The 46,309-nt window shown below is 57.0% G+C and carries 58 protein-coding genes (1 of these 58 only partly in view); 46 read left to right on the top strand and 12 right to left on the bottom strand.

Annotated features, from left to right (window positions below; all coding sequences use genetic code 11):
* Positions 1-63: 63 nt before the first annotated feature.
* The 30 genes from rpsJ (at position 64) to rplQ (ending at position 14,546) form a co-directional block, all read left to right on the top strand.
* Positions 64-387, top strand: coding sequence for a 30S ribosomal protein S10 (rpsJ, locus tag DC3_RS20995; protein WP_146887865.1), 324 nt, complete (start codon positions 64-66; stop codon positions 385-387).
* Positions 384-1,010, top strand: a complete 627-nt coding sequence (gene rplC, locus DC3_RS20990; protein ID WP_146887863.1) for a 50S ribosomal protein L3 — start codon at positions 384-386, stop codon at positions 1,008-1,010. Before rpsJ ends, rplC begins: the two co-directional genes overlap by 4 nt.
* On the top strand, positions 1,007-1,603 hold the full coding sequence (rplD, locus tag DC3_RS20985) for a 50S ribosomal protein L4 (protein WP_146887861.1): 597 nt from the start codon (positions 1,007-1,009) through the stop codon (positions 1,601-1,603). The genes rplC and rplD overlap by 4 nt, the downstream gene beginning before the upstream one ends.
* Positions 1,600-1,887, top strand: a complete 288-nt coding sequence (locus DC3_RS20980; RefSeq protein ID WP_146887859.1) for a 50S ribosomal protein L23 — start codon at positions 1,600-1,602, stop codon at positions 1,885-1,887. Before rplD ends, DC3_RS20980 begins: the two co-directional genes overlap by 4 nt.
* Before the next feature lie 11 nt (positions 1,888-1,898).
* On the top strand, positions 1,899-2,726 hold the full coding sequence (rplB, locus tag DC3_RS20975; protein ID WP_146887857.1) for a 50S ribosomal protein L2: 828 nt from the start codon (positions 1,899-1,901) through the stop codon (positions 2,724-2,726).
* Positions 2,727-2,738: 12 nt separating this feature from the next.
* Positions 2,739-3,026 (top strand): 30S ribosomal protein S19, encoded by a 288-nt coding sequence (gene rpsS, locus DC3_RS20970; RefSeq protein ID WP_146887855.1) that lies wholly within the window; start codon positions 2,739-2,741, stop codon positions 3,024-3,026.
* Between the two features lie 9 nt (positions 3,027-3,035).
* Positions 3,036-3,374, top strand: coding sequence for a 50S ribosomal protein L22 (gene rplV / locus DC3_RS20965; RefSeq protein ID WP_146887853.1), 339 nt, complete (start codon positions 3,036-3,038; stop codon positions 3,372-3,374).
* Positions 3,367-4,110 carry a 30S ribosomal protein S3 gene (rpsC, locus tag DC3_RS20960; RefSeq protein WP_146887851.1) on the top strand — a complete coding sequence of 248 codons (744 nt, stop codon included), beginning with the start codon at positions 3,367-3,369 and terminating at the stop codon, positions 4,108-4,110. The genes rplV and rpsC overlap by 8 nt, the downstream gene beginning before the upstream one ends.
* Complete coding sequence (gene rplP, locus DC3_RS20955) at positions 4,110-4,535, top strand: 50S ribosomal protein L16 (protein WP_034341398.1); 426 nt, start codon at positions 4,110-4,112, stop codon at positions 4,533-4,535. Before rpsC ends, rplP begins: the two co-directional genes overlap by 1 nt.
* A complete protein-coding gene (gene rpmC / locus DC3_RS20950) occupies positions 4,522-4,713 on the top strand; it encodes a 50S ribosomal protein L29 (protein ID WP_146887849.1) in 192 nt (63 codons plus the stop codon). The genes rplP and rpmC overlap by 14 nt, the downstream gene beginning before the upstream one ends.
* Before the next feature lie 12 nt (positions 4,714-4,725).
* On the top strand, positions 4,726-4,980 hold the full coding sequence (gene rpsQ / locus DC3_RS20945) for a 30S ribosomal protein S17 (RefSeq protein ID WP_146887847.1): 255 nt from the start codon (positions 4,726-4,728) through the stop codon (positions 4,978-4,980).
* On the top strand, positions 4,977-5,381 hold the full coding sequence (gene rplN, locus DC3_RS20940) for a 50S ribosomal protein L14 (protein WP_146887846.1): 405 nt from the start codon (positions 4,977-4,979) through the stop codon (positions 5,379-5,381). The genes rpsQ and rplN overlap by 4 nt, the downstream gene beginning before the upstream one ends.
* A complete protein-coding gene (gene rplX, locus DC3_RS20935; RefSeq protein WP_146887844.1) occupies positions 5,381-5,695 on the top strand; it encodes a 50S ribosomal protein L24 in 315 nt (104 codons plus the stop codon). Before rplN ends, rplX begins: the two co-directional genes overlap by 1 nt.
* A 10-nt stretch (positions 5,696-5,705) precedes the next feature.
* Positions 5,706-6,245, top strand: coding sequence for a 50S ribosomal protein L5 (rplE, locus tag DC3_RS20930; protein ID WP_146887842.1), 540 nt, complete (start codon positions 5,706-5,708; stop codon positions 6,243-6,245).
* Positions 6,246-6,255: 10 nt separating this feature from the next.
* Complete coding sequence (locus DC3_RS20925; protein WP_146887840.1) at positions 6,256-6,438, top strand: type Z 30S ribosomal protein S14; 183 nt, start codon at positions 6,256-6,258, stop codon at positions 6,436-6,438.
* A 130-nt stretch (positions 6,439-6,568) separates the two neighbouring features.
* Positions 6,569-6,964 (top strand): 30S ribosomal protein S8, encoded by a 396-nt coding sequence (gene rpsH, locus DC3_RS20920; RefSeq protein WP_146887838.1) that lies wholly within the window; start codon positions 6,569-6,571, stop codon positions 6,962-6,964.
* Between the two features lie 14 nt (positions 6,965-6,978).
* A complete protein-coding gene (gene rplF, locus DC3_RS20915) occupies positions 6,979-7,536 on the top strand; it encodes a 50S ribosomal protein L6 (RefSeq protein WP_146887836.1) in 558 nt (185 codons plus the stop codon).
* Positions 7,536-7,877 carry a 50S ribosomal protein L18 gene (rplR, locus tag DC3_RS20910; protein ID WP_146887834.1) on the top strand — a complete coding sequence of 114 codons (342 nt, stop codon included), beginning with the start codon at positions 7,536-7,538 and terminating at the stop codon, positions 7,875-7,877. Before rplF ends, rplR begins: the two co-directional genes overlap by 1 nt.
* On the top strand, positions 7,867-8,367 hold the full coding sequence (rpsE, locus tag DC3_RS20905; RefSeq protein WP_034341456.1) for a 30S ribosomal protein S5: 501 nt from the start codon (positions 7,867-7,869) through the stop codon (positions 8,365-8,367). The genes rplR and rpsE overlap by 11 nt, the downstream gene beginning before the upstream one ends.
* Positions 8,364-8,531, top strand: coding sequence for a 50S ribosomal protein L30 (gene rpmD, locus DC3_RS20900; RefSeq protein WP_146887830.1), 168 nt, complete (start codon positions 8,364-8,366; stop codon positions 8,529-8,531). Before rpsE ends, rpmD begins: the two co-directional genes overlap by 4 nt.
* Positions 8,528-8,971: a 50S ribosomal protein L15 gene (rplO, locus tag DC3_RS20895; protein WP_034341383.1), complete on the top strand. Its 444-nt coding sequence runs from the start codon at positions 8,528-8,530 to the stop codon at positions 8,969-8,971. Before rpmD ends, rplO begins: the two co-directional genes overlap by 4 nt.
* Complete coding sequence (secY, locus tag DC3_RS20890) at positions 8,971-10,296, top strand: preprotein translocase subunit SecY (RefSeq protein WP_146887828.1); 1,326 nt, start codon at positions 8,971-8,973, stop codon at positions 10,294-10,296. The genes rplO and secY overlap by 1 nt, the downstream gene beginning before the upstream one ends.
* A gap of 231 nt (positions 10,297-10,527) precedes the next feature.
* Positions 10,528-11,097: an adenylate kinase gene (locus tag DC3_RS20885; protein WP_146887826.1), complete on the top strand. Its 570-nt coding sequence runs from the start codon at positions 10,528-10,530 to the stop codon at positions 11,095-11,097.
* Positions 11,098-11,248: 151 nt separating this feature from the next.
* On the top strand, positions 11,249-11,491 hold the full coding sequence (gene infA, locus DC3_RS20880; protein WP_146887880.1) for a translation initiation factor IF-1: 243 nt from the start codon (positions 11,249-11,251) through the stop codon (positions 11,489-11,491).
* Positions 11,492-11,653: 162 nt separating this feature from the next.
* Positions 11,654-11,767 carry a 50S ribosomal protein L36 gene (gene rpmJ / locus DC3_RS20875; protein WP_034341378.1) on the top strand — a complete coding sequence of 38 codons (114 nt, stop codon included), beginning with the start codon at positions 11,654-11,656 and terminating at the stop codon, positions 11,765-11,767.
* A gap of 8 nt (positions 11,768-11,775) precedes the next feature.
* Positions 11,776-12,156, top strand: coding sequence for a 30S ribosomal protein S13 (gene rpsM, locus DC3_RS20870; RefSeq protein ID WP_146887824.1), 381 nt, complete (start codon positions 11,776-11,778; stop codon positions 12,154-12,156).
* Between the two features lie 12 nt (positions 12,157-12,168).
* On the top strand, positions 12,169-12,564 hold the full coding sequence (rpsK, locus tag DC3_RS20865) for a 30S ribosomal protein S11 (protein WP_034341375.1): 396 nt from the start codon (positions 12,169-12,171) through the stop codon (positions 12,562-12,564).
* Between the two features lie 5 nt (positions 12,565-12,569).
* Positions 12,570-13,184, top strand: coding sequence for a 30S ribosomal protein S4 (gene rpsD / locus DC3_RS20860; protein WP_146887822.1), 615 nt, complete (start codon positions 12,570-12,572; stop codon positions 13,182-13,184).
* 11 nt (positions 13,185-13,195) lie between these two features.
* A complete protein-coding gene (locus DC3_RS20855) occupies positions 13,196-14,185 on the top strand; it encodes a DNA-directed RNA polymerase subunit alpha (RefSeq protein ID WP_146887821.1) in 990 nt (329 codons plus the stop codon).
* A gap of 10 nt (positions 14,186-14,195) precedes the next feature.
* Positions 14,196-14,546 (top strand): 50S ribosomal protein L17, encoded by a 351-nt coding sequence (rplQ, locus tag DC3_RS20850; protein ID WP_146887819.1) that lies wholly within the window; start codon positions 14,196-14,198, stop codon positions 14,544-14,546.
* A gap of 60 nt (positions 14,547-14,606) precedes the next feature.
* Here the strand turns inward: rplQ and ilvA are convergent, their stop codons facing one another.
* Together ilvA and DC3_RS20840 are read right to left on the bottom strand one after the other, a co-directional pair.
* On the bottom strand, positions 14,607-15,647 hold the full coding sequence (gene ilvA, locus DC3_RS20845) for a threonine ammonia-lyase, biosynthetic (protein ID WP_246130761.1): 1,041 nt from the start codon (positions 15,645-15,647) through the stop codon (positions 14,607-14,609).
* Between the two features lie 186 nt (positions 15,648-15,833).
* Positions 15,834-16,292 (bottom strand): Lrp/AsnC family transcriptional regulator, encoded by a 459-nt coding sequence (locus DC3_RS20840; RefSeq protein ID WP_146887817.1) that lies wholly within the window; start codon positions 16,290-16,292, stop codon positions 15,834-15,836.
* A gap of 132 nt (positions 16,293-16,424) precedes the next feature.
* Here DC3_RS20840 and DC3_RS20835 point away from each other — a divergent pair, with 132 nt between their 5' ends.
* The gene (locus DC3_RS20835; protein ID WP_146887815.1) at positions 16,425-17,636 is read left to right on the top strand and encodes a trans-sulfuration enzyme family protein; all 1,212 of its coding nucleotides are present in this window, start codon (positions 16,425-16,427) and stop codon (positions 17,634-17,636) included.
* A 248-nt stretch (positions 17,637-17,884) separates the two neighbouring features.
* On the opposite strand, the gene DC3_RS20830 is transcribed toward DC3_RS20835, so the two are convergent.
* A complete protein-coding gene (locus tag DC3_RS20830) occupies positions 17,885-20,110 on the bottom strand; it encodes a discoidin domain-containing protein (protein WP_146887813.1) in 2,226 nt (741 codons plus the stop codon).
* A 350-nt stretch (positions 20,111-20,460) separates the two neighbouring features.
* On the opposite strand from DC3_RS20830, the gene DC3_RS20825 reads away from it, so the two are divergent.
* Both DC3_RS20825 and DC3_RS20820 read left to right on the top strand, forming a co-directional pair.
* Positions 20,461-21,510 (top strand): LacI family DNA-binding transcriptional regulator, encoded by a 1,050-nt coding sequence (locus DC3_RS20825; protein ID WP_146887811.1) that lies wholly within the window; start codon positions 20,461-20,463, stop codon positions 21,508-21,510.
* A gap of 45 nt (positions 21,511-21,555) precedes the next feature.
* On the top strand, positions 21,556-22,098 hold the full coding sequence (locus DC3_RS20820) for an RBBP9/YdeN family alpha/beta hydrolase (RefSeq protein ID WP_146887809.1): 543 nt from the start codon (positions 21,556-21,558) through the stop codon (positions 22,096-22,098).
* A 56-nt stretch (positions 22,099-22,154) separates the two neighbouring features.
* Here the strand turns inward: DC3_RS20820 and trxA are convergent, their stop codons facing one another.
* Positions 22,155-22,487 (bottom strand): thioredoxin, encoded by a 333-nt coding sequence (trxA, locus tag DC3_RS20815; protein WP_146887807.1) that lies wholly within the window; start codon positions 22,485-22,487, stop codon positions 22,155-22,157.
* A 93-nt stretch (positions 22,488-22,580) separates the two neighbouring features.
* Here trxA and DC3_RS20810 point away from each other — a divergent pair, with 93 nt between their 5' ends.
* The 6 genes from DC3_RS20810 (at position 22,581) to DC3_RS20785 (ending at position 27,997) form a co-directional block, all read left to right on the top strand.
* Entirely contained in the window at positions 22,581-22,898 is a 318-nt protein-coding gene (locus DC3_RS20810) for a DUF309 domain-containing protein (protein ID WP_146887805.1), read from the top strand.
* A 104-nt stretch (positions 22,899-23,002) separates the two neighbouring features.
* Complete coding sequence (locus tag DC3_RS20805) at positions 23,003-23,587, top strand: LabA-like NYN domain-containing protein (RefSeq protein WP_146887803.1); 585 nt, start codon at positions 23,003-23,005, stop codon at positions 23,585-23,587.
* A 190-nt stretch (positions 23,588-23,777) separates the two neighbouring features.
* On the top strand, positions 23,778-24,776 hold the full coding sequence (gene plsX / locus DC3_RS20800) for a phosphate acyltransferase PlsX (protein ID WP_246130760.1): 999 nt from the start codon (positions 23,778-23,780) through the stop codon (positions 24,774-24,776).
* A 90-nt stretch (positions 24,777-24,866) separates the two neighbouring features.
* The gene (locus DC3_RS20795) at positions 24,867-26,036 is read left to right on the top strand and encodes a mechanosensitive ion channel family protein (protein ID WP_146887799.1); all 1,170 of its coding nucleotides are present in this window, start codon (positions 24,867-24,869) and stop codon (positions 26,034-26,036) included.
* Between the two features lie 200 nt (positions 26,037-26,236).
* Complete coding sequence (gene fabF, locus DC3_RS20790; RefSeq protein WP_281292569.1) at positions 26,237-27,469, top strand: beta-ketoacyl-ACP synthase II; 1,233 nt, start codon at positions 26,237-26,239, stop codon at positions 27,467-27,469.
* 117 nt (positions 27,470-27,586) lie between these two features.
* The gene (locus tag DC3_RS20785; RefSeq protein ID WP_146887797.1) at positions 27,587-27,997 is read left to right on the top strand and encodes a cupin domain-containing protein; all 411 of its coding nucleotides are present in this window, start codon (positions 27,587-27,589) and stop codon (positions 27,995-27,997) included.
* Between the two features lie 56 nt (positions 27,998-28,053).
* On the opposite strand, the gene DC3_RS20780 is transcribed toward DC3_RS20785, so the two are convergent.
* Positions 28,054-28,992: an ABC transporter substrate-binding protein gene (locus tag DC3_RS20780; protein ID WP_246130759.1), complete on the bottom strand. Its 939-nt coding sequence runs from the start codon at positions 28,990-28,992 to the stop codon at positions 28,054-28,056.
* 169 nt (positions 28,993-29,161) lie between these two features.
* On the opposite strand from DC3_RS20780, the gene ppk1 reads away from it, so the two are divergent.
* On the top strand, positions 29,162-31,225 hold the full coding sequence (gene ppk1 / locus DC3_RS20775) for a polyphosphate kinase 1 (protein ID WP_146887796.1): 2,064 nt from the start codon (positions 29,162-29,164) through the stop codon (positions 31,223-31,225).
* A gap of 97 nt (positions 31,226-31,322) precedes the next feature.
* Here ppk1 and DC3_RS20770 read toward each other — a convergent pair whose 3' ends face one another.
* The 5 genes from DC3_RS20770 to DC3_RS20750 form a co-directional block, all read right to left on the bottom strand.
* The gene (locus tag DC3_RS20770) at positions 31,323-32,624 is read right to left on the bottom strand and encodes an MFS transporter (RefSeq protein ID WP_146887794.1); all 1,302 of its coding nucleotides are present in this window, start codon (positions 32,622-32,624) and stop codon (positions 31,323-31,325) included.
* 100 nt (positions 32,625-32,724) lie between these two features.
* Complete coding sequence (locus DC3_RS20765; protein ID WP_146887792.1) at positions 32,725-33,444, bottom strand: tetratricopeptide repeat protein; 720 nt, start codon at positions 33,442-33,444, stop codon at positions 32,725-32,727.
* Positions 33,445-33,690: 246 nt separating this feature from the next.
* Positions 33,691-36,228, bottom strand: a complete 2,538-nt coding sequence (glgP, locus tag DC3_RS20760; protein ID WP_146887790.1) for an alpha-glucan family phosphorylase — start codon at positions 36,226-36,228, stop codon at positions 33,691-33,693.
* Positions 36,229-36,747: 519 nt separating this feature from the next.
* Complete coding sequence (gene dxs, locus DC3_RS20755; protein WP_146887873.1) at positions 36,748-38,604, bottom strand: 1-deoxy-D-xylulose-5-phosphate synthase; 1,857 nt, start codon at positions 38,602-38,604, stop codon at positions 36,748-36,750.
* A 25-nt stretch (positions 38,605-38,629) separates the two neighbouring features.
* Complete coding sequence (locus DC3_RS20750; protein ID WP_146887788.1) at positions 38,630-39,295, bottom strand: hypothetical protein; 666 nt, start codon at positions 39,293-39,295, stop codon at positions 38,630-38,632.
* A gap of 24 nt (positions 39,296-39,319) precedes the next feature.
* On the opposite strand from DC3_RS20750, the gene DC3_RS20745 reads away from it, so the two are divergent.
* The 5 genes from DC3_RS20745 to DC3_RS20725 all read left to right on the top strand — a co-directional run bounded on the left by DC3_RS20745 (position 39,320) and on the right by DC3_RS20725 (position 43,915).
* The gene (locus DC3_RS20745; protein WP_146887786.1) at positions 39,320-39,499 is read left to right on the top strand and encodes a hypothetical protein; all 180 of its coding nucleotides are present in this window, start codon (positions 39,320-39,322) and stop codon (positions 39,497-39,499) included.
* A gap of 10 nt (positions 39,500-39,509) precedes the next feature.
* Positions 39,510-40,346, top strand: coding sequence for an RNase adapter RapZ (gene rapZ, locus DC3_RS20740; RefSeq protein ID WP_146887784.1), 837 nt, complete (start codon positions 39,510-39,512; stop codon positions 40,344-40,346).
* Between the two features lie 310 nt (positions 40,347-40,656).
* On the top strand, positions 40,657-41,997 hold the full coding sequence (locus tag DC3_RS20735; protein ID WP_146887782.1) for a gluconeogenesis factor YvcK family protein: 1,341 nt from the start codon (positions 40,657-40,659) through the stop codon (positions 41,995-41,997).
* A gap of 276 nt (positions 41,998-42,273) precedes the next feature.
* Entirely contained in the window at positions 42,274-43,068 is a 795-nt protein-coding gene (locus DC3_RS20730; RefSeq protein ID WP_186816166.1) for a glucodextranase DOMON-like domain-containing protein, read from the top strand.
* A gap of 1 nt (position 43,069) precedes the next feature.
* Complete coding sequence (locus DC3_RS20725; RefSeq protein ID WP_186816165.1) at positions 43,070-43,915, top strand: DMT family transporter; 846 nt, start codon at positions 43,070-43,072, stop codon at positions 43,913-43,915.
* 81 nt (positions 43,916-43,996) lie between these two features.
* Here DC3_RS20725 and DC3_RS20720 read toward each other — a convergent pair whose 3' ends face one another.
* Positions 43,997-45,250 carry a DUF4127 family protein gene (locus DC3_RS20720; protein WP_146887778.1) on the bottom strand — a complete coding sequence of 418 codons (1,254 nt, stop codon included), beginning with the start codon at positions 45,248-45,250 and terminating at the stop codon, positions 43,997-43,999.
* Between the two features lie 79 nt (positions 45,251-45,329).
* A complete protein-coding gene (locus DC3_RS20715; RefSeq protein WP_146887776.1) occupies positions 45,330-45,812 on the bottom strand; it encodes a bacteriocin immunity protein in 483 nt (160 codons plus the stop codon).
* 37 nt (positions 45,813-45,849) lie between these two features.
* On the opposite strand from DC3_RS20715, the gene DC3_RS20710 reads away from it, so the two are divergent.
* On the top strand, positions 45,850-46,309 hold the start of the coding sequence (locus tag DC3_RS20710; protein ID WP_186816164.1) for a winged helix DNA-binding domain-containing protein. 650 nt of this gene lie beyond the right edge of the window; the window shows 460 of its 1,110 coding nt (coding positions 1-460); it begins with the start codon at positions 45,850-45,852; its stop codon lies off the right edge, out of view.

The following is a 46,309-nucleotide window of genomic DNA, read 5'->3' as shown; positions in this document are numbered from 1 at the left end:
TTTCGCCATCCGTGAAGGTGGCCGTACCGTCGGTGCAGGCGTCGTCTCCAAGGTGCTTGAATAATGGTCGCTCCCAAGATTCGCATCAAACTTCGTGGCTTTGACCACCGCACCCTCGACCAGAGTGCGTCCAAGATTGTGGACACCGTGCGCCGCACGGGTGCCAAGGTGAGCGGACCCATTCCCCTCCCCACCCGCATCCGCCGTTTCACCGTGATGCGCAGCCCCTTCATCGACAAGGACAGCCGCGAATCCTTTGAAATCCGCACCCACAACCGTCTGGTGGACATTGAGTCCCCCACCAAGAAGACCATCGATTCCCTGATGACCCTGGATCTCCCCACCGGTGTGGACATCGAGATCAAGACCGTGGGTGGTGCACAATGACCAAAGGCATTCTCGGCACCAAAGTCGGGATGACCCAAGTCTGGAAAGGCGACAAGGTCGTTCCCGTCACCGTTGTGCTCGCTGGCCCCTGCCAGATCGTGCAACGCAAAACTGCTGCCACCGACGGCTACAACGCCATTCAGGTCGGTTACGGCGAGCAGAAAGAAAGCCGCCTCAACAAACCCGCTCTGGGCCACCTGAAGAAAAACGGTGCCAGTGCAGTGCGTTACCTCCGCGAATTCCGCGATTTCAACTTCGATGGTGATGTCCTCAAGGCTGACCTGTTCGAGCAGGGCGAAATCGTTGATGTGACCGGCACCTCCAAGGGTCGCGGTACCCAGGGTGTCATGCGTCGCTGGGGCTTCAAAGGCGGTCCTGCCAGCCACGGTTCCAAAAAATGGCACCGTCGCCCCGGTTCCATCGGTCAGCGCAAAACCCCCGGTCGCGTTTACAAAGGCAAGCGCATGGCTGGTCACTGGGGCGTTGAACGCATCACCGTTCAGAACCTCGAAATCATCGAAGTTCGTCCTGATGAGAACCTGATTCTCGTCAAAGGCGGCATCCCCGGTCCCAACGGTGGTCTGGTCATCCTCAAAGCTGCCGCCAAGGGAGGCAAGTCATGAGCCAGATCAAAGTGATCGGCAAAAACGGGGGTCGCGCTCTTGAAGTCGAGTTCCCCGAAGCCAAAGTCGGCATCCTGCACGACGTGGTGACCTGGCAACTCGCCAAGCGCCGCCGTGGCACCGCCAGCACCAAAACCCGCGCTCAGGTGAGCCGCGTGGGCAAGAAGATGTACAGCCAGAAGGGCACCGGTAACGCCCGTCACGGCGACCGCAGCGTTCCCACCTTCGTGGGCGGTGGTGTGGCCTTCGGCCCCAAACCCCGCAGCTACGCTTACACCCTGCCCCGCAAAGTGCGTCAGCTCGGTCTGGCCATGGCCCTCGGCGACCGCGCCACCACCGGCAAACTGTTCGCAGTGGACGGATTCGGCGTGGAAGGCAAGACCAAGCAGTTCGTGGCCTGGGTCAAAGAGAACGGCATCGAAGGCAGCATCTTCCTGGTGACTGACGACGTGAACGCCCGCCTCGCTGCCCGCAACCTCCGCAACGTCACCGCTGTGGCTGTGGAAGGCCTGAACGTCTACGACATCCTGCGCCATGACAACCTGGTCATCGACGCAGTGGTCCTCGAACCCGCGAAGGACGGTGAAGAATGAGCCATTTTGACACCATCAAAGCTCCTGTCGTGAGCGAGAAAGCTTTCGCTGGGATCGAGAACGGCGTTTACAGCTTCTGGGTTGACCCCCGCGTCACCAAAGTCGAAATCAAAGCTGCTGTCGAAGCAGTTTTCGGCGTCAAGGTGGACAGCGTCAACACCCAGAACCTGGTAGGCAAAGTCAAACGTGCAGGCCGTTTTACCGGCAAGCGCATTGACCGCAAAAAAGCAATTGTCAAACTCAAAGAGGGCCAGAAAATCGAAGCCCTTGAGAACCTGGTTTAAGGAGCGCTAGCATGGCAGTTAAGACGTACCGTCCATACACTCCCTCCAGGCGCTTCCTGACCACGGCTGATTTCTCGGGCCTGACCAAAAAGCGCCCCGAGAAGAGCCTGACCACCTCCATTCACAAGACCGGTGGACGCAACAACCGTGGTCGCATCACCAGCCGTTTCCGCGGCGGTGGCCACAAGCGCCTGTACCGCATCATCGACTTCAAACGCCGTGACAAGGCCGGAGTTCCTGCCAAAGTCGCCAGCGTGGAGTACGATCCCAACCGCAGCGCACGCATCGCCCTCCTGCACTACCTCGACGGCGAAAAGCGCTACATCCTGGCTCCTGAAGGTCTGCAAGTCGGCGCCACCGTGGTGAGCGGTCCCGAAGCAGAACCCAAGGTCGGCAATGCCCTGCCCCTGCGCTTCATGCCCGTCGGTGCCGTGGTCCACAACGTGGAACTGGTGCCCGGTCGTGGTGGCCAGATGGCCCGCAGTGCCGGTACGAGCATCCAGATCCAAGGTAAAGAAGGCGACTACGCGATCCTGCGCCTGCCCAGCGGCGAACTTCGCCGTGTGCACACCGAGTGCTACGCCACCGTTGGCAGCATCGGCAATGCAGAGCACAAGAACATCGTGATCGGTAAAGCTGGACGCACCCGCTGGCTCGGACGCAAGCCCTATCAGCGTGGCTCTTCCATGAACCCTGTGGATCACCCCCACGGTGGTGGTGAAGGTCGCACTGGTGTTGGCCGCACGCCTGTTTCCCCCTGGGGACAGCCTGCCAAAGGTCTCAAGACCCGCAAGCGTCGCAAGAACAGCAGCCGCTTCATCGTCGCTCGCCGGAAGTAATAAGGAGCCTGCATGCCTCGTAGCCTGAAAAAAGGACCGTTCGTTGATGGCCACCTGCTGGACAAAGTGGATGCCCTCAACAACAGCAACAGAAAACAAGTGATCAAGACCTGGAGCCGCCGCTCCACCATCGTTCCCGAGATGATCGGACACACTGTGGCTGTGTACAACGGCAAACAGCACATCCCCGTCTACGTGAACGAGCAGATGATTGGTCACAAACTCGGCGAGTTCGCCCCCACCCGCAACTACCGCGGTCACGGCGACGACAAGAACTCGAAATCCAGCAAGAGAAAGTAAGGAGGAGCCATGCAAAGCAAAGCCATTGCCAGATACATTCGCATTGCTCCGCGCAAAGTGCGCCTTGTCGTTGATGCCATTCGCGGCAAGTCCGTGAGCGAAGCCGAAGACCTGCTGCGCTTCATTCCGCGCGGCGCGTCCGACCCTGTGCTCAAAGTGCTGAAAAGCGCCAAGGCAAATGCCGTCAACAACTTCGACCTGATCGAAGACAGGCTGTACGTTGCCCAGACCTTCGTCAACGAAGGCCCCACCATCAAGCGCATCCTCCCCCGTGCTCGTGGTCGTGGTGACATCCTCAAAAAGCGCACCAGCCACATCACCATCATTCTGGAGGAACGCAATGGGTAACAAAATCAACCCCAACGGACTGCGTCTGGGCATCACCAAGGACTGGAACAGCCGCTGGTACGCTTCCAAGAAGGATTACAAGAAGCTTCTGAAAGAAGACGAACTGATCCGTGCCCTGGTCACCAAACGACTCGCCACCGCAGGCGTTGCCCGCGTGGAAATCGAGCGTGCTGGCCAGCAGATCAGCGTCACCATCAGCGCTGCCAAGCCTGGCGTTGTGATCGGCAAAGGCGGCGAGGCCATCAAAGCCCTCCGTCAGGCCATCGAAGGTCTGGTTTCCGCTGGCACCGTGGCTGTGAACGTGGCCGAAGTGGGCAACCCCAACCTGTCCGCTCCCCTCGTTGCCCTGCGTGTCGCCGAGCAGATCGAGCGCCGTTTCGCCTTCCGTCGCGCCATGAAGCAAGCTGCCCAGCGCGTGATGGAATCCGGTGCCCGTGGCGTCAAAGTCATCCTCGGTGGCCGTCTCGGTGGTGCTGAACAGGCCCGCGTCGAGAAAGTGCTGGAAGGCCGCGTGCCCCTCCACACCCTGCGCGCCGACATCGACTACGGAACCGCACTGGCCCGCACCACCTACGGCATCATCGGCGTCAAAGTCCTGGTGTTCAACGGTGAAGTGATCGGCAACCGCGGCGAAGTGCGTCCTGCACCCCAGCCCAAACCCCAGCGTGGCAACGAAGAGCGTGGCGCACAACGCCGTCGCCCCACTGCCCGCCGTCGTAAAGAAGGAGGCGAGTAATGCTTCTTCCCAAGCGCACCAAGTACCGCAAAATGTTCCGTGGTCGCATGACCGGTGCAACCAAGGGCGGCGAGTATGTGGCCTTCGGTGACTTCGGCCTGGTGGCCCAGGAACCCGCCTGGATCAAGTCCAACCAGATCGAAGCCTGCCGTATCGTGATGAGCCGTTACTTCCGCCGTGGTGGTAAAATCTACATCCGCATTTTCCCGGACAAACCCATCACCAAGAAGCCTGCCGAAACCCGAATGGGTAAAGGTAAAGGTGCGGTAGAATACTGGGTGGCTGTCGTGAAGCCTGGCCGCGTGATGTTCGAAGTCGCCAACGTGACCGAAGAGCAGGCCCGTGAAGCCTTCCGTCTGGCTGGACACAAGCTGCCCATCAAGACCAAGATGGTCAAACGCGAGGTTTACGATGAAGCTCAGTGAAATTCGCCAACTGAAGCCCGCTGAAATCGCGCAGGAAGTCGCAAGCCGCAAAAAAGAGCTGATGGAACTCCGCTTCCAGAACTCTGTCGGCCAGCTCGCCAACCCTGCTCGCATTCGCGAACTCAAGCGCGAAGTCGCCCAACTGCTGACCGTTACTGCGGAAAGCAAAGGCAAGTAAGGGAGATTAGGGATGCCCAAGAAAGTGCTCCAAGGTGTCGTTGTCAGCGACAAAGCGGACAAGACCGTCACCGTGAAGGTTGAACGCAGGTTCAAACACCCCCTTTACGGTAAAGTCGTGACCCGTTCCAAGAAATACGCTGCCCACGACGAGACAAACGAATACCACACCGGTGACATCGTTGAGATCATCAATGTCCGTCCCATTTCCAAGACCAAGACTTGGCAAGTGACCAAGCTGATCGAACGCGCCAGAGGTGAAGCATGATCATGCCTCAAACGCGACTCGACGTCGCAGACAACAGCGGTGCCCGTGAAATCATGTGCATCCGTGTTCTGAACAACGGCATCGGCGCGAAGGGTCTCACCACCGGGGGTGGCGGTAACAAACGCTACGCCGCAGTGGGCGACATCATCATCGCCAGTGTCAAAGAAAGCACCCCCAAAGGGAACGTGAAGTCCGGCGACGTGGTCAAGGCCGTTGTGGTCCGCACCAGCAAAGCCATTCAGCGTCCCGACGGAAGCGTGATTCGCTTTGACAAGAATGCCGCCGTGATCATCAACAACCAGGGTGAACCCCGTGGTACCCGTGTCTTCGGGCCCGTGGCTCGCGAACTCCGTGACCGCAAGTTCATGAAGATCATCTCCCTGGCTCCGGAGGTGCTCTAATGGGTCTTCACGTGAAGAAAGGCGACCTGGTTTACGTCGCCAGCGGTAAAGACAAAGGAAAGACCGGCAAGGTTCTCCTGGCGCTGCCCAGCGAAAACAAAGTGGTCGTTGAAGGCGTCAACGTGGTGAAAAAGCACGTCAAAGCCAACGCCAACAACCCCCAGGGTGGAATCGAAGAGCGCGAAGCTGCACTGCATGCTTCCAAAGTGCGCCTCGTTGACCCCGAGACCGGCAAGCCCACCCGCGCTCGTAAGCAAATTGTGGACGGTAAAAAAGTCCGCGTTGCCACGAAGAGCGGCAAAGTGATCGACTGAGGTTAATGCTGTGGACGCTCTGAAGAAAAAATACTACGACGAGGTGCGCGCTCAACTGCAACAGGAGTTTGGCTACGCCAGCATCATGCAGGTGCCCCGCATCGAGAAAATCGTCCTCAACCAGGGTCTGGGTTCCAGCAAAGAAGACTCCAAAGTCATCGACAAAGCTGCCAGCCAACTCGCCATCATCGCACTGCAGAAGCCTGTGATCACCAAGGCCAAGAAGAGTGTGTCCAACTTCAAACTCCGTCAGGGCATGCCCATCGGACTGAAAGTGACCCTGCGCGGCCAGCGCATGTACACCTTCCTGGAAAAACTGATCAACGTGGGTCTGCCCCGCATCCGTGACTTCAAGGGTGTGAACCCCAACAGCTTCGACGGACGTGGCAACTACAACCTCGGTGTGAAAGAGCAGTTGATCTTTCCCGAGATCACCTATGATATGGTGGATGCCGTGCGTGGTATGGACATCACCATCGTCACCAACGCTCGCACCGACGAAGAAGCCCGTGCCCTCCTGGGAGCACTCGGCGTTCCCTTCCGGAAGTAAGGTGGATTGAATGGCTAACAAAGGCAAAACCATTTCCCACAACAGCAAGAAATACGCTGTGCAGAACTACAACCGCTGCCAGCGTTGCGGACGCGCCCGTGGATACTACCGTTTCTTCGGTCTCTGCCGCATCTGCCTGCGTGAAATGGCCCACCGTGGCGAACTGCCCGGTGTGAAGAAGTCCAGCTGGTAAGAGGCTTTGGATACAGCCGGAACGGTTTTGTTCCGGGACTGTCTGAAGATCCTTTTTCGACAAAACAAGAATTCGCTTTGGGGAAGTCACCTGGAGAACCAGACCTTCCCCACCCTGAAAAGGATAAGAAATGCTGAGCGATCCTATTGCAGATATGCTGACGCGCATTCGGAATGCGACGCGCACATATAAGGACAGCGTGGATGTGCCTGCCTCCAAGTTCAAGGAGCAAATCGCCAAGATCCTGGTGAAAGAAGGCTACCTCGCGAGTTACGAGCGCGTTAACGAAGGCAAGTTTGATGTGTTGCGCATCCAACTAAAGTACGGACACAAGCGTGAGCAAGTGATCAAGCACATTGAGCGCATCTCCCGCCCTGGCCGTCGTGCCTACGTCAGCCACGAAGACCTCCCCCGCATTCACAAGGGACTGGGTCTGGCCGTGGTTTCCACCTCCAAAGGTCTCCTCGCTGATCGCGATGCCCGCAAAGAAGGCATTGGCGGCGAAGTGATCTGCGTGATCTGGTAAGGGGGATTTGAAACATGTCCCGAATTGGTAAACAACCCATCACCGTTCCCTCTGGCGTGCAAGTGAGCGTCCAGAACGGTGAATTCAAAGTCAAAGGCCCCAAAGGCGAACTGACTGTTCCTTTCAACAGTGAGCTCACCGTGGCCGTGGACGGCAGCACCATCAACGTCACCCGTCCCACCGACCAGCCCCGCCACCGCGCCCTGCACGGCCTGACCCGCACCCTGGTCGCCAACGCCGTGAAAGGTGTGAGCGAAGGCTACACCATCAACATGGAGCTCAAAGGTGTGGGTTACCGTGCCAAACTGGCCGGTAAAAACATTGAGCTGACCATCGGTTACAGCCACCCCGTGGTCATGGAGCCCCCAGCCGGGATCACTTTCGCAGTGCCCGAGCCCACCAAGCTCTCCATCACTGGCATCGACAAGCAACTGGTCGGTCAGACCGCTGCCAACCTGCGCAAAGTGCGTAAACCCGACGTTTACCACGGCAAAGGTGTGCGTTACGCTGGCGAACAGATCGCGCTCAAAGCCGGTAAGGCAGGCGCCACCGGCGGGAAAGGTAAGAAATAATGCCCGCATTAGATCGTACCCTGCGCCGTAAGTACTCCAACCGCGCCAAGATCAAGCAGGTCTCTGATCGTCCGCGCCTGAGCGTGTTCCGCTCCAGCAAGTACATCTACGCGCAAATCATCGATGACAAGAACGGTGTGACCCTCGCCCAGGTGGCCTCCAAGGCCCTGAACGTGGAAGGCACCAAAACCGACGCTGCTGCTGCTGTGGGCAAAGCCCTCGCTGAAGCTGCGCTTGCCAAAGGCGTCAAGCAAGTGGTTTTTGACCGTGGTAGCTACAAATACCATGGCCGCGTGAAAGCCCTGGCCGACGCTGCAAGGGAGGGTGGCCTTGAGTTTTAATCGTAACAACAACCGCGAACGCGAAACCGGTGAATTCGAAGAAAAGATGATCAGCGTCAACCGCACCGCCAAGACCTACCAGGGTGGTCGCCGTTTCCGCTTCGCTGCTCTCGTCGTCATCGGTGACCGCAACGGTCGCGTCGGGATGGGCATCGGCAAGGCCAAAGAAGTGCCTGTCGCCATCGAGAAAGCCAAAGCAGTTGCTCGCAAGAACATGATCCAGGTTCCTGTGGAAAACGGCACCATTCCTCACGACATCGTGGGTGCCAGCACCACCAGCCGCGTGATCCTGAAGCCCGCAGGCCCCGGTACCGGTGTGATCGCCGGCTCCGTGCCCCGTGCCATTGCTGAACTCGCTGGCATCACCAACCTGCTCTCCAAGGAACTCGGTTCCAGAAACCAGATCAACGTGGCTTACGCCGTGTTCGATGGTCTCAAGAGCCTGAAGACCAAGAAGCAGGTCGAAGAACTGCGCGGAGGCGCACAATGAAGATCAAACTCGTTCGTAGCACCATCGGGCGACCTGGTGACCAGATCGCAACCGTGAAGGCTCTCGGCCTGAAAAAAATCGGTGACGAGCGCGAAGTGCCCAACACCGATGCTGTCAAAGGCATGGTCAACAAGGTGAAATTCCTCCTGGAGGTTCAGGAATGAAACTGAGCGACCTCAAACCCACCCCCGGCAGCCGCAAAGACCGCAAACGCGTTGGTCGTGGTCCTGGTGGAACCGACAAAACCAGCGGTCGTGGCCACAAAGGCCAGAAGAGCCGCAGTGGAGCAGGCAAAGGCCACTTCTTCGAAGGTGGACGCAGCAGCCTGCTGAGCCGCCTGCCCAAGCGTGGTTTCAGCCACGAGGGCATCGAGTACGCCCTGGTCAATCTGCGTGACCTCGAGCGTTTCGAGGCTGGCAGCACCGTGCAGTTCGAAGACTTCATCATCAGCGGTCTGGTGCGCAACGGCAACCGTCCCATCAAACTGCTGGCTGCTGGCGAAGTCACGGGTGCCTATACCCTGCACGTGGACGCTGCTTCCCAGAGCGCCATTGCCAAAATTGAAGCCGCTGGCGGAAAAGTCATCCTCCCCGAGGAGGAGTAATGCTTCGGGCCTTCCGCGACGCATTTCGCATTCCTGAATTGCAGCGGAAGTTCCTCTATACCTTGCTGTTGCTGGCGATCTACCGACTGGGAAGTGCCATTCCCACGCCAGGGGTCGATCCCACAAGCATCTCACAGGCTGCCGGCAGTGCTGGCGGCCTGTTGAGCTTGATCAGCAACATCTCGGGTGGGAACCTCGCACAATTCAGTATTTTTGCACTGGGTGTGCTGCCTTACATCACATCCAGCATCATCATGCAGATCCTGACCACCTCCATCCCTGCCCTGGAAAAACTCCAGAAGGAAGGGGAGGAGGGGCGCAAAGCCATTGCCCAGTACACCCGTTATGGAGCCATTGGGCTGGGTGCCATTCAGGCCCTGTTTTTCGCCATTCTGGTGGGAGAGGCTGAAAGCGGACGCTTTCTGGCCTCTGGCTGGGAACCTGGGTGGATGTTCAGGATCAATGTGGTCCTGACCCAGGTGGCAGGCATTGCGTTTACCCTCTGGATTGGTGAGCGCATCACCGAAGTGGGAATCGGTAACGGGGTCAGCATGATCATCTTTGCCGGGATTGCTGCCAGTTTTCCCACGGCGATCTCCCAGATCATTGACCTCTATCAGAACGAGGCGGTCTCTCTGCTGGGCATCGTGGCGTTCTTCCTGGTCATTCTGGCAACAGTGATCGGAATTGTTCTGGTGTTGCAAGCCGAACGAAGGATTCCCATCCAGTATGCCCGTAAGGAGATTGGGGGGAAGCAGTACGCCAAGCAGCAGACCTACCTGCCCATCAAACTGAACGGTGCCGGTGTGATCCCTGTGATCTTCGCAAGTGCCGTGATGACCATTGTGCAGGTTCTGGAGACCAGTTTTGCCACCAGCAACCCTGAATTGGTGACTTTCCTGCAACGCTGGTTCTCTCTGACCTCACCCACCGGGATCGCTCTGGACGTGTTGCTGGTGATTGGTTTCACCTTCCTTTACAACAGCATCCAGTTTGACCCCAAACGCATTGCTGAGAACCTCCGTGAAAGCGGTGGCTTTATTCCCAGTGTGCGTCCAGGTGTGGCCACAGCAGAGTACCTGAACTTCATCTCCACCCGCATCACCCTGTGGGGAGCCATTTTCCTGGGTTTCCTGGTGCTGGTGCCTCAAGTGATGCAAGCCGTCTCCGGGATCAGTGGAAGCACACTGTTTGCCTTCTCAGGAACGGGTTTGCTCATTCTGGTGGGTGTGGCACTTGACACCCTGAAACAGGTGGAAGCCCAGCTCACCCTGCGCAGCTACGATGGATTCATTTCCAAAGGGCGCCTGCGGGGAAGGCTGTAAACAAGTCATGTGGAATGAAAAGAGAACCTTACGGGGTTCTCTTTCTTTTATCAGGACATCCTGCCCTTGTCTGCTGGGCGTGAACAGGGTGTCACAACGCAGAGAGTTACAGGTTGCATTCTTCCCGTATGATCATCCGTGAAAAGACAGAACACTCTGCACGTTAGAATAGGGCCTATTGAAGTGAATGAAGGGTTGTGACGTGCTCTTCAAATCACTGGGAGGAGAGATATGAAGTCCAACAAAGTGCTGATTTTCCTGGGACCTCCCGGGGCAGGGAAGGGAACCCAGGCAGCTCGCCTGGCCGCTGAACAGGACCTGCTGCAAATTTCCACCGGAGACATTCTGCGGGACCATGTGGCCCGCCAGACCGAACTGGGGCAGCAGGTGGCTCCCATTCTTGCAGCAGGTCAGCTGGTGCCTGATCCCATCCTGATTGCTCTGATTCGCGACAAACTTGCCAGCATGGAAAAAATCCGGGTGATCTTTGATGGGTTCCCCAGAACCCGTGCCCAGGCCGAAGGCCTCGACATGCTGCTCGAAGAACTCGGTGCCCCCATCCATGCGGTTCCCCTGCTGGAAGTCCCCGATGAAGAACTGATTGCTCGCATCGTGGAGAGAGGGAAGACCTCAGGGCGCTCTGACGACACCGAAGAGACCGCCCGGGCCCGCCAGGAGGTCTACCACACCAACACCAAACCCCTGGTGGACTATTATGCTGCCCGTGGTGTTCTGAAACGTGTGGATGGCATTGGTGGTCTGGATGACGTCTACCAGCGCATTGTGCAGGCTGTGGAGTAACGATTAAGGCGCAGTACCCCTTGTAAAAAAACAGGTTTGATGGTACTCTTTTCTTTGGCTTGTTTTTTACAAGCCTTTTTAACGTGCGAAAGACGTGCAAGGCTGTAAAGACAAGACCCGATGACCCGGAGGACGCGTGGCGAAAAGACCAATTAAAGAAAATCGAGGAAAAAGCGAGAAGAAGCAAGACGACACCATTCGTGCAGAGGGTGTGATCACCGAAGCCCTGCCGAACACCACGTTCAAAGTTCAACTCGATTCCGGACACGAAATCCTGGCTTACATCAGCGGAAAAATGAGAATTCACTACATCCGCATTCTGCCTGGAGATCGGGTCGTCCTCGAAATTTCGCCTTACGACCCCACTCGGGGCCGCATCGTATACCGCAAGTAAGTCACTAACTGGCTGTGAAGCCATGAAGTGATATCTCTCTTGCTCCCAGAGCAAGAGGGGTGGAGCGCCAGCTGAGGCACTTTCACTTCGTTCAGAAAAGTTGGGTTTTGCCCACGGAACGGTCAAGTGAGAACTGCAGGAGGCGGCGCGAAGGAGAAAGACATGAAGGTTCAGACTTCCGTCAAGAAGATGTGCGACAAATGCAAAGTCATTCGTCGCCACGGCCGCGTTTTCGTGATCTGCGAAAACGTCAAGCACAAGCAGCGTCAAGGGTAAGGTGAATCATGGCTCGTATTGCAGGTGTTGATATCCCACGTGAAAAGCGCGTTGAAATTGCGCTCACCTACATTTTCGGCATTGGTCTCACCCGTTCCCGCGAAGTTCTGGGACGCACTGGCGTCAACCCCGACACCCGCGTGAAGAACCTGACCGAAGCAGAAATCGCCAAGCTCCGTGAAGACATCGAGAAGACCTACAAGGTCGAAGGTGACCTCAAGAGCGAAATCGGTCAGAACATCAAGCGTCTGATGGACATCGGTGCCTACCGTGGCCTCCGTCACCGCCGTGGCCTTCCTGTGCGTGGTCAGCGTACCAAGACCAACGCCCGTACCCGTAAAGGTCCCCGTAAGACCGTTGCTGGTAAGAAGAAAGCCGCGCGGAAGTAAGGGTGAATTGAAATGGCTAAAGCTAAGACCAACACCAGAACCAAGCGTACCCGCCGTAACATTCCTCACGGCCGTGCTTACATCCACGCTTCCTACAACAACACCATCGTCACCATCACTGACATGGACGGCAACTCTCTCGCATGGTCCTCGGGTGGCACCATCGGCTACAAAGGCAGCAAAAAGGGCACCCCTTACGCTGCTCAACTGGCCGCCGCCGACGCTGTGAAGAAGGCGCAGAGCACCTTCAACATGAGCCAGGTGGAAGTCGTCGTGCGTGGCACCGGATCTGGCCGTGAACAGGCCATCCGCGCCATCCAAGCCAGCGGCATCGATGTCAAATCCATCATGGATGACTCTCCCGTTCCCCACAACGGCTGCCGCCTGCCCAAGAAAAAGAGGATGTGAGTTAGATGGGTCGTTACCGTGGTCCAGTTGTTAAACTCAGCCGTCGCGAAGGCGTCAACCTGGCTGAGACCGAAAAAGTCCAGAAGTACCTTGATCGTCGTCCCCGTCCTCCAGGACAGCACGGCGCCCGCCGCAGCAAGACCTCCGACTACGGGGTCCGTCTGCGTGAAAAACAGAAACTCGCCCGTCTGTACGGCGTGAACGAGAAGCAATTCCGCAACCTGTTTGAGGAAGCTTCCAACGTTCCCGGCGTGACCGGCACCGTGTTCCTTCAGCTGCTCGAAAGCCGCCTGGACAATGTGGTGTTCCGCATGGGCCTCGCCTCCACCCGCCGCCAGGCCCGCCAGTTCGTGGGTCACGGTCACATCTTCGTGAACGGCAAGCGCGTGGACATTGCTTCCTACCGTGTCAAAGCTGGCGACGAAATCTCCGTTGCCGAGCGCAGCAAGTCCATTGGCTTCATTCAGGAAAACCTGGAACTGGCCAAGAAACGCAAAGGCAGCCCCTGGCTCTCCCTGGACGCTGAAGCTGGCAAAGGTCAATTCCTGCGCCTGCCTGCCCGTGAAGATCTGGCCCTGCCCATTAACGAGAACTTCATCATCGAGTACTACTCACGTTAACGGAGGTTTACGTGGAGAACAAAAAACCGCAGCTTAAAGCACGCCTTGACGGGAACTACGGTGAGTTTACCCTGGAGCCACTCAAACGTGGTTATGGCGTAACCATCGGAAATCCCCTTCGCCGCATCCTGCTGTCGTCCATTCCAGGTACGGCGGTCACCAGCGTGTACATCGAAGATGTCCTGCATGAATTCTCCACGATTCCAGGCGTCACTGAGGACGTCATCCAGATCATCCTGAACCTCAAAGAACTGGTGGTGAAATTCCACGCTCCCGGTCCCAAGACGCTCACACTGCGCGCTCAGGGTCCGAAGGTGGTCACCGCTGCTGACTTTGAAGTTCCCATGGACGCGGAAATTGTGAACCGCGACCAGGTCATTGCCACCCTCGCAGAGGGCGGCAAACTGGTGATGGAAGTGCGCGTTGAAGAAGGCGAAGGCTACGTCCCTGCGGACAAGCATGCCATCAAGGACCGCATCAACTCCATCCCTGTCGACGCCATCTTCACCCCCGTGAAGCGCGTTGCCTACCACGTGGAAGACACCCGTGTGGGACAGCAGACCGACCTGGACCGCCTGATCATTCGCGTCTGGACGGACGGCTCCATCGACCCCAAAATGGCCCTGGACAAAGCCGTGGAGATCCTGCGGAATGAACTCACTGTCTTCAGTGACACTGTAGAAACCACCCCCAGCCCCACTGTTGTGACCAGCATCCCCACGGTGCCTGCCACCACGGTGTACCCGGAAACGCCCATCATCACCAGCGTGAACATCAACCCCGAGCCGTTCCCCGAGCAGCTCCAGCCCCGAGTGACCCTCGACGGCCTGGGCCTGACCACCAGGGTTCTGCACTCCCTCAAAGAGGAAGGGATTGATTCCGTGGATGCCCTGTGCGCCCTTTCGGACAGAGACCTCAAAAAGGTCCCTGGCATCGGGGAGCGTTCACTCGATGAGATAAAGCAACAGCTCGCCCTGCACGGACTGAGCTTGAAGGAATAAGGAGTAAGACATGCGTCACGGTAGAGCTGGCCGCAAACTGAACCGTAACAGCAGCGCACGTACCGCCCTGGCTCGCGCCCAGGCGACTGCCCTGCTGCGCGAAGGCCGCATTCAGACCACAGTAGCCAAAGCCAAAGAGCTGCGCCCCTTCGTTGAGCACCTGATCACCGTTGCCAAAGGCAACGACCTGCACGCCCGTCGTGTGATCAGCAGCGACATCAACGACAAAGAAGTGGTGCGCAAACTGCTCGGCGAAATCGCCCCCAAGTACGCCAACCAGAACGGTGGTTACACCCGCATTCTGCGCGTTGGTGTGCGTCGCGGTGATTCCGCTCCTGTCGCTCTGATCGAACTGATCTGAGTTCAGAAGCAAACAACAACCCCTCTTCCTTCGGGAGGAGGGGTTTTGCTTTGTGGGAATCTACAGCAGCACCCTTCCCACAGGCTTCTGCCCCTCAAAAAGCCTCTGGGCCACCTCCCGAATGCGGTCAAAGTCTGCGTTGGCTCCACTGGTGATGGTGATCAGGGTCTGCCCGGTGAGGCCCTTTTCCTGCACGTATTTTTTCATTCCTGCGGTGCCCAGTGCTCCTCCGGGTTCCATGAAGGTGCGGGTGTCGTTGTAGATGTCCCGGATGGCGAGGCAGACCTCATGGTTGCTGACCGTCACCCAGTCATCGACGTGCTTCTGCGCCAGTGTGAAGGGATGGAAGCCTGCCTGTTTGACGGCCACAGCGTCCACAAAGGTGTCGAGATGCTCAAGCCTGACCTGCTGACCAGCCTGGATGCTCTGGATCATGGCGTCGGCATTTTCAGGTTCAACACCGACCACCCTGATGTCCGGGCGGATGGCTTTCAGGACCGTGGCGATTCCAGCGATCAGGCCCCCTCCGCCCACAGGGATGAAGACGGTGTACGGTTCTGCGGGAGCCTGACGGAGAAGTTCGAGACCCACCGTGGCCTGTCCAGCGATCACCAGGGGATCATCATAGGGATGCACGAAAGTCAGGTTCTGTTCTTGTTGCAGTTTGCGAGCGTGCTGCTCTGCTTCGGTGACATTCTGGCCATACAGGATCACTTCTGATCCCCAGTCTCTGACAGACTCCACTTTGATCTGTGGAGCAATTTCGGGCATGACCACCACAGCCCTGAGGCCCAGATGGTGTGCAGTGTAAGCCACCCCCTGGGCATGGTTTCCTGCAGACACTGTGATGATGCCTCTGGCCTTTTCCTCATCAGACAGGCTGCTGATCTTCTGACAGGCTCCACGCAGTTTGAAGGAGTAGATGGGCTGGTGGTCTTCACGTTTGAACAGGATGCGGTTGTTCAGGTGCCTGCTGAGAGTCCGGGCTTCCTGCAGGGGGGTTTCAATGGCCAGGTTGTACACGTGGGTCCGCAGGACCTGCTCCATGAATGCTGCTGTGTCTGTGTTTTCCTCTGCCGTCATCTGTGTGCCTGTCATCATGATTGCCTCCAGAGCAAAAAGAAAAACCCCCAGCAGAACTTGCTGGGGGTCGGGGTAGGGATACGACAGCCTACCCGAGGAGTCCCCCGGGCTGGCGAATAATTCGTACCACGAACATAACCAGACTGTAGCACATTGTCTTCTGGAAGATGGAGGGGCCTGTCTGCAAAATGTGGTCTGAGGGTCTCAGGGGAGGGGCCGGACAATGCGGGTGGGCAGGGGAGAGGAAATCACCAGTGAAGTGGTGGGGGTGCAATAAGGGGAGAGTCTGTCCAGCACGCTTTCCAGATGGGCCATGTCTCTGACGGCCACCTTCAGCATGTAACTGTCTCCGCCTGTGATGCGGTGGAATTCCAGCGATTCGGGGATGTTCTCAGTGATGTGGTCCAGAAAGGGGAATTTGTCGCCTGTGGCACTGAGGCGGATGAACCCCACAAGAGGCCGACCCAGTGCGGCAAGGTCCAGATCTGCCGTGTATCCCCGGATGATGCCTGCATCTTCCAGCTTTTTGAGACGCTCTGCCACAGCTGGAGGGGTGAGGCCCACATGTCTGGCGAGATCCTTGTAGCTCATGCGGGCGTCTTGCTGCAGGAGTTCCAGCAGTTTCCAGGCGGTTTCATCCAGATTTTTGTTTTCCAAAGGCATGCTCAGATTCTGGCACAATTTCCAAAGTGTTTCCGGGATTCTGCCCTGCTGCTGTCATTCCCTGAGAGTAAAGAGAAAGCTAAAATGGGTGTACACAAAAGCTGAATTTTCCTTCTCTCGAAAGGAGTCCACATGTCAGGCTTCAACACCAAAGCTGTGCATGCGGGTGGGGGAGCTGACCCCCAGACCGGTGCGCACGCCACACCCATCTACCAGACCAGCACCTTCACCTATTTTGATGCAGAGCAGGGAAGGGCGCTTTTTGCCGGGGAAAAAGAAGGCTACATTTACACGCGCATTTCCAACCCCACCACCCGGGCACTGGAGGTCAAACTGGCTGCCCTGGAGGGTGCAGAAGACGCTGTGGCTTTCAGCAGTGGGATGGCGGCCATCAGTGCCCTGATGGTCACCGTGCTGAAAAGTGGCGACGAGATGGCCTTTCTGGACCCGATTTATGGGGGAACAGATGGCTTTTTTCAGGAGATCCTGACCAAATTTGGAGTGACCATTCACCGCTGTCACGATCTTGATGCCCTGCAGAACGTTCTGTCAGACAGGGTCAAGATGGTCTTTTTCGAGCCCGTCACCAACCCCACCCTGAAAGTCTGGGATGTGGAAAAAGTGGTGAATCTGGCAAGGGCTGTGGGTGCCCTGGTGGTGGTGGACAACACCTTCCCGACCCCGTACCTGTTCCGTCCTCTGGAACATGGAGCGGATGTGGTGGTGCACTCTGCAACCAAGTACCTTTCCGGGCACGGAGACCTGATTGCTGGTGTGGTGGCAGGCAAAGCAGACCTGATGCACATGGTCCGTTTTGAAGGGCTCAGGCATCTGGGAGGAGCCCTGGGACCCTTTGAGGCTTTCCTGCTGATGCGGGGGATCAAAACCCTCCCCATCCGCATGGACGCCCATGCCAGAAATGCCCAGAAGGTGGCTGAATACCTGCAGGGACACCCTGCAGTCAGGGCTGTCCATTATGCAGGGCTGCGCTCCCATCCCAGCCATGAACAGGCCAGACGTTACCTGAAGTCTGCAGGGGGGGTGCTTGCCATTGAGCTTGATGGTGGTTTTGCCGCGTGTGCCCGTTTCCTGGACAGCCTGAAACTCTTCACCCAGGCAGTGTCACTGGGGGATGTGGAATCTCTGGCCTGCCATCCTGCCAGCACCACCCATTCTCCCATGCCAGAGGAAGCGAAAAAAGCTGTGGGTGTGACAGATGGTCTGGTGCGCCTGTCCATCGGGATTGAGGATGCAGATGACCTGATTGCCGATCTGGAACAGGCCCTCAGACAGGTGAAAGGTGAGGACCAGCGGGAATTGAGTTTTCTGGGCAGCAGCATTTAGGGAAGACTTCATTTCACAGTTTTCAGTTCACAGTGAGAGGGTTCAAGATGTGTTTTCTCTTGATCTCAACTCAGTTCTGCTCGTCCAGAGCGGCTCAGTCAAATGGTTCAAACAGCAAAAGCGACTGGATGAAAGATGATGGCTTCAATTCAGTCGCTTTTGCTGTTTTGGTTTTGCTGTCTACTGTGAACTGTCTACTGTGAACTTTGCTTGTTCAGCCTGATCTCTGGTTCAGGTCTCATGATCCTTCAGTTGTAACTGACCACATAGCTGGGCACAGTGTTGGTGTTGGGGAGGGGCACTGCAGCCCCCGTGTTGTTGATGACATTGGTGATGCTGCCGTTGTTGCCCAGAGAGACTGTCAGCATGTGGCGCATCTTCACCCCTGCGACATTGGGCACTTCGATGCCTCTGGCCGCATTGATGTTGGTGTTGGTGCCTCCGATGTTGAAGAAGCAGTACACACCAAATCCCCAGGCTTCGTGGGTGGTCACGGAGTTGGCGACCTTGTAGGCGGCGTAGCCATTGCCATTTCCGCTGGTCCAGACGCTCTGGTTGGGCACGTCGTAGGGCATTTCATTCTGGAAGAAGATGGTTTTGCCTCCCTGCCCGTTCCAGATCACCTGATGTTTCTGGTAGTGCTCCACGAAGAGGCCCGTGGCAAGCACATTGTTGCCGTTGACGATCACCCCGTGATCGGCGGTGTTGCTGTTCCAGCCGATGCCTGCACCGTGATCTCCACGCCATGCCCAGATATGGTCCAGGATGGTGTTGTGGGCATTGACCACCAGGCTGGTGGTGGCTTTACCGGCAACAGCCCCCCCAATGCGGAAGTACACATCCTGCACAGTGATGGGGTTGGCCGAGTGGTTGACAGACGAGCCTGTGGGTCCCACCTGCAGCAGGACAGGGGAGTTGGTGGTGCCAGCATCAAACAGCAGGTCTGCAATGCGAACCCCGTCCACGTCACTGACCTCCATGGCGGTGATGCCGTTTTCAGGGATCAGGGTGGCCAGGCCAATGCCCATCACCACAGTGTTCGCACGGGTGACTTTGAGGGTCTGGTTGAGGCGGTAGACCCCAGGGGTGAAGAACAGGTTGAGGTTTTGCGCAAGGGCCTGATTGAGTTTGGCTGCACTGTCGCCAGGTTTGGCCACATAGAACTGGCTCATGGGGAGGGAGGTGCCAGGGGTGTTGGGCCAGGTGGCTCCTGCAGAGTTGGTGCGCATGGAGGGCAGGAAGACCCGGTACTTGCCATCAGGCATGATGTACAGGTAGGGCTTCTCGCGGGTGACGGGGGTGGTGGCCAGGGTGGTGTGGGGTGGGTTGGGGAAGGTCTGGGCAGGTGCACCGTTTACGCCAGAGAACACCATGTTCCAGACGGCACCATTCCAGCTGCCGATGCTGCTGTCCCGGGTGTACCACTGCTGCTGGGAGCCGGAGATGATCTGACCATCCACCCTGCTGTCTGCGAGGTAGCCTCCGCTGGCATAGCCCTGTCCCCAGTCCATGTTGGAAGGACCAAGGGCCATGTTGCCCCGGATGTGGACGCGGCGCATGGGTGCAGCCTGTGAAACGGCCCAGCGTGTGCTTCCCCCTTCGGGCAGCACAGCGAGGTTTTCCACAGTGCGCCAGAAGTTCTGGGTGGCGTTGGATTCATCTCCGTAGTTCCAGCCGCTGTCCACATTGATGTTGCGTGTGATGGTCACATCGTCAGGGTTGAGGCCCAGCCCTGCCAGGTGGGTGTAGTAGCCCACGTTGGCCCACACGTTGTAGGTGCCGGGTTTGAACAGGAAAGCGAAGCGCTGTTCTCCGAACTGGGCCGAGGCACTTTTCACATGTGGAGTGAAAGCGCTGTCCAGTGCAGCCTGAATCGTGGCATCAGAGTCGGCATCGTTGAAAATTTTAACGTTGGGGCCAAAATCCGGGGTGTCCGTGGTGAAGATGTCGGTTCCCACTTTTTTGATCCCGAATTCCCACAGGGAGTAGCCCCACTGGGTGGCCCGCTGGGTTCCAGTCAGGCGCACGTAACGGCCTGAGCCAGTGACAGGGATCACCTGGGTGCCACCTGTGCTGGTGGTGGTGGAGTAGATCTGGGTCCAGCCTCCGGTGCCGGTGTCTGACACTTCGATGCGGAAAGCCCTGCCATATGCGGTTTCCCATTGCAGGGTGATTTCACAGAGGCTCTGAATGCTGCCCAGGTCCACCTGAATCCACTGGGGATCGGAGTGGGCGCTGGACCAGCGTGTTCCAGTGTTGCCGTCGAAAGCCTGGGCTGCTGCAGTGGCAAGGTTGCCTCCCCATTCAGAGGAGGAGGTCAGGGCCGATTTGTTCAGGGCGATGTTGGCAGGGTCGCAGACGGCCTGCTTGACCACTGTTGCAGAGGGAGCGTTGCTGCCAGGAGAACCAACCTGGGTGCCGCAACTGCTCAGGGCGGCGAGAAGTCCAGTGAAAAGAAGGGTGTACTTGCGCATCAAAACCTCCAGAAAAAACTTTTGGGATGAGAACGAGAGGCCAGGGGTCGGCCTTCCCCTGACACAGCCAGTGGAGCAACGGTTTGAACAATGGGTCACCTTCTCAGGCAGGCTGGACCTGCTGAGCAGAATTGGAATCCAACCCTGTGCCAGTCGGCGCAGAGCTTCTACAGGGAATGCAGAAAGATGTTCGTCGTCAGCATGGTGGAACGACAAAGCAACGAACAGCGAAATTGTCTGTATACTGTTGTAATGTAGCGCTAAAATTCTGAAAATGCAAGAGGTATACCGCTACAATTTGCCTGATTGCACCTTCCTGGGAGATTTGAAATGATGAGGTTGCTCCAGCCATGACCCTACTGCCTACAGATTCCGCTCCGGTGACCCTTGACGATGTCGCCAGACACGCGGGTGTCTCTCCCATGACTGTATCGAATGTGATCAACGGCAAGACCAATGTGCGGCCTGCCACCCGGGAGAAGGTGCTGGAGTCCATCAAAGCCACTGGATACCGGGCCAACCCCATGGCCCGTGCCCTTGCAGGAGGCCGTTCCCGCATGATCAGTGTGTTCACCCCGCAACTGAACAAGCCTTACGCCTCAGAGGTGGTGCAGGGTGCCGCCAGAGCCGCCGAAGCGCTGAATTACGATCTGGTGGTGATGATGCTGGTGGAAAGTGGCACTTCAGACCTCTCCATGATGACGCGCCTCTCCACCGGAGCCCTCCTGATTCAGCCTTCGAGGGATGGACGCTGGAAACACACCGATCTGCCTGCCCATGTGGTCAGTGTGGACGGCCCCGGAGACAGGCCACTGACGGTGGACAATTACGGAGGGGCATGTCAGGCGATGCAGCACCTGATCTCGCTCGGTCACACCCGCATTGGTTTCATCAGTGGTCTGGCAGATGAAGGGCGTCGTCCAGAAGGTCCTTTTGTGCCCGGCCTCCATGACCGCAACGATGCCGATGAACGTTACAGGGGCTATCTGGAAAGCATGGCTGCTGCCGGACTGCAGATCCCACAAGGCTACATTCAGCATGGCAACTACACCAAAGTCAGTGGAGAGCAGGCCACGCAGCGTCTGTTGACCCTCCCTGAGCCGCCCACGGCCCTTTTTGTTTCGGGGGATGCCATGGCTCTGGGTGCAATCCACATGGCCCAGGATCTCGGCATGGAAGTGCCCCGGGATCTGTCTGTGGTGGGATTCGATGACCTGCCCATTGCTGCCGCCTCCCGCCCGGGTCTGACCACTGTACGGCAACCCCTGCAGCAGATGGGAGAGGTGGCAGTCCAGATGCTGGTGTCTCTGGCAGAAGGCCAGAATCCTGAAGTTCCCGGTCCTTTTCCAACGGAGCTGATTCAACGGGAATCCACGACCTCACCGCGCGACAGAAGTTGATGGTAAAGGTTGATTTCCGGAGCCCAAAAAGGATTTAATCGGGGCATGACCCGAGTGTTGACCCTCCCCGGATGGGGATCAAGCGGCCCTGAACACTGGCAGACCCTGTGGGAAAAAATGCATGGATTTCAGCGCATCGAACAGGACAACTGGGAGCGGCCTGACCTGCGCAATTGGACCTCCCGTCTGGATGAGGTGATTGGCCAGTCGGAAGAGCCCACGGTGATCCTTGCCCACAGTCTGGGCTGTCAGGCCATGGCCCACTGGGGATGCTGCGTGATCAACCATCCTGTGGTTGCCGTCCTGATGGTGGCTCCACCCGATCTGGCCCGGAAGGACACGCCGGAAGAGGTGAAGTCCTTCACTCCAATGCATCTGGAGCCCTTGCCGTTCAGGGCAGTGGTCGTGGCCAGCACCGATGATCCTTATGCCACCATTGAACGCTCACAGGAGATGGCACAGGCCTGGGGTGCAGCTTTCATCAATGTGGGTTCAAAGGGACACATCAACAGCGCCTCAGGTCTGGGGTTGTGGGATGAGGGGTATGCCATTTACCAGCATCTTCTGGAAATTGTTCAGGTGAAATGACCCTCTAAACAAAAAAGAAGCGGATCAATCCGCTTCTTTTCTTCTGAACTCTGGGTTCAGTTCTTGACAGTATCAAGGTGTTTCTCAATGACCTGCTTGAAGTGGGGTTTGCCCCGTGCGCCAACGGTCACTTCGACGGGTTGGCCGTCTTTGAAGAGGATCACGGTGGGGATGCTCATGACGCGGAATTTCATGGCGGTGGCCTGGTTGTCGTCCACGTTCAGTTTGGTGACTTTGACCTGGCCTTCGTAATCGCCAGCGAGTTCTTCGATCACAGGAGCAACCATGCGGCAGGGTCCGCACCAGGGAGCCCAGAAGTCCACGAGGGTGAGCCCTTCCTGAATGGTGCTGTCAAAATTTTGGTCGGTGATTTCTTGTGCCTTGCCCATGACCGTATTCTACGCTTTTGCGTGCTGGAGATTGGGAGATAAGTTATACTTTAAAATTTAAAGTGCAGATCTTGTACGTGTTATGATCGAAGCATGCAAGAAAGGCTGAAAAAAGGCATCCTGCTGTTCAACGCCCGCCAGTACTGGGAGGCGCACGAGGCCTGGGAAGAACTCTGGATGCAGGCCACTGGAGATGACCGAAAAGCCCTTTCTGTGCTGATCCTCTTTGCTGCAGCAATGCACAAACGCTGGGTGCACGGCAGTTTGACGCACCGCAACTTTCATAAAGCCCAGCGTCATCTGAATGAAATCCCCTGTCTTTTTGAGGGAATCAACCTGTGTTCGCTTAAGGAAACAGTGTGGCAGGCCTTGAGCGATCCTGAAGTGACACCTGAAATTCCGCTGGATTGAGGGCAAATTCGCTTTACTCTGAGAAGTGAGAAACCGTATACTGGGGAGTACCGTGTGAAAGCCGGGAAACAAAATTTTATTGATTGACCTCAAGGAGTGGACCTATGGAACGAGTGGCTCTGTTCATCGACGGCGCGAACGTGTACGCCGCTGCAAAACGTTTGGGTTGGAATTTCGATCATCGCAAGATATTGGAGTATTTTGCGGAAAAAGGTCGTCTTTACAATGCCTTCTACTACACCGCTGTGCCCTACCCCATGGACGACAAGCAGAAGCGTTTCATCGACGCCCTGACCTACATGGGATACACCGTGCGCACCAAACCCCTGCGTGAAATCACCGACAGCGAAACCGGTGAAACCCACCGCCGGGCCAACCTCGACATCGAGATTGTCACCGACCTGCTGGCGACCACCGACCTCTACGACACCGCCATCCTGCTCACCGGAGACGGCGACTTCGAGCGTCCCTGTGAAGTGCTGCGCTTCAAAGGCAAGCGCGTGATTGTGGCCAGCATCCCCGAGATGACCAGCTACGAACTGCGCAATGCTGCAGACGAATACATCGACCTCAAAGACATCCGCACCTCTGTGGAACGTCCCGGTTACCGCCTCCCCAGCGAAATGCGCACCGAAACCAAGCCCTACTACATGCCCTCGAGCGACTCTGACGATTCCGAAGAGTTCTGAACAAAGCAAGGATCTGATCAGGCAGGGGAGACCCTGCTTTTCTTTTTGCAGAAGGCAGAAAGCCAAAGGCAGAAGGCAAGCATGGCATCCGCTAAAGCCACGTAAGCCTTCTGCTTTCTGCCTTCTGCCTTCTGCCCTTTACCCAAGTTCAGTTTTCTGCACACCCTGAAGGTTTATAATGCTCTTTCGGATGGAGACCTTACCAATTGCGCTAGATGCCATGGGCAGTGACTTCGGACCCGGTGTGGTGGTGGCCGGGGCCGTTGAGGCCGCCCAGCTTGGAATACCTGTTCTGCTGGTGGGCGATGAAGCCCAGGTGCAGGCAGAACTGAAGAAGTACCCCCAGAACCCGAACGTTCAGGTTCACCACACGGCGGATTTCATCACCATGGATGAGCATGCCTCGGATGTGCGGCGCAGACCTGAAGCCAGCATCAACGTGTGCACCCGCCTGGTGAAAGAAGGCAAAGCCGGAGCTGCAGTGTCGATGGGGCACAGTGGGGCCACCATGGCCAGTGCGCTCTTTACCCTGGGCCGCATCAAAGGGGTGGACCGTCCAGCCATCATGGCCTACATGCCCTCCCAGAAGGGCTTTTGTGCCCTGTTGGATGTGGGTGCAAATGCGGACATCAAAGCGCCCTATCTGCAGCAGTGGGCTGTGCTGGCCTCGGCCTATTATCAGGCGGTGCACAACAGACCCAGACCCAGCGTTGGGCTGCTGTCCATTGGAGAAGAGGAACACAAGGGCAGTGCCCTGGTGCTCGAAGCCCATCCCCTGCTGAAACAGACCCCGGAGATCAACTTCTACGGCAATGTGGAAGGCAAGGACATCTTCAAGGGCACCACAGACATCATCGTGACCGATGGTTTCACGGGCAATGTCGTCCTCAAGACTGCCGAGGGCGAGGCAAAAGTACTGATGGGCTGGATCAAGGAGGCCCTGATGAGCACGCTTGTGTCCAAAATTGGGGCCATGCTGGCCCGACCTGCCCTCAGGAAAATTGCAGACCGTGTGGACCCCAGTGAATATGGGGCCAGTGTGCTGCTGGGCGTGCAGGGCCTGGTGTTCATCGGGCACGGCAGTGGGGATGTCAAAGCGGTTAAGAATGCTGTGCGGGTGGCCCATGAAGCCTACCAGAAGGATGTGCTGGGCAGGCTTAAATCTTTTTCAAGTCCTGCAAGTGGGTGAATGCCTGCCTCTGCAATCGGGCAATCCCTGATTAAGCTTTCTTGTTGCTGACGCACAGAATTCTTAAGGTGATTTGTTAGCCTGAATACCATGTGGGATTTTTTGCAACCTTCAATGATCATTGCACTGGTGCTCAGACTTGCTGTGCTTTACGGCATGTGGCTGATGGGCTCAAAAGCACTCAGGTTTGCGGAAGTGTACGCTGAGCGGGCAGTCGGGGCACAGGACCTTCGACTGTTCCGTTTCATTCGACTGGGCTGGCTTGTTGCCATCATCTACATGGCTGTGGTGGTGGGCATTTATACGCTCAGGATGGAGCATCTTGCTGCGTTTTACCAGCAGGGCAATGAAGTGGTGGCCTGGTTCACCCAGGTGATTGGTCGCATTGTTGCAGTGATCCTCCTGAGTTACATTGCTCTGAAAGTTGTGAATCAGCTTGCAGAGCGCATCGTTCCTGGCAATGAATTCAGCCGCAGAACGGTGCGTGTTCGAACACTGACCGGGGTTTTGCGCAGCACGGCAACAGTGATCATCGTGATTCTGGCTTTTGTGATGGTGCTCGACAACCTGGGCATCCGTTCCAGTGCCCTGTTGGCTTCGGTATCGGTGCTGGGTCTGGCGGTGTCCTTCGGGGCACAGGCCCTGATCAAGGACATCTTCACCGGGTTTTTCATCCTGCTCGAAGACCAGTATGGGGTGGATGATTCCATCATCGTGAACAACAACCCCAACCTGTCTGGCGGTGTGGAGAAGCTGAATTTGCGGGTGACCCACCTGCGTGCGCTGGATGGCACGGTGCACATCATTCCCAACGGCCAGATCCAGACCGTGAGCGTGCAGTCCAAAGAGTGGAGCCGTTTTGTGGCCAACGTCAGTGTGGGCTACGACGCAGATCTTGACAGGGCCATTGAGGTCATCAAGAAAGTCGCCGGGGAACTCTATGAGGAAGCCGAGTGGAAAGATCACTTTCTGGAAGCGCCAGAAGTGCAGGGGATCACCGCCCTCAACATGGATTCGGTGAACATCCGCGCCCTTTTCAAGGTGCTTCCCAAATCCCAGTGGGCACTGGGCCGTGAGTTCAACCGCCGCATCAAGCGGGCCATGGACGAGGCGCAGATCATGATTCCTGCCTCCAGGAAGACCGTCAACTGGGGAGGGGAACCTCTGGTGGTCGAGTTCAAGCAGGCCCCAGCTTCAGAAGCTCCAGCAGACCTGAAAAAACGCCCAGAGACCGGACAGGATACAGACAAGAACAGCTAGGTGGATGCAGCGTCCTGTGCTAATCTTTTGTGTTGTCTGAAGGATGGCCAGCTTTCATGGCTGGCTGTCTTCCTGCACAGGATTCTGCTGGCTTCTGTGAGGCGCAGAAGTTGAACCTGGTCCAATCCGGTCATTTTGCTGTGATGCAGGATATAATTTGTGTTTAGTGCGAAGACACACTCTTTTAGAGGAGGCACGACGTGAAACGAGTTGTGATGACAGGGGTGGGTCCAGTCACTCCCATTGGTGTGGGAGCCGAGGCTTTCCTGGAAGGACAGCACTCTGGCAAAAGTGGCGTGGGACCACTGACCTATTTTGATGCCAGCGTGATCAACAGCAGAATTGCTGGCGAGGTTCACCTGGACTTCTCCCGCTGGATTGATCCCAAAGAGGCCAAACGCATGGACCGCTTCGTCAAGATGGCGATGGTGGGTGCTGCACTGGCCCTGGAAGATGCAGGTCTGAAAGAAGAAGATGTGGCAGGCGAGCACGCTGGTTCCCTGATTGGCAGTGGCATTGGTGGCCTGGAGTCCTATCAGGAGGCAGCGGTGACCTTCGTCACCAAGGGTCCAAACCGGATTTCGCCTTTCTTCATTCCCACCATGATTGCCAACATGGCTTCCGGGCAGGTGGCCATGCGCTATGGCCTGATGGGTCCAAGCAGCACTGTGGTGACCGCCTGTGCCACGGGAAGTGGTGCCATTGGTGATGCTTTCCGCATCATTCAGCGTGGTGAGGCAGACATCATGGTGACAGGAGGAGCAGAAGCTGCCATCACTGGAATGTCCATGGGCGGATTTGCCAGCATGAAGGCCCTGTCCACCCGCAACGATGAGCCCCAGAAGGCAAGCCGTCCTTTTACCGCCTCCAGAGATGGATTCGTCATGGGGGAAGGCTCAGGCATCCTGATTCTGGAAGAACTGGAGCATGCCCTGAAGCGCGGTGCACGCATCTATGCAGAGGTTGTGGGCTACGGCACCAGTGCTGATGCCTACCACATGACCATGCCTGCTCCTGAGGGCCGTGGTGCAGCTCTGGCCATGCGCCGTGCCCTGAAAAGTGCCGGTGTGGAACCCGAGCAGATCGGGTATGTGAATGCCCACGGGACCTCCACCCCCGCCAACGATCTGGCAGAAACGCAGGCCCTCAAGTCTGTGTTTGGAGATCATGCCTGCAAGCTTGCCGTGAGCAGCACCAAATCCCAGACTGGACACCTGCTGGGGGCCGCAGGGGCCGTGGAAGCCATTGCCTGTGCCCAGGCCCTCAAATTTGGAGTGCTTCCCCCCACCATCAATTACGAGGACCCTGATCCCGAGCTGGATCTGGATTACATCCCCAACCAGGCCCGGGAGCAGCAGGTGGAGTACGCCATGTCCAACTCCTTTGCGTTTGGTGGACAGAATGCAGTGCTGGTTTTCAAACGTTACGTTTGAGTTGGAAGTACACAAAGTTAATCTTTTTAACCGCCCACTTGGGCGGTTTTTTTATGGTATGAATACAGTAATCCAGATTGTATACAGCAGCATTCAGGCTGCTGGAAAGGACTTGCCATGGAAAGCACTTTACTGACCTGCAAAGTGGTCCGCTCCGATGAGCAGTACAGAGGCAAACAGGGCCTTGATTACCAGATGGGCATCTCCACGCAGAGCACAGGATCACAGGGCCTCTGCATGCACCTCAACACCTTTCCTCCGGGGGCAAAAGCAAAAGCCCACCTGCACCAGGAACATGAAACGGCCATCTACATGCTGAAAGGTGAAGTGGGCATGTGGTATGGAGAAGGCCTCAAAGACCACCTGGTGGTGCGTGCAGGAGACTACCTGTACATTCCAGCCAACATGCCCCACCTGCCCTACAACATGAGCCAGACCGAAGAAGCAGTGGCCCTTCTGGCCCGCACCGACCCCAACGAGCAGGAGAGCGTCACCCTCCTGCCTGACCTGGACGCTGTTCACCTCTGACCTTGATGGCAAAATCCCTCCTGGAAGCTCAGGAGGGATTTCTTGCTCTCTGGAAATCAACAGTGAACGGTGCAGCCTGTTTTCAGGGCCTGCTGAAGCTGATCCACCATCAGGCGTGCAGCAAGTGGTCCTCGAATCCTTGCAAAGGGATGGTAGTCAAAGAAATACACCTGTTTCTGTTTGCTGACAGGGAGGGATTGCAACAGGGGATGACCGTACCAGTCCTCACGTGCAGCTTCTGGGGTGCTCTTTCCAGCCGCAAGCACCAGGACTGCATCGGCTTTGATGGCCGCCAGGCCCTCCAGAGAGAGGACCTTTTGAGGACCGCCTGCAGAGAGCACTTTCATTCCCAGGTCCTCCAGGACACCGCCAGCGTAATCATCGGCTGTGAAGACGGTGAACGTGGTGTTCACTGCAAAGCCACTGTTCCAGACCAGCAGAAACTTCTTGTTTTTGACCAGTGGCTTCAGCTGGGTTCTGGCCTGGTCCACATATTTTCGGTAGCTGTTGAGGGTCTGCGCTGCCTCTTTTTGTTTGCCCACCGCGAGCGCAAGCAGGGGCAGGGTTTTCTTCCAGTCGTTGCGTCCAGTGCCTTTGAAAAGCAGGGTTGGTGCAATGCGTTCCAGCTGGGGGTAGGCTGCACTGGCAAAATTCTCTCCCACGATCAGGTCGGTTTTGAGTGCCATCAGCACCTCCAGACTGGGGTTGAAGCGGTCTCCAACATTCACTGGAGTGCCCGTGACCCATTTGCCCAGATATTTGATCTGTTTAAGGGGCTCGCCAAAGTTGTTGATCCCCAGCTGTGTTGCCTCTCCATACCCCACAGGCTGGATGCCCAGAGACAGCAGCAGGTCCAGGGCATGGGGGCCAAGGGCAACAATGCGTTTGGGAGTGGGCTTGACGCTGGTGGTTCCCACCTCGTGCTTGATGTTCACGGCTGACACTGTTCCACTGAACAGGGCAAGAAAGGTGGGGAGAAGAGGTTTCAAATTCATAGAATGATAATATAAAATCATTATCAAAATTCAAGTTCAGCATCCAGAAGCAGGGCTCAACCGCGCGGAACTTCACAGAATTGGACCCTCCAGAGGTCTATACCCATACACAGGGCTGACAGAACCATGAACTTCTCCACACTTTCAGCTTCTAGAATGGAAAGAACATATGTCAGTGGAAAGTCATCAAGCCGTCGAAAAGCTGCCCAGAGACGCCTACCTGAACCGTGAACTGGCCTGGCTGGAGTTCAACGAACGGGTGCGCCACGAAGCCATGCATCCCAAGAATCCCCCTCTGGAACGCATCAAGTATTCTGCCATCTGTGGCAGCAACCTCGATGAATTCTTCATGGTGCGGGTGGCGGGCATTCACCGCCAGATTGCCGCACATGTGCGCAGCCACACCCCTGACGGCCTGACCCCCCACCAGAACCTGGACCTGGTCCGCAAACACATGCCAGAGATGATGGCCAGCATTCAGAAAACCCTGCAGACCAACCTGGAGAATCTGGACAGGCACGGCATCCAGTTTGTGAAATACGACGAACTGGAAGACGAGGTGCGGGCAGAACTGAAAGAGTATTACCTCAAGGAAGTCCACCCGGTGCTGACTCCACTGGCGGTGGACCCCAGCCACCCATTCCCGTACATTTCCAACCTCAGTCTGAACCTTGCCGTGATTCTGGAAGAAGACGAGGGAATCGAACTGGCCCGTGTGAAAGTGCCGGTGGGTGTGCTTCCCAGGGTGGTTCGGATTTCCAGCGGCCAGTACATGTTCCTGGAAGACATCATCGCGGCCCACCTTTCCGAACTTTTCCGGGGGCGCACGGTGGTCAGCAGCCATGTTTTCCGGGTCACCCGCAACACCGACTATGAATTTGAAGAAGAGGAAGCCGAAGACCTCCTGGCCACCATCGAAGACGGCCTGAGGCGCAGGCGTTTCGGGGCAGTGGTGCGTCTGGAAGCCAACCCTGACATTCCAGAGCGCCTGCTGAAAGAACTGACCGAGCGCCTGAGGCTCAGCAGGCAGGATGTCTTTCTGCTTTCTGGACCTCTGGGGGTTGCTGACTTCATGGGACTCGTGGGCATGCTGGCCCCGGACCACCCACACCTGACCTACATCCCTTATGTGGCGAGCATTCCAGATCTGGAAGGGGAAGAGGGCATCTTCTGCACCCTGCAACAACAGGATGTGCTGCTCCACCACCCTTATGAATCCTTTGATGGGGTCTTGCAGTTCATTGAGGCTGCAGCCAGAGACCCGGATGTTCTGGCCATCAAACAGACCCTGTACCGCACTGGAGGAGACCGCCGTCTGCTGCGTGCCCTCACCCAGGCGGCAGAAGCAGGGAAACAGGTGGTGGCCCTGGTCGAGCTCAAGGCCAGATTCGATGAACAGCGCAACATCACCTGGGCAAGAGCACTGGAACGGGCAGGCATCCACGTGGTATACGGTCTTCCCAAGCTCAAGACCCACGCCAAGGTCACCCTGGTGGTTCGGCGGGAACAGGGAGGACTGAGGCGCTACGTGCACATCGGGACCGGAAACTACAACCCCAGGACAGCTGCGCTGTACACAGACATCTCCTACCTGACCTCTGACAAGAGCATCTGCATTGACGCCAGCGAACTCTTCAACCGCCTGACCGGATACGCCGAAGCCACCTACCGCAAGATGCTGGTGGCTCCAGAACGCATGCGCCATGACTTCTATGAGCTGATTGACCGCGAAATCGAACATGCGAAAGCAGGGCAGCCTGCTGCCATTGCTGCCAAGATGAACAGCCTGACCGATCCGGGAATGATCCAGAAGCTCTATCAGGCCTCACAGGCAGGGGTGCAGATCCGCCTGATCATCCGTGGGGTCTGCTGCCTGAAGCCTGGCGTGCCAGGACTAAGCGACAACATCGTGGTGCGCTCCATCATCGGGCGTTTTCTGGAACATGCCCGCATTTACGCCTTCCACAATGGCGGAGCCAGTGAAGTGTACATTGGCAGTGCCGACTGGATGACCCGCAACCTCAACCGTCGGGTCGAGGTGGTCATCCCGATAGGCAGCCAGAAACACCAGCGTTACCTGAACAACCTCATTGAAGCAGAGTGGCGAGACACACGCGGAAGCTGGCAACTCTTTCCGGATGGCAAATTCGAGAAGGTGCGCGGCAGCAAGACCGTCAGTTCCCAGCGCCATTTCATGCTGAAACACGGGGCACTCGAAGAGATTGAGGATTGAACTGGGAAATGAATCAGGGGTGAGCCACCGGCCCACCCCTACAGTTTCACTGATTAACGCAGCAAGCTGGAAACCTCTTGTTTCACTGCCAAATGCTTTAAAACTTCCGCACCGGAATCAGGTGCTGACCAATGTACCTGAGCACGTCGCGGGTGCGGTGGGCCCTGGCCTCGGTGATGGGTCTGAGCAGCATCCAGGCACAGGCACGCAATACCCCTGCCAGAATGAACAGGGCGTGGTAGGCATTTGTGGCCCCGAAGATGTGGGGGAACCATTCCATCAGGGCACCGCTGACGATGCCCCCCAGGAAACCTGCAAATCCGGTCAGCAGGTTGAACATGGCGAAATAGGAGGCGCGGGTGTGGTTCGGACTGCTGGCAAGCACCAGATTGAACAGGGCCGGGTTGATGGCCCCCCAGGCCAGGGCATCGAAGATGGCGGCAGCCCACAGAAAACCCATGTTTCCGGTGATCCCACCGAGCATCCAGCTGATCGGCATCAGGGTTCCGGCCACAAAAGTGCCGATGGCCAGAACGGGTTTGTTGCCCCAACGGTCTGCCACTGCGCCCCACAGGGGGGTGAGAATCATGGCGGCGATGCTCGCCAGGGCTGTCCACAGGGCCAGGGTGGTGAAGCTCATTTTGACTACCTTCAGGAAGTAGGGGAACACGAACCCCGAGCACAGCATCACCGCCACCATCCAGTAAGCAGAGAAGCGCAGGTAACGCCTGAAATTTTGATCCTTCAAAGGCAGAACAAAAGTGTCCAGCAGCTTGAATCTCAGAACTTTGCCTGCTGGCTCATGGTGCTGTTTGAGGAAAAATGCAGCCACCAGGGCAAAACCCACCCCAATCAGCAAAACCAGCTGAAAGTTGTACGGTGCAGGGAGGCGGTCCAGCAACCATCCGGCCAGCAGGTTGCCCAGCATCCCGATCACCCCGACCAGTCCGGTCCTGAAGCCCATGTATTTGCCCCGCTCTTCTTCTGGGATCACATCTCCCATCCAGGCCTGCCAGAGGGTTCCTGCTGCTGCCTGAAGGGCACTGGAAACTGCCACCAGCAAGACCACAAAAGTGGGCCTGAAGGCCTCTGGAACATTGAGCAGGGGAAGCAGGGCTGCCAGAACCCACAAGGCACGCCCAAGGATGGAGGTCAGCAAGGTCAGGTCCTTGCGTTTTCCGAGCCTGCCCGCCCACCATGCTGCAAAAGGACTGATCATCTGGGCCAGAAAAGGCACACTGGCCACAAGTGCGAGTTCACTGGGTCTGGCCCCCAGGTGCAGCATGAATCCGGTCAGCACAATTCCGGTGGTCCAGTTGAGGAAAATTTGAACAGAGCTGCCTTCAAGCAGGGAGTAGAACATGGTCCGACGGGCAGGATCTTCAGGCACACGCAGCATATGCCCTGAGCCTACACCCGTGTCTCATCCCAGGCCACGGGTCGGAGGCCTGTTTTGTATACAACTTGATGTGATTTGACAGATTTGTTCAGCCCTCTGCTCAGAGGCTCCTGAGCAGGCCCACAGCCTCTTCCCGGTCCTCTCTGTCCCAGTAAGTGGGGGCAGGCATCTGGGTGGCTTTCTGCAGGTGCTTGCGGGCATCTTGCAGGTATTTGCTCTTCAGGCGTTTGTTCTTGTTGGCCAGAATGATCAGGGCTTTGGCATAGTTGAGCTCATGGGAGACCACATGGGGCTCAAGGTCCACAGCTTTCTGAAGCCTGGGCAGAATCTCCTGCTCTTTGCCCCCATAGAGGCCTGCGGTGAGGGTGCCATACTTGATGACGTTGGCATGCCACATCGCCAGACCCACCTGCCCTGGAGCGTAGTTGGGGTTCAGTTGTACCGACTTCTCGAAGAGTTCCCGGGTCTCCCCCAGAGCACCAAGTCCTCCCAGTGCACCTTTCAGAACTGCCTGTCCTCCGAGGGCTTTGGAGAGCTGGTAGTAGGCTGCTGCGTTCTGCGGATCAAGTTCAATGGCCTTGCGGGCGTAGGTTTCTGCCTGTTCCAGAAGTGGAGCATTGCTCTTTTCCAGAATGTGCTTGCGGACACTCAGCACCAGAGCTTCTGCAGCCAGGGTGTAGGCTTCGGAGGTTCTGATCTCCAGGGCGTTTTGCACGGTCTGCTGAACCTGTCCGGCAGCCAGAGACTTTTTCACATCAGAGAGGGTGGCAGCAGAGGCCACACCCAGGGTCAGGATCACAACAGCAGGAAACCACTTCACAGGGTTCATTGTCGGTGACCTGCTGGATTTTGAACAGGAGGCACCTCCCAATTGGTGTAAGGGCAAAAAAAAGCCCGGGTGTGATTTGCCGCTCACACTCGGGTTGGATCAAGGATGGAAAGGGAGTTGATGTGCAGGATTGAGGTGAAGCTTCACAATTGAAGCGCTTCCATTCTAGCAGAACTGAAAATGAGAAGCACCCCTTGTGAGGAGGAGGGGGAAATTTCCCCCTCCAGGGATTCAGGATCAGGCCCAGCGAATCAGGCCGAGTTCCAGTGGTGTGCTGAGTTCAGAGACGTAGGGGATCACCCGTGCGCCCACTTCGAAGGTGCCGCTCTCGGGGAGGGCCACTTCGCCAGCGTATTCGGCCCAGCCATCGTGGCTGCTTTGCAGGGTGAGGATGCCAAAGGTGCGAACATCATCGCTCTGGCGGCGGATGACACCTTCCACACGCAGGGTGTTGGGGTCAATGCCTGCAGTCTGCACCCGCACGTAGACCTTCACAGTGTCCCCGGGTTTGGCCTGCTCGGGGAGCTCACTGAAGGCTTCCACATGCAGCCTGCTCCACTGCTGGCGCACCCAGTTCTTCCAGCCAGCGATGTGGCGTACGGCTTTCAGGTCTTCGCGGGAAATCACCTGGGCACGGGCATCGAGGGTCTGGTAGTACTGTTTGGTGTAATCGATCACCTGACGGGCCATGCTGAATTGAGGTGCCACGGACTTGATGGCCTGACGGGCAATGTTCATCCACTTGTGGCGCATCTTGGAGTCGTCACGCTCGTAGTACAGGGGCACGATCTGGTTTTCCAGCAGGTCATACAGGCTGTAGGCGTCCGCATCGTCCTGAACGTCGAGGTTTTCGTACTCGCGCTCCTCACCGATGGCCCAGCCGTTGGTGTTCTTGTCGTCGAAGCCTTCCACCCACCAGCCGTCCAGAATGGAAAGGTTGGGGCTGCCGTTGAAGGAGGCCTTCATGCCGGAGGTTCCGGAAGCTTCCAGGGGGCGACGGGGGTTGTTCAGCCACACATCCACACCTTGCACCAGGTGACGGGCCACTTCCATGTCGTAGTTCTCGATGATCACGATCTTGCCCTTGAGGTCGGGGTCCTGGGCGTAACGGTAGATCTGCTGGATGAACTCCTTGCCGGGGTTGTCGGCAGGGTGGGCTTTACCTGCGAACACGAACTGCACAGGGCGCTCGGGGTCGTTCACGATGCGCTTGAGGCGCTCAATGTCGCGGAACAGCAGGGTGGCACGCTTGTAGGTGGCAAAACGGCGGGCAAAGCCGATGGTCAGGGTGTGGGTGTCGAGCACCTGCTCGGCACTGGCCACCCGGGCTGCACTGGCCCCGTGACGCAGGTACTGGCGCTTCAGGCGCTGGCGCACAAAGTGGGCCATTTTCTTCTTCAGGTCGTGCAGGGCCTGGTTGAATTCGGTGTCAGGAATTTTATCAAGGTCCTGCCAGATTTCTTTTTCGTGCACGCGTTCTTTCCAGTCTTCTGCAAGGTACTGGTCGAACAGGTCGCGCAGTTCCTGAGCCAGGAAGGTCAGGGTGTGCGCACCGTTGGTGACGTGGCCGATGGGCACTTCGGTGTGGTGTGCGCCAGGGTACAGGAAATTCCACATTTTTCTGGAGACTTCGCCGTGCAGGGCAGACACGCCGTTGGCTGCGCGGGACAGCTTGAGGGCAAGCACGGTCATGCTGAAGGTGGGTCCCCAGGGCTGGTCGTGGCGGGCCAGTTCCTGGAACTCTTCACGGCTGACGTTCAGGGTGCTGTACCAGCTTCCCAGGTAGCGGTCAATCAGGTCCATGGGGAAGGCGTCGTTTCCGGCAGGCACAGGGGTGTGGGTGGTGAAGAGGGTGCTGGCAGCGGCCAGTTCCACAGCTTCACGGAAGGAGATTCCGAGTTGCTGCTCGTATTCACGCACTCGCTCGAGGCCCAGGAAGGCAGCGTGACCTTCGTTCATGTGCCAGATGGCGATGTTCTCACCGAGGGCACGCAGGGCACGCACCCCGCCGATGCCCAGAATCATTTCCTGAGCGATGCGCATCTCCTGGTTGCCGCCGTACAGACGGGCGGTCAGGTTGCGGTCTTCGGGGGAGTTTTCGGGAACGTTGGTGTCCAGCAGGTACACCTTGATGCGGCCCACCTGCAGAATCCACACGCGGGATTGCACGTCTCTGCCCAGGATGTCTACATGAACGCGCAGTTCACGGCCATCTTTGCGGGCCAGTTCGATGGGAAGGGTCGAGAGGTTCTGCTCGTCGTAACGTTCCTGCTGCCAGCCGTCTTTGTCCAGCAGCTGGGTGAAGTAGCCCTGGTGATACAGCAGGCCCACGCCCACGAAAGGCAGACCCACATCGGAGGCACTCTTGCAGTGGTCCCCGGCAAGCACACCCAGACCACCAGAGTAGATGGGGAGGCTCTCTGCGTAGGCGAACTCTGCACTGAAGTAGGCGACCTTGCCACTCAGTTTCTGTTTCTGTTTGGAGTACCAGGTCTTCTTCTGCTTCATATAAGCATCAAATTCACGGATGACCTGGTCGTAACGCTCTAAGAATTCAGGATCTTTGAGGACAGCCTGGATGTCTTTCTGGCTGATCTCAATGAGGGTGCGCACGGGGTTGTTGTGGTAACGCTCCCAGATCTCGGGGTTGAGATCACGGTAGAGTTCCTGTGCTCTGGGCGTCCAGGACCAGTAAAGGTTGTAGGCCAGGTCCTGCAGACGCTCGATGCGTTTGGGCAGACTGGGCATCACGGTGACTTTGGTCAGGGTGTTCATGGCTCTCCTCCAGAGAAAATGGGCAGTTTCAGCAATTGTCAGAGCCAAAAAGGGCCTTTTTGGGGGCCATGGGGGTTTTGGTCTGGTCAAATGGTAGGTTTATGCTACACATCGAGTCATCAAAATGCAAATTTGTAATGAAAATATTGGCCTTAATCGTTTGTGAAACAGCATTTTTTTGGATTAAGAATTTGGTGAAAAAATTGTGGAATCTAAGGCAATAAGTGGGCTCAAAAGTAACTCTCTTTGTAAAGCCCTATAAACCTGCCAGAGTTGTTTGCAGAGGAATGCCTGATCGACACCTGAATTTCTGTAACCCTGATGTCAAACCTCAAAACATAAGACCGGATTTTTGTGCTTTGTTCTGATTTTCACAAATGGATTTTTTTGCATGGAAAAAGAGAAACGGGCTTTGAGGCCCGTTTCTCTGAAGATTTTAGGATTGGTTACACTCTCAAAAGTACACCATTCTGGTGCCAAAAACCAGGGGTTTTCTCCCTGATGCACCCAGAAGCGCTTTCAGATCTCGATGGGAACATCTACACCCAGTTCAGCCAGCACGGTGCGGATGGCCTGGGCATCAATTCCGGCCTGCGCATGGATGGATGAGACCTCCGCGTGGTCAAAGAACTGGTCTGGGATGCCCAGAACCCGCACTTTCGGGGTCAGGCCACGCTCGGCCAGGAATTCCAGAACAGCAGAACCGAAGCCCCCCATCTTCTGGTGGTCTTCCACAGTGATGATGGCCCGTGCAGTGCGTCCAATGGACTCCAGCATGTTGTGGTCAAGGGGCTTCACAAAGCGCGCATTGACCAGGCCCACACCCGGCAGGTCTTTGACGGCCTTGCGGGCATATTCCAGGGCCTTGCCTCCAGCCAGGATCACCACGTCTTCGCTGGGGTTCAGCCACTCCCAGCTTCCCCACTCCATCTCAGGCCAGGTGCCTTCTGCGACCTGATCCGTGTTGCCTCTGGGGTAACGGATGGCCACCGGGCCCCCATGTTTGAGGGCTCCCCTGAACATGGCCCGCATTTCACTGGTGTCTTTTGGTAAAGCGATGGACATGTTGGGGATGCTTCTCAGGTAGGCGATGTCAAACACCCCATGGTGCGTTGCTCCATCTGCACCCACCATGCCCCCACGGTCAATGGCGAAGATCACCGGAAGGTTCTCAATGGCCACATCATGCAGGACCTGATCGAAGCCCCGCTGCAGGAAGGTGCTGTAAATGGCAACCACGGGTTTCAGGCCCTGCAAGGCCATCCCTGCACCAACGGTCACTGCGACATCCTCTGCAATGCCCACGTCGGTATAGCGGTGCGGGTGGGTCTGGCTGTATTTGACCAGACCAGAGCCCTCACGCATGGCAGGGGTGATCACGAAAAGCCTGGGGTCCTCTTTCGCCAGTTCAATCATGGCGTCGCCAAAAGCACTGGACCAGCTGTACCCCTTGCTGGCCGGTGCAGTTCCCGTTTTGGGATCATGGGGAACAGCCCCGTGCCACTTGATGGGGTCCTTCTCGGCGTACTCCAGACCCTTGCCCTTCTTGGTGACCACATGCAGCATGGTGGGACCTTCCAGGTCCTTGATCTTGGAGAGCACATACACCAGTTGACCGAGATCGTGCCCATCGATGGGACCCACATAACGCACATTCATGGCTTTGAACGGATTGTCTGAGGCCGGATCAAAGAAGTTTCTGGCACTGTCCTTGGCACGGGACACCATCTGGGCCAGGGGCCGACTGAAAGCTTGCAGGGCCTTCTTGCCTGCATCCTCCACGTCCTGGAACCAGCGCTGGATTTGCAGGGTGCGCATGTAGCGGTTGAGTGCCCCCACGTTCTCGGAGATGCTCATCTCATTGTCGTTGAGAATGATCAGCATGCGTTTCTGCTGATACCCGATCTGGTTGATGGCAGCGAGCGCCATGCCACCGGTGAGGCTTCCATCTCCGATCACAGCAACAATGTTGTAATTCTGGCCCAGAGCATCTCTGGCAAAAGCCATGCCCAGGGCATTGGCGAGACTGGTGCTGGCGTGCCCAACGGTGATGGCGTCATGCTCGGACTCACTGACTTTGGTGAATCCAGACAGGCCGCCCTCCTTGCGGATGGTGGGCATCTGCTTGCGTCTGCCGGTCAGGATTTTGTGGGCGTAAGCCTGGTGTCCCACATCGAACAGCAGGCGATCACGAGGGCTGTCAAAGACATGGTGCAGCGCAGTGATGAGTTCCACTGCCCCCAGACTGGAAGCCAGGTGACCTCCTGATTCAGCACAGACCTGGATGATTTCCTGGCGCAGCTCCTGAGCCACCTGGGACAGTTCTTCTCGGGTGAGGTTTTTCAGATCCTCGGGGCCATTGATGCGATCCAGCAACACGTTCGGTCCTTTCCGGGCAACTTCATCTGCCCGCAGTGGTGCTCTTGATCACAAAGCCGTCCGGAGTGAGCACTTCTCCGATATACGGTACAAAATAGAACTCCTTGGACTCGGGAAGAATGTCCTTGGCTCCCATCATCTGGCGGTTGATGACCCACACCTGGTAGGTGCGGTTGCTGGTGTTGAGGGTAACGGTGCGCTGCTCAAGGACGGTGTACTTGTAATCCACGTTCAGGCGTTCCCGGACTTCCTTGTCATCAAAAAGGGTGATCTGGGTTTTGCCTGACCAGGTGACACCGACTTTCCAGTCATTCGTTCCAGGATACTCCCGCAACGCTGGAACGAGGGTGATCTTTGCGCCTGGAACAGTCATCCCATGCAGGTAGACTCCAGTGTCATCGTAGGTGCGGAAATACTCCCTTTGTGTTCCTCTGCCCGTCAGCAGAAAACGGGTGGTGGCCTGGTCTCCGAAAAGGGTTCCCCCTTCCACAGAGAGGCGGTACGTGGGAGCATCCAGACGGTCATCGGTCAGCAGATATTCCCACTGCAACCCCAGTTCGTGGGGATAGAAAGAGGCCTTGGTGGTGGTGACGGTTACAGCAACTTTGCCCGGGTCAGGAGCGGTCTGTTGCGGAGCACAGCCAAACAGCAGCATGCCACTCAGCGACAACACAGCCACCTGTAACATGTGTCTCATCATAGGGGCCTTTCCATGAAAGCAACTGTCATCATTTCTGCAAATTATATCCTGCCTGTCTTACAAACAGGTTGTGAAACAGCTAAGAAAACTGAAGGTGTGTACAGGGCATTACACTCTGCAGCCACAATGCATGAACTTCTGACCCCCATCTGCAAGCAAATCTTTACAGCGGCGATGACCAAAAATGGGTAAACTACCTGTTATGGAAGTGGTGATCATCTCTGGACTCTCGGGCTCGGGTAAAAACACGGCCCTCAAAGCCCTGGAGGAAGCCGGATTTTTCGTGATGGACAACCTGGTGCCCGACCTGTGGGACCGGATGTTCGATCAGGCCCTCGGACACGGCATTCAAAAATACGCATTCACCGTTGACGCCCGCATGTGGGCTTTTCTGGACAACCTCGAAAACCACCTGCAGCACTTTATGAAACGCTCCAATGCCCGGGTGCTGTTCCTGGAGGCTTCTGAAGATGTGCTTTTGCAGCGGTACAACCTGACCCGTCGCAAGCACCCGCTCGGGGAACGCTCCCTCCTGATGGACTTCCACCGAGAAAAGGAAATGCTGGCCTGCCTGCGTGAAGCAGCAGACCTGGTGGTGGACACCACCGAGCTGAGTGAAAAACAGCTGGCCCGCAAAGTGGAGCAGATCTTCAGCATTCACTCCAAATTCACCCTGCGCCTGTTTTCCTTTGGGTTCAAACACGGGGTCCCCAGAGATGCAGATCTGGTGCTGGATGTGCGAGGTCTTCCCAACCCCTTTTATGACCCCCAGTTGCGTCCCATGACGGGTCTGGATGAAGGGGTGCGCAAGTATGTGTTCACACCAGAGGCCCGGGCCTACTACGAGACACTGGTGCATTTTCTCAAGAGTACCCTGGACCTTGCTGAAAAGGCAGGCCGCAGGGCTTACACCGTTGCCATAGGTTGCACCGGAGGACGTCACCGCAGTGTGACCATCACAGAAACCCTGATGGCAGACCTTGAGGCATACAATCCGCAGCTGAAAGACCATCGGGACATCCAGAAAGGCGAATATTGACCCTGTTGCCAGATGACCTCCAGGTTGATCTGGCAGCAGAATGAGCGAGTTTCTGAAACTCCGTTAATCTTTCATGAGAAATGTCTCTAGCCTTGGTCAGGTTTCAGAGGTACAGTAAAGAACAGCGTTACAGGATGGAAAAAGTGTCATCTCTCCCCTGAGGGTTCTGAGGGGAGGAGAGGACAGCTCACATCTTCATGGCGGTTTTTCGGTTATCCTTGGAGCGGTGGACAGGTGTCAAAGAGACACAATCGGTCCCGTTGAATTGAAGCAACACGTGCCATGCACGTCAAAAATGGAGGATTGACACATGAATTGGCACCATGAGGTTCGTCGCATCAGCGAACGGTCCGCCACTGCAGGTCGGGTGGCCAAATGGTTGACTCCAGGCATGAACGTCAAGCGTTACTTTGTCCTGCTGATCCTCAGCCTGAGTGTTCTGATGGTGGGCTTCCTGCACTTCGTGTGGACAGGTCCCTATCGTTTCATTGCCACCAAATGGATTTTGTTCCTCAACAGCTTCACCAATCCTGAACTGATGCCCCTGTGGGCCGTGGGCCTGATCGTGACCCTGCTTGCCCTCACTGGAGCCATCTGGAGCGTCTACAAACTGAACCGCACCTTCCTGAAGGCCACAGGTCTCGAACCCTCGCAGGCCGCAGACCACATGTACTCCCGCAATGCCCTGGCCAGAGGCCCCAAAATTGTGGCCCTCGGAGGCGGAACGGGCCTCAGCAACCTGCTTTCCGGCCTCAAGGAATACACCAGCAACATCACTGCCGTGGTTGCCGTGACCGACGATGGAGGCAGCAGTGGCAAACTCCGCCGTGACCTCCAGATGATTGCGCCCGGAGACATGACCGACTGCTTTGCAGCCCTCTCAGATTCTCCTGTGCTGGCCCGCCTGCTGCTGCACCGTTTCAGCAGGGGAGAAGGCATCCAGGGGCACACCTTCGGGAACCTGATGCTGGCGACCCTCTCTGAGGAACGGGGCCACTTTGAAGGTGCTGCCCATGACCTCAACGACATCCTCAAAGTGCGCGGACGGGTCTTCCCCGCCACCCACGACCCTGCGGTTCTGGTCTCAGAGCTGCAGAATGGTGAATTGATTGTTGGAGAAAGCCAGCTGGGTGAACTGCGCAAAGGCCGCGCCATTGAACGTGTCCGGCTGGACCCACCTGAAGTGCGAGCCCCCCAGGAAGTCATTGACGCCCTGATGGACGCCGAACTGATCGTGATTGGCCCTGGAAGCCTCTTCACTTCCCTGATTCCCACCGTGCTGGTTCCAGAGGTGCGCAAGGCCATTCAGCACAGCAAGGCAAAACTCATTTACGTCACCAACATCATGTCCGAACCCGGTGAAACCGACGACCTCAGCCTGCAGGGACACATTGACATGCTGGTGCGCCACATGGGCAGAGACCCTGATGTGATTCTGGTCAACGACAGCCCATTGCAGAGCGATGTGTTAAACCGTTACCAGAAAGAGGGTGCGCGTGAACTCAGCAAGGACCCCCTTCCAGAGAAATGGCTGGGTCGGGTTGAACGGGCTCCACTGGTGGCCATCGGCAATGGACAGCACGACCCTTATCTGGTGTCCCGAGCCATCACAGAGCAGCTGTACGCACCCAGACGCAGGACCCTGCACTGAGCTTTGGAGGGGATGAGCGATCAGTGGTCAACGATCAGCCATCAGCAAAAGATGGAAGGATGCTTTTGCCAAAAGCCACAGCAAAGTCTGAACCGTCCTGCAGGGCAAAGCAGCCGCATGATCTGGTTGAACAGAAAGCACACAGGTGTTGCTGCGCTGAACGCTGAGCGCTGATGGCTGACAGCTTTTGCAAGCGACAATGACCCATCAGCGACTTTGCGCTTGCCCTGTATCCTGCCCCCTGACATTCTAACCCTCTTGTTTTATACTGCCAGAGTGCTCATTTCTGCGGTCCTTGCAACCCTCCTACTGAATTACCCTGACCCGAGCGGGGACGTGTTGGGAGATGGCACCTACCATCTGCCTGAGAATTTAAGTGCCACCGATCGAAACAGCCTGGACCTGCGAAGTTTCGTGGCCAGCGATGAAGACGGCAAACTCAGCCTGGACATTGGTCTGGGGGGATTGTCGAATCCTTTGGATGCACCCCTGGGGTTTTCCACGCCCATTCTGGACATCTTCATCAAAACCCGGGTGGGGGGCAGCACCACACTGGGCGATACAGGTTTTGAAACCCCTCCAGGACAGGGATGGCAGTACCACCTGCACCTTTCGGGATTCAACAAGGAGTTTTACCGGGTGCCCAGACTGACCCCGGAGAAACTGAACCCGGAAGACATCAAAGTCAGCACCTCTGGCACCACCATCAAGGTGCAGACCCCCATTCCAGCAGGGCAATACGAATACTGGGTGACGGTCAGCCTGTTTGATCCCCTCACCCCCGCAGGTCTGGTGACCCCGGTGAACGACAACAATCCCTACCACCTCACCAGTCGCCTCAACAACCCGCCTGCACCTGTGGATGTGCTGGCCCAGGGAGACCAGAGCCGATCTTACATCCAGCGCACCCTCCCCCCTGTGGGCGACCTGCAGGATTTCCGACCCTGGATTCTGCTGATCATGGGAACACTGGGCATGGTGGGCGTGGTCATCTCCACCATTGTCCTGATGAACCGCAGAGCAAAACAGGACAGCAAGCAGAATTTCGAATACAAAGCCAACCTGGACTGACATGCTGCCATACGTGCTTCTTTTGACTGCTGCAGCCCTTTGGGGCACTCTGGGTATTTTCGGCAAACTGGCGGTCCAGCAGGGACTCACCCCTCTGGAGGTCGCTTTCTGGCGGGCAGTGATGGCCGGAAGCCTGTACTTTCTGCACAGCCGCTTTTCCCAGGACCCTCCCCTCAAATCCAGAGATGCCTGGGCCACTGTGCTGTTCGGATTGCTGGGAGGCAGTGTTTTCTACGGCTCATACCAGCTTGCTGTAAACACCGGAGGGGTCAGCCTGGCCAGTGTTCTGCTGTACACTGCGCCCGCCTTTGTGGCCATCATGGCCCGACTTTTTCTGAAAGAGGCCTTTGGGCTGCGCAATGCCCTGCTGGTCACCCTGACCATTGTGGGGGTCGCCCTGATCTCCCTCGGAGGCGGCAGCAAGGTGAACGTCACAGCCGTGAGCCTGGGCTGGGGCCTGCTCGCAGGATTCACCTATGCCCTGTACTACCTGTACGGCAAACTGTTTTTCAACAGGTACGCTCCGATCAGCCTGTATGCCCTGGCCCTTCCGGTGGGTGCTCTTGGACTCCTGCCCTTTGTGGACTTTCACAGCAAAACCCCGGCAGCCTGGGGCATCCTGATCTGCATCGGGGTGGTCAGCACCTACTTTGCTTACTGGGCCTACAGTTCTGCCCTGAAACGCATCCCAGCCGTGCAGGCTAGCGTGATTGCCAGCCTGGAACCGGTCATCGCTGCCCTGCTTGCTGCAGTGGTGTTCAGGGAATTTCTGTCTCCACTGGCCCTGGTGGGCGCAGCGGTGGTGCTTGGTGCAGTGCTGGTCACAACGCTGCCTGCGAAGAAATGACCGCCTGCCTCTGACCCCCTGCCTCTCACTGCGTTCGAGGCTGTCCCCCTGAGGAGGGGGACGTTGGTGGGTGTCTCAAATTCAGGGCTCTGCTTTTTCCACATCAAATTCCCACTCGAAAGAACGGTCCCAGGGGAGTCCAGCCCCTTTGATCACATACCCAGAGAAGAGTTTCAATTCTGGAATGACTTTCTGCAGGTATTCCCAGGCTTCTTTTGATCCCATCTGGTTTTCCTGGAAGTGCTTGCGGATGTCCGGTCTGAGGAGTGCACTGAAAAGCACATCGTTGGCGTACTCGTAAGCCAGGGTTTCCTGCTGTTTCTCGGGGTCCACGCCAGAAAGGGCCAGTTTGGCATGGGCGAGAGCCGTGCCCAGGTTGTTGCCAGGGGTGCCCCACCCGGAGAGGCTCATGAGATCAGGGGTGCGTTTCAGGGTGGTGAGGTCCTTCCACAGGCGCACGGTGCCCTGGTTCACCCGGTTGATGTCCACCACACTGAGGGGGCCACTCAGGCGGTTCAGAGCAATGGCTGTAAATCTTGGGTCCTGTTTTGAGCCGTTGAACACAAACAGGGTCAGGTCGGCGTTTTCTTCCACCACCTGAAAACCCACACTCCCTGCATGCAGTTTCACGCTGTCAATCAGGGGGAGACCGTCGTACTTGATGACTTCTTTTGCTTTTGCCGGGTCAGAGAAGACCACACGCAGGGTTCTGGGTTCTGGACTCAGGTAACTGGCGACCAGTGCACTTGCCACCTCGTCTGCCCCCGGATACAGGCGGATGTTTGGGGCCAGCAAGGGCTTCAGGGACTCTGCTTCTTTGACGGCAGGGGAGCCTGTCACGGCATCGTCCCAGGTGACCCGCAAGTCGGTGAACACCCCCTCTTTGGCCCACTGCATCATCTCGCGGATCACGGTCAGGTTGCGTTCCCGGAATTTTGCATCGGGGTGCCTGGGAATGGTGATGCTGGCATACACGGGTTTCCCGGTTTTCTCCTTCCATTCCCGCACCACTTTCAGGCGCTCGATGGCGGTTTCTGCAGGCAGGTCCACCCCTCTGGACTGGACCAGACCCCCATAAGCCACACTGTCCAGTGAAACGATGAGCACTTCTGCATCGGTCTGCTGCATGATCCATTCATGCATGATCTCGATGTCTCCCGAAGTCTGACCTCTTCCCAGACGGTACCAGGGAAGGACGCGGGTTTCTTTGTCTTTCAGGGAGGCCAGTTTGACCGGGTAAACCCGATTCACCGGACGGCTGTCCAGCGGCAACAACGCAATCTGGGCAGAGGCAAAAGAAGAGAGCAATGCAGCAGAAATCAGCAGGCGTTTCATGTTCCAGAAGTAGCACACCAGCCACAAAGGGCCATGAGGGGAACATTTACCCGCAGTTCAGCACCGTTTGTTTCTGGATTCAAAGCACAATGGGAGGATACGTTTTCAGCTGGTGCAAGATGTCTTCAGGGGAAAGCTCTGCCTGAAAGATCAGATCGCTTGGGGAAGGATGGGGGAGGTGCCGCTGCAGGAATTCCAGCCAGTAGCCCAGATCCCGCTCTGACCCCAGACCTTCCAGCAGAAAACGGATGATTTCCAGAAACTCCTCATCCTGTACATCCTCGAAATGGTCAACAGGACTGAGGGCAATCTCAGCAAAGTCATGTGCATCGATGGACCCCGAAAGCCCACGAAAATGACTGTGGGTGTAATTTTGCCCGGTCAGCCGATTGAACTCCAGCAGCCGTGACGATTCCGGGTTTTCAGGTTCGTCCTGCAGATCGGCAGCAAGTTCAGCCACCTGTCCCACGAGTTCAAGGTCGAGTTCAGGCGGGAGCAGATGGGGACGGATGTTCATCTGTCCATGGTAACCCTTCTGGTCTGGAGGGGGTGATCCGTGCATGTGCCGTCAGGATAAACTGAACCATCAAGGAGAGAAGATGCCCACCTCACCCGATGTCCTGAGCGTCCGTGCCCTCAACAGGGCCACCCTGCACAGACAGCACCTGATTCAGCGCTCAGATGCCATGCCTCTGGACCTGATCCAGCATCTGGTGGGATTGCAGGCCCAGATGCCCAACCCGCCTTACGTGGGCCTGTGGGCCCGTCTGGAGCATTTTCACAAGGCGGACCTGACCTGCCTGATTGAGGAGCGCAAGGTGGTGCGTGCTGCCCTGATGCGTTCCACCCTGCATCTGGTGACTGCACAGGATTATCTGGAGTTGAAGCCTCTGATTCAGCCTGTACTGGAAAGGCAATACCGGGGCAGCTATGGGAAACAGCTGAACGGACTGGACCCTGCAGAAGTGGCTGCTGCTGCACGCGAAATCCTCAGGCAGCAGCCCCTGAACAATCAGGATCTTGGGCTGAAACTGCAGGAGGTCTGGCCGGACCATGATC

This window comes from Deinococcus cellulosilyticus NBRC 106333 = KACC 11606 (genome assembly GCF_007990775.1).
Classification (GTDB): Bacteria; Deinococcota; Deinococci; order Deinococcales; family Deinococcaceae; genus Deinococcus_C; species Deinococcus_C cellulosilyticus.
This window is presented reverse-complemented; position numbering and strand designations above follow the sequence as displayed.

Excerpts from the sequence above, each read along its gene's own strand:
- rpsJ (WP_146887865.1), top strand. The coding sequence starts at position 64 with ATGGTCGCTCCCAAGATTCGCATCAAACTTCGTGGCTTTGACCACCGC.
- rplC (WP_146887863.1), top strand. The coding sequence starts at position 384 with ATGACCAAAGGCATTCTCGGCACCAAAGTCGGGATGACCCAAGTCTGG.
- rplD (WP_146887861.1), top strand. The coding sequence starts at position 1,007 with ATGAGCCAGATCAAAGTGATCGGCAAAAACGGGGGTCGCGCTCTTGAA.
- DC3_RS20980 (WP_146887859.1), top strand. The coding sequence starts at position 1,600 with ATGAGCCATTTTGACACCATCAAAGCTCCTGTCGTGAGCGAGAAAGCT.
- rplB (WP_146887857.1), top strand. The coding sequence starts at position 1,899 with ATGGCAGTTAAGACGTACCGTCCATACACTCCCTCCAGGCGCTTCCTG.
- rpsS (WP_146887855.1), top strand. The coding sequence starts at position 2,739 with ATGCCTCGTAGCCTGAAAAAAGGACCGTTCGTTGATGGCCACCTGCTG.
- rplV (WP_146887853.1), top strand. The coding sequence starts at position 3,036 with ATGCAAAGCAAAGCCATTGCCAGATACATTCGCATTGCTCCGCGCAAA.
- rpsC (WP_146887851.1), top strand. The coding sequence starts at position 3,367 with ATGGGTAACAAAATCAACCCCAACGGACTGCGTCTGGGCATCACCAAG.
- rplP (WP_034341398.1), top strand. The coding sequence starts at position 4,110 with ATGCTTCTTCCCAAGCGCACCAAGTACCGCAAAATGTTCCGTGGTCGC.
- rpmC (WP_146887849.1), top strand. The coding sequence starts at position 4,522 with ATGAAGCTCAGTGAAATTCGCCAACTGAAGCCCGCTGAAATCGCGCAG.
- rpsQ (WP_146887847.1), top strand. The coding sequence starts at position 4,726 with ATGCCCAAGAAAGTGCTCCAAGGTGTCGTTGTCAGCGACAAAGCGGAC.
- rplN (WP_146887846.1), top strand. The coding sequence starts at position 4,977 with ATGATCATGCCTCAAACGCGACTCGACGTCGCAGACAACAGCGGTGCC.
- rplX (WP_146887844.1), top strand. The coding sequence starts at position 5,381 with ATGGGTCTTCACGTGAAGAAAGGCGACCTGGTTTACGTCGCCAGCGGT.
- DC3_RS20925 (WP_146887840.1), top strand. The coding sequence starts at position 6,256 with ATGGCTAACAAAGGCAAAACCATTTCCCACAACAGCAAGAAATACGCT.
- rpsH (WP_146887838.1), top strand. The coding sequence starts at position 6,569 with ATGCTGAGCGATCCTATTGCAGATATGCTGACGCGCATTCGGAATGCG.
- rplF (WP_146887836.1), top strand. The coding sequence starts at position 6,979 with ATGTCCCGAATTGGTAAACAACCCATCACCGTTCCCTCTGGCGTGCAA.
- rplR (WP_146887834.1), top strand. The coding sequence starts at position 7,536 with ATGCCCGCATTAGATCGTACCCTGCGCCGTAAGTACTCCAACCGCGCC.
- rpmD (WP_146887830.1), top strand. The coding sequence starts at position 8,364 with ATGAAGATCAAACTCGTTCGTAGCACCATCGGGCGACCTGGTGACCAG.
- rplO (WP_034341383.1), top strand. The coding sequence starts at position 8,528 with ATGAAACTGAGCGACCTCAAACCCACCCCCGGCAGCCGCAAAGACCGC.
- secY (WP_146887828.1), top strand. The coding sequence starts at position 8,971 with ATGCTTCGGGCCTTCCGCGACGCATTTCGCATTCCTGAATTGCAGCGG.
- DC3_RS20885 (WP_146887826.1), top strand. The coding sequence starts at position 10,528 with ATGAAGTCCAACAAAGTGCTGATTTTCCTGGGACCTCCCGGGGCAGGG.
- rpmJ (WP_034341378.1), top strand. The coding sequence starts at position 11,654 with ATGAAGGTTCAGACTTCCGTCAAGAAGATGTGCGACAAATGCAAAGTC.
- rpsM (WP_146887824.1), top strand. The coding sequence starts at position 11,776 with ATGGCTCGTATTGCAGGTGTTGATATCCCACGTGAAAAGCGCGTTGAA.
- rpsK (WP_034341375.1), top strand. The coding sequence starts at position 12,169 with ATGGCTAAAGCTAAGACCAACACCAGAACCAAGCGTACCCGCCGTAAC.
- rpsD (WP_146887822.1), top strand. The coding sequence starts at position 12,570 with ATGGGTCGTTACCGTGGTCCAGTTGTTAAACTCAGCCGTCGCGAAGGC.
- rplQ (WP_146887819.1), top strand. The coding sequence starts at position 14,196 with ATGCGTCACGGTAGAGCTGGCCGCAAACTGAACCGTAACAGCAGCGCA.
- ilvA (WP_246130761.1), bottom strand. The coding sequence starts at position 15,647 with ATGATGACAGGCACACAGATGACGGCAGAGGAAAACACAGACACAGCA.
- DC3_RS20840 (WP_146887817.1), bottom strand. The coding sequence starts at position 16,292 with ATGCCTTTGGAAAACAAAAATCTGGATGAAACCGCCTGGAAACTGCTG.
- DC3_RS20835 (WP_146887815.1), top strand. The coding sequence starts at position 16,425 with ATGTCAGGCTTCAACACCAAAGCTGTGCATGCGGGTGGGGGAGCTGAC.
- DC3_RS20830 (WP_146887813.1), bottom strand. The coding sequence starts at position 20,110 with ATGCGCAAGTACACCCTTCTTTTCACTGGACTTCTCGCCGCCCTGAGC.
- DC3_RS20825 (WP_146887811.1), top strand. The coding sequence starts at position 20,461 with ATGACCCTACTGCCTACAGATTCCGCTCCGGTGACCCTTGACGATGTC.
- DC3_RS20820 (WP_146887809.1), top strand. The coding sequence starts at position 21,556 with ATGACCCGAGTGTTGACCCTCCCCGGATGGGGATCAAGCGGCCCTGAA.
- trxA (WP_146887807.1), bottom strand. The coding sequence starts at position 22,487 with ATGGGCAAGGCACAAGAAATCACCGACCAAAATTTTGACAGCACCATT.
- DC3_RS20810 (WP_146887805.1), top strand. The coding sequence starts at position 22,581 with ATGCAAGAAAGGCTGAAAAAAGGCATCCTGCTGTTCAACGCCCGCCAG.
- DC3_RS20805 (WP_146887803.1), top strand. The coding sequence starts at position 23,003 with ATGGAACGAGTGGCTCTGTTCATCGACGGCGCGAACGTGTACGCCGCT.
- plsX (WP_246130760.1), top strand. The coding sequence starts at position 23,778 with ATGGAGACCTTACCAATTGCGCTAGATGCCATGGGCAGTGACTTCGGA.
- DC3_RS20795 (WP_146887799.1), top strand. The coding sequence starts at position 24,867 with ATGTGGGATTTTTTGCAACCTTCAATGATCATTGCACTGGTGCTCAGA.
- DC3_RS20785 (WP_146887797.1), top strand. The coding sequence starts at position 27,587 with ATGGAAAGCACTTTACTGACCTGCAAAGTGGTCCGCTCCGATGAGCAG.
- DC3_RS20780 (WP_246130759.1), bottom strand. The coding sequence starts at position 28,992 with ATGAATTTGAAACCTCTTCTCCCCACCTTTCTTGCCCTGTTCAGTGGA.
- ppk1 (WP_146887796.1), top strand. The coding sequence starts at position 29,162 with ATGTCAGTGGAAAGTCATCAAGCCGTCGAAAAGCTGCCCAGAGACGCC.
- DC3_RS20770 (WP_146887794.1), bottom strand. The coding sequence starts at position 32,624 with ATGCTGCGTGTGCCTGAAGATCCTGCCCGTCGGACCATGTTCTACTCC.
- glgP (WP_146887790.1), bottom strand. The coding sequence starts at position 36,228 with ATGAACACCCTGACCAAAGTCACCGTGATGCCCAGTCTGCCCAAACGC.
- DC3_RS20750 (WP_146887788.1), bottom strand. The coding sequence starts at position 39,295 with ATGTTACAGGTGGCTGTGTTGTCGCTGAGTGGCATGCTGCTGTTTGGC.
- DC3_RS20745 (WP_146887786.1), top strand. The coding sequence starts at position 39,320 with ATGAAAGCAACTGTCATCATTTCTGCAAATTATATCCTGCCTGTCTTA.
- rapZ (WP_146887784.1), top strand. The coding sequence starts at position 39,510 with ATGGAAGTGGTGATCATCTCTGGACTCTCGGGCTCGGGTAAAAACACG.
- DC3_RS20735 (WP_146887782.1), top strand. The coding sequence starts at position 40,657 with ATGAATTGGCACCATGAGGTTCGTCGCATCAGCGAACGGTCCGCCACT.
- DC3_RS20725 (WP_186816165.1), top strand. The coding sequence starts at position 43,070 with ATGCTGCCATACGTGCTTCTTTTGACTGCTGCAGCCCTTTGGGGCACT.
- DC3_RS20720 (WP_146887778.1), bottom strand. The coding sequence starts at position 45,250 with ATGAAACGCCTGCTGATTTCTGCTGCATTGCTCTCTTCTTTTGCCTCT.
- DC3_RS20715 (WP_146887776.1), bottom strand. The coding sequence starts at position 45,812 with ATGCACGGATCACCCCCTCCAGACCAGAAGGGTTACCATGGACAGATG.